We start from the raw sequence: 56,749 nt of genomic DNA, 5'->3' as shown, positions 1-56,749 counted from the left end.
TCCACTGAAACTTCTTCAGAAACGCCACAACCTGCGGCGCCTTCTTCTCCAGTTCCGGATTGATCACGTTGTCCACGTGCTCGGATTCACCGAACACCTTCTTCGGATCTTCCAGGAATTTCAGCTTGTACTTCGCGAACATCCAGTGCGGCTTCCAGCCCGTCACGATGATCGGCTTCTTAGCCGCTTCCGAGCGCGCCAGTTCCGCCGTCATCGCGCTACCCGAGCTCGGCAGCAGCTTGTAGTCGAGGTTGTAGGCCTTGATCGCCTCGCTGGTCTTCTGCATCACACCCGCGCCAGCATCGATCCCGACGATGCGCGAATCGAATTCCGCCTTCTTCGCTTCGAGATCCGAAAGACTATTGACGTCGACATTCTCAGGCACGATCAAACCGATCTTCGCATCCTGAAAGTTCGGACCGAGATTCACGACCTTCGCCTTGAAGTTGTTCCAGTACGCGCCATGCGTCACCGGCAGCCACGCGGACAAGGTCGCATCCAGATCGCCGCGCGCAACGCCCTGCCACATCACGCCCGCCGCAACCGGCACGAGCTGCACCGGATACCCCAGCTTCTTCTCGATGATGCGCGCAGCCACGTTCGACGTCGCGACGCTATCGTCCCAGCCCTCGACATAACCGATTTTGATGGTCGGCTTGTCTGCGGCGTTCGCCCCAAAACTCGCAGCCAGCGCGGCGGTCATCGCCCCGAGCACGAGCATTCTTCTCATCGGTTTCATTTGGTTTCCCCTTAGCGGCCCACGCCGTGTAGCGAACAGAATCACTAGCCAGAATTGGCCCGTAACGCACTTTTCCGACACTCAGTTGTCAAGAAACGACGCACCCCGATCAGGGTCGCCCGGGCACCTCACTTGTCGACGACGAGATCCGTCAACGGCTTGCTGCAGCACAACAGCACCATGCCCTGATCGATCTCGCGCTGACGAATTCCCCCCGCATGTTTCATGCTCACTTCGCCGGACACGAGCTTCACCTTGCAGGTGCCGCACATACCTTGCGTGCACGATGAAGGCAAACGCACGCCCGCTTTCTTCGCGGCATCGAGCACGTGTTCGTGGCCGCCGCATTCGATATCGCGCCGGCTCTTCGCAAAGTTGACCTTGAACTTCGTTTCGATCAAGGGCTCCACGACCGGCTCGATGACCGGCTCTGCGGGAGCAGGCTCGAAGCCAACCGCTTCCTCACGCGCTTCGACGAAATCCGTCTGCGCCGCGAGCGCATCGCCGACGTGCGCGGTCGTCAACACCGCCGCGACCTCTTCGACGACGCCGAACGAAAAGCTCTCCTCGTGATAATGCTTGCGATCGAAACCCCCTTCGTCGAGCAGATCGCGCACCGCCTTCATGTACGGCGCGGGACCGCACGTGAAGATCTCGCGTTCGAGAAAGTCCGGCGCGATCAGCTTCAGCAACGGCAGGCTCAGAAAGCCCGTCACGCCCGGCCAATTCGTGCGCGCGCCCACGCGTTCGCAGACGAATGCAGTGCGGAAGTTCTTCTGGTTCGACGCGATCAGATCGAGTTCGCGCGCGAAGATGATGTCGTCCGGCGTGCGCGCGCTATGCACGAACATGATGTCCGCATCGTCGACAAGCTCGTGATGCGCGCGGCTCATCGACATGAGCGGCGTGATGCCCGAGCCCGCCGATAGAAACAGGAACTTGCGCGCCGGATGACGCGCGCACGTGAATTCGCCCGACGGCCCGAGCACGCGCACGGTCGTTCCCGCCACGACGTTGTCGTGCAGCCAGTTCGACACCTTGCCGCCCGGCACGCGCTTCACCGTGATGGAGATCGTGTGCGGCCGCGTCGGCGCGGACGAGATCGTGTAGCAACGATTGATCTGCTCGCCGTCGATATCGAGTTCGAGCGTGATGAACTGCCCCGGCTCGAAGACAAACGTGCGTTCGCCGGGCGCCTTGAAGAAAAAGCTTTTGACGTCATGCGTTTCCTGCCGGACGTGACAGCAGACGAGCGTCTCGTCCGTATCGCAATCCCAGCGCACGGGCAGCGTCCCCCAGAATTTCGGCTGGGTGACACGGCTTTGGGTCGGCTCGAACGTAGCCTGATCGCGCATCATGTTCTGCTCCTGCTCGCTGCTGTTCGAACGCGCTTTAGCGCATGAAGGAAACGACTTTCTCGCCGTGCGATGCATCCACGCCGTGCTCGGGCGCGTTCGCATGATCGGCAAGACGCCCGATGTACCACTCGCAGAACTTCTCGACGAGCCCTTCCGTGAACGGCGAATACGGGCCCGGCTCGTACGCGTTGCTCGCGACGCCGAGCTGCGAATACTCGACGAGCGTGCGGTCCTGATCGTTCGTCGCGCGCCACACGGCGGTGAGGTTGTCGACGTCATAATCGATACCCTCGCGCGCATCCTTGTGCACCAGCCATTTCGTTCGCACGAGCGTTTCGCCCGACGCAAGCGGAATCACGCAGAACGTCACGATGTGGTCGCTCATGAAGTGATGCCACGAATTCGGCTGCGTCCAGAACGAGAGGCCGCCCAGGTCCGCGCGCTCGAAGCCGCCGAGCAGCTTCTTCGATGCGACCCTGGCGTCGAGTGTCTGCGATTCGCCGTCGCGGTCGAGCGGCAGGCGCTGCGTGCGAAAACCCGTGACGAGATCGGACAGACGTTCGATTTCGGCGGACGGCAGGGACATCGCTTCCCATTGCTTCGTGCGCTCGGCGACGGTCTGCTCGAACGCGGCCATGCCTTCCTCGTTGGCAGGCGAACGCTGATAGCCGAAGCCGTATTCATAGAGCGAAATGGTCAGCTCGGGATGGTTCGCGACGCAGTGATAGCACTCGCGATTGTTCTCCATCGTGAGCTTCCAGTTGCCCTTCTCGACGATGTCGATGCTCGCCGCGATCTTGCAGTCCTTGAGGCCATGCGGCGCGAGATACGGCTCCATCGCTTCGCGCATCACGGCAAAGTCGGCGGGTGGTTCATCGGCGAGGCAGATGAAAATCAGGCCCGCGAGATTCTGCACGTGCACCTTCTTCAGGCTGTGCTTGCAGCGGTCGAACTGGTCGCCCATGTGCTCGGCGAACATCAGGTCGCCGGAGAGGTTGTACGTCCAGCTGTGATACGGGCACACGATATTGCCGAGCGAGCCCTTCTCCTGATTGCACAGGCGCGCGCCGCGATGGCGGCACACGTTGTAGAAGGCGCGGATTTCCATGTCGTCGTCGCGCACGATCAGGATCGAATCGTTGCCGATCTCGACCGTCGTGTAATCGCCCGGTTCGGGAATGTCCGGTTCGATGGCGACCTGAATCCAGGTCTTGCGGAAGATGGCATCGAGGTCGAGCGCGTGGATCTCCGGGCTCGTATAGAACGGCGCCTCGAGCGTATGGCCCTTTTTGCGGCGTTCGATCATTGCGCGAACGTCTGCCGAAACTTTCATCGTGTGCTCCGTTTTGCGTCACGTCTGGTGCCCCGCCAAACACCTTTGAACGCGGGCTGCTGCTTTCGTATGTGGGACCGGGCTTGCGTCGAAACCTAGTAATCGACGAGTTGATGCTCGCGCAAATACGCCAGAATCACTTGTGCTTTTTCGACGGAACTCCCTTCAATTACGACGCTGCCGCCGCGGCTTTCGGTCGTCGTCGCGCCGAGCATGCGCGCGTGGCCCGAGCGCTTCTCGGGCGCGGCCAGTTTCTTCGGCTTGGCCGTGACCGGGCCGATGCTCCAGGCGGTGTTTTCCTTCTCGACAGGCGCGCTCGCCGCAACCGGCGTGACGTGGCCTTCACGCATGCGCGCATATGCGTAGCGCGGCGCGGCGTTGGCGAGCGGATGCACGGCGACGAGCGCGGGCAGCGGCGCGCGCACGCGGCGGCGCAAGCCTTTCGGCATGAACTGACGCACTTCCACGCCGTCCTTCGTCACGCTGACGTCGACAGCCGCGCCGACGAGCGGCACGTTCAGCGCATCGGCGAGCTTGTAGGGCAGCGTGCCGCTGTCGAACGCGCCTTCGGCGCGCGTGCCGGTGAACACGAGGTCGTAACCCGCGAGCCTCGCGCCAAGCGCCGCGCACGCATCGCCTTGCGTGTTCAGCACTTCGACTTTCGGCGCGCCGAGCGCGAGATATTCCGCGAGTGCGGGATTTCCCGGATCGCCCGCGTGCAACACGTCGAGTTGCGCGTGGTGCGTCCTGGCGATGCCGATTGCGATCGTCAAGGCGGCCGCATCGTTGCGGCTGTAACGCGCCGCGCCGCTGACGGGATGGCGGCCGGTGGAAACCAGAACGGCGATCTTCATGCTGCGACTCCCTCGGCAACGTGCGCGGTCTGCACGATCGAAGCACCGCTGGCCCGCACGGCGCGCGCGGCGGCGGCGGCATCGGCCAGCGCCTTGATGGTTTCCTGCGTGTCCGCGACGATCGTGAGATTCGCGCGTTTGGCAATCGGCGCGCTGGCGTCGAGATTCACGGCGATCACGTGACGGCAATCCTTGATGCCCTGCAAGTGCTGCACGGCGCCCGAAATGCCGAACGCGATATACACGCTCGCCTCGACCGTCTTGCCGGTCGCGCCGATCTGCTTGTCGCGCGTGAACTTGCCATCGTCGACAGCGACGCGGCTCGCGCCGATCGCCGCGCCCAGCGTGCCCGCCAGCGCCTCGAACGCGGCGACATCGGACACGCCGTTGCCCGCCGACACGATGAAATCCGCCTCTTCCAGCGCGACCTGCGCGGCGTCCATTTCCTCGATGCCGAGATCGACGTAAGCGCTCACTTTCGATGCCGGCACGATGCCGTCCGGATTCACCGCCTCGCCCGCGCCGACGAACGGCAGCTTCGCATCGACCGCGTTGGCGGCGAGCAGAATCACATCGGGCAAGGCGCGCGACGCGAGCGCGCGGCCCGCCTGCGCATACGATGCGACGTGCGCGGCGTCGAGCTCGACGACCTGCGTCGCAATCGATGCGTCCGCGCGCGCGGCGTAGCGGCGGCCGAGATCGCCATCGCCCGTTGCGTTGTCGGGCATGAAGACGTGCGAGGGCGTGAATGCCGCGACGCATGCCGTCAGCGCGCGCACTTCTTCGTCGGGCGCGTAATTGCGCCGGTCGAACGCGGGCAGTTCGATATAACGATCCACGCCCAGCGCCGCGGCATCGTCCTTGAACTCGCCGAACGCGATCAGCACGACTTCGGTGGCGTCATCCGCGAGCAGCGCGGCGGCGGCGAGCGCCTGGCGCGCGTGATCGTCGAGCGCGCCGCGATCCGTATGCGCCGCGACGAGCAGCACGCGCGTGGCGGGCTTCATCGTGCGGCGCGGCTTCACCGCTTCCCTGTGACCGCCATGCGCGAAGTCCAGCACGACGCCATTGCCGACTTCACCGAGCGTGATGCGCTTGAGCCCCGCCGCCGTGACGATGAAAGGCCGGCGCGGATCGATTCGTTTGATGTCGTTCATTGCCTTTACTCCAGCGCTGCGGCGACGAGTTCCGCCACGTCGAGCACTTCGGGACGCGAGCCGACCACGCCTTCCAGCATCGCGGTGCATTGCGGGCAACCGACCGCGACCACGTCCGCGCCGACCGACTTCGCATCGGCGATGCGGATATCGGGAATGCGCTGCTTGCCGGGGATATCGGTCAGCGGCGCGCCGCCGCCGCCGCCGCAGCAGCGTGCGCGCATGCCATGACGTTCCATCTCGACGACCTTGATGCCGATGGTCTTCAGCAGCTTGCGCGGCGCTTCCGTCTCGCCGTTGTAGCGGCCGAGATAGCACGGATCGTGATACGTGATCTTCTTGTCGGCGAGCACGGCGGCGGCCTTCGGCGTCAGCTTGCCGTTCGCGACGAGCTCGGCCATGAACGCGGTGTGATGCTGCACTTCGTAATAGCCGCCGAGCGCGCGATATTCATTGCGCAGGCTGTGCAGCACATGCGGATCGGCCGTGACGATGCGGCGGAACTGATACTGCGACAGCGTGTTCATCAGCTTCGACGCGCATTGCTGGAACGTGGCTTCGTCGCCGAGACGCCGGGCTGTGTCGCCGGTATCGGTTTCGACGCCGCCGAGCACCGCGTAATCGACGCCCGCCTTGTTCAGCACCTTCGCCAAGGCGCGCAGCGTGCGCTGATAGCGCATGTCGAACGCGCCTTCGCCGGCGATCAGCAGCACATCCACGGGACGTCCAGGCTGCGCGACCTGCACCTGCAGATCCACCGACCAGTCATAGCGCGCGCCGATGTCGTAGCCGTTCTGGCTGCCCGTCTCGCGCAGATTCGCGAGCGTGATCGGACCTTTGCCCGGCACGTCTCCTTCGACCAACGTCTGATTGCGGCGCATGTCGACGATCGCATCGACGTGCTCGATCAGCATCGGGCACTCCTGCACGCACGCGCGGCAGGTGGTGCATGACCAGATCGTGTCGGCTTCGATCATCTGTGAGATGAGCGGCTTCGCCGGACCGCCCGAATGCTTGCCGACCGGAATGCCTGGTGTCGGGCTGCCCGCGTATTGCGAGTCGGAACCGCCGACCATGCCGACGACCAGATCCTGAATCAGCTTCTTCGGATTGAGCGGCTGACCCGATGCGAACGCGGGGCACGCGGCCTCGCACTTGCCGCATTGCACGCAGGCATCGAAGCTCAGCAACTGGTTCCAGCGAAACTCCACCGGCTTGCCGACGCCGTATTCCTTCGCATCGAGCACGGGCTTTTTCAGCGCGGTCGGCGGCACCACTTCGTGCTCGGTCTTCGCCCTGAAACGCTCCTGGCGCGGATGGAACGCGAGATGCAGGAGACCCGCCATCGCGTGCTTCATCGGGCCGCCTTGCGCCGCGCCGAAGGTCATGGTGTAGGCGCCCGCCGCGATCAGCAACGCGACGATGATCGCGAGCGATCCCGACATCCACGAAGCGGGCAACAGCATGAACAGCGCGAGACCGACGGCGAACGATCCGAGCAACAGCGGCAGGCTGTCCCACGGTCCGCGCGACAGACGCGCGGGCACATCTTTCGGACGGCGACGCCGGTACACGAACACCGCGCCGACCAGCATGATGATGGCCGCGAGGAAGATCGCGCGGTCGAGCCAGACCGAGTAGATCGCGAGACCGTAGTTGATGAAGACGAGCGCCATCGCGAGGATCGCGCCGCCGGCGGTCGCGACGTGCGTCTTCGCGATATACGGATCGCGCGCCACGACATGATGCAGATCGACGAAATAGCGCTTGGGGATGGTCAGCAGATTCGCCCATCCGTACGCGCCGGCCGTCGTCGCGCGGCCTTCGCGCCAGTAAGCCGCGCGCTTGAGCAAGGCGAACGCGAGGCCCGCCATCGAAAGCCACAGCAAAGCGGTGATGACAAACACGGGGTTCATCGTCCAATACCCTCGTCAGAAGTCTTTGCAGAGGCGCAGCGAATCGTAGATCGCGCTGTGGATGTTGTGCATCGAGATACAGTCGCCGACGCGGAACAGCAGGAAGCGTCCGTTGCCGAGCTCTTCACTAAGCGACGGCTGCGGTTGCGACGCGAAGAGGGTGTGCACGTCGATCTGCCCGCGATTGAGCGACTCGGGCTTGAGCTTCCAGTAGAGCGCGTCATTCGGCGTGATGCCGTTCTCGATGATGACCTGATCCACCGCGCGCTCTTCCTGCTCTTCCGTGTATTCGTTGCGGATCACGGCGATCTTCTTGCCGTCTTCCTCGTACACCTTGTCGAGCCAGTAGTTCGGCGTGTGGATCACGCCTTGCGCATAGAGCCGGCGATAGAAAATCGGGAACGTGGTGCCGCCGGTGTCGTCGGCGACCTTCACATCCGGCGTGACGATCTCGACATTGCTGCCGCGCGACGCGATGAAGTCCGCGACGCCCGCGCCCGCATGAGTGCTCACACCGTCATACACGAGCACGTTCTTGCCCGGCTCGACCTTGCCCGAGAGAATGTCCCATGAACTCACTGCGAGTCCCTGCTCGACGCCCCATGCAGGCACCTGATTCGTGAACGACGAGCCGCCCGTCGCGAGCACGACGATGTCCGGCTTCTCCGCCATGATCATCTTGTCGTCGGCCGCGACACCGAGACGGCGATCGACGCCCAGGCGCTTCGTTTCCATGTCGAACCAGCGCACGATGCCGGCCATCTGTTCGCGCTGCGGCGCTTTCGCGGCGAGCATGATCTGACCGCCGACATACTCGTTCTTCTCGAACAGCACGACGTCATGGCCACGCGAACGCGCGACGCGCGCCGCTTCCAGACCCGCAGGCCCCGCGCCGACCACCACGACCTTGCGCTTCGGCCCGCGCGTCTTTTCGATGACATGCGGCATCGTCTCTTCACGCGAGGTCGCTGCGTTCTGCACGCACAGCACATCGAGGCCGTTGTACTGACGGTCGATGCAATAGTTCGCGCCGACGCACTGCTTGATTTCATCCTCGCGGCCATCGCGGATCTTGATGACCATGTGCGGATCGGCGATCTGCGCGCGCGTCATGCCGACGAGATCGACCATGCCGTTGGCGAGCAGACGTTCGGCCTGGCCTGCGTCGCGAATGCTCTGCGCATGCATGATCGGCAGCTTCACGACCGACTTGATGCCCGCCGCGAGATGCACGAACGGCTCGGGCGGCAGCGCCATCGGCGGCATGCAGTTGGCGAGCGTGTTGTGTGTATCCGCGCCCGAACCGATCACGCCGACGTAATCGATGAGGCCGCTTTCGGACATCGCCTGCGCGATCTCCTTCAGGTTCTCGTGAGAGAGGCCGTCTTCATGGAACTCATCGCCGCACATGCGCAGGCCGACGCAGAAATCCGCGCCCACGGCTTCGCGCACGGCCTTCAGCACTTCCGTACCGAAGCGCAGACGGTTCTCGAGCGAGCCGCCCCATTCGTCCGTGCGGAAGTTGGTGCGCGGGCTCCAGAACTGATCGATCAGATGTTGATGCGCGGCGGAAATCTCGATGCCGTCCATGCCCGCATCCTTCACGCGCTTCGCGGCTGCGGCGAAGTCCTGGATGATGCGCTTGATCTCTTCCACTTCGATGATCTTCGCGTTGCCACGATGCACCGGTTCGCGCACGCCCGAAGGCGACATCAGATGCGGCCAGTGCTCGCCGTGCCATGCGGAACGGCGGCCCATGTGCGTCGCCTGAATCATGATGAACGCGCCATGACGATGCATTGCTTCGGCGAGACGCGAAAGCGGATCGATGACCTTGTCGGTCGCGAGATTCACCGACTTCCACCAGCCTTGCGGGCTGTCGATCGAAACGGGACTCGAACCGCCGCACACGGCGAGGCCGACGCCGCCCTTCGCCTTCTCCTCGTAGTAACGGATATAGCGGTCGCCGGGCAGGCCGCCCGGTTCGGCATAGACCTCCGCGTGCGCGGTGCTGACGATGCGGTTGCGCAACGTGAGCTTGTTCAGCTGGAGAGGCTTGAAAAGGTTCGGGTAACGCATTGCGATCGACCTCGGGATGGTTTTATCTGCGACTACTTTGCTGCTGCGCTGTCTCCGGCGCTCTCTCAGGCAAGCGGCGACACTTCGAACACGCAGTGATCGTGTCCTTCGGCGGCGCACTGCGTCTCGATCGACTTCGAGCGCGGGCCTTTCTTTGCGCTGTCGGACGCGGTGTCGTTGACCCAGTCCATCGCGCCTGCGAACCAGCCCGCGAACATGTAGCAGAGCTTGCCCTGCTTGCCCGGCTGCTGAAGCACGAACGACGAGTGACGCAGATGAATGCGCGCATGCGAAGTCGAAGGATCGGCCTCGACGATGTCGAACAGGCCCCAGCCGCGTTGCGACAGACGCTTCAGGTAATGCTCGAACACGGCCATGCCGGCGATGCCGTGCTTCTCGGCTTCCTTGTCGCACCAGTGATACGCGGACTTGTAGCCGGCCTTGTAGAGAATCTCGGCATACGTGTCGCGCCCGAGCGCTTCCTCGACGGCGACGTGATTGTTCGTGAAGAAGTGGCGCGGCACGTAGAGCATCGGCAGCGCGTCGGTGGTCCAGACGCCGGTTTGCGGATCGACATCGATAGGCAGTTGCGGTTGCATCGCAGGGTTCCTGTGTATTTGTCGTTGATCGTCAGACGTTCCAGACTTCGCCGAAGTAGCGCATCCAGTTATCGCCCATCACTTTCTTGATGCGCGATTCGCTCCAGCCCGCCTTTTCCATGGCGGCGGTGAGGTTCGGAAACTCGCCGATCGTGCGGATGCCTTCGGGATTCACGACCTTGCCGAAGTTCGTCAGGCGGCGATAGCGGCCCTTGTCGTGCGTGATCCAGTCGAAGAATTCGGTGCTGTAGCCTTGCGTGAAGTCGGTGCCGATACCGACCTTGTCTTCGCCGATGACATCGATCACGTATTCGATCGCTTCGAGATAGTCGTCGACGGTCGCGTCCGGACCTTTCTTAAGGAACGGCGAGAACATCGTCACGCCGACGAAGCCGTTCGCATCGGCGATTTCGCGAAGTTGCTCGTCCGTCTTGTTGCGCGGATGATCCTTGAGCCCCGACGGGCAGCAGTGCGAGTACGTGACGGGCTTCTTCGAGCAGGCGATCGCATCGGAAGAAGTCTTCGCGCCGACGTGCGACAGATCGACCACGATGCCCACGCGATTCATTTCATGAATCACTTCCTTGCCGTAACCCGACAGGCCGCCGTCCGGCTCATAGCAACCGGTGCCGACGAGGTTCTGCGTGTTGTAGCAGAGCTGCACCACGTTCACGCCGAGTTCCTTGAACACTTCGATATAGCCGAGGTTGTCCTCGAACGCATACGAGTTCTGGAAGCCGAAGATGATGCCGGTCTTGTTCTCCTTCTTCGCGCGCAGGATGTCGTCGGTCGTGCGCACGAGCGTGAGGATTTCGCTGTACTCGCGGATCTGCTGCTTCATTTCCGCGATGTTGTCGATGGTCTTCTGAAAGTCCTCCCAGACCGAGACGGTGCAGTTCACGGCGGTGACATTGCCCTTTCGCATGTCTTCGAACACGGAGCGCTCGAACTTGGAAATATTCAGTCCGTCGATGATGATGCTGTCGTTGTGGAGGGTGCTCATCTGGGTGTGCTCCGCGTGCCGGGAAGTGGGGGAAAGACAAAGGTCTGACGGGCTTTGCAGCGCCTGATCGATACCTTTGCCGTTGCGTCTATTCTTGTCTGTCGCCCTGCCGGTCAATTTATGAATTTAGACGTGTTCTTTGCCTTTTCCGACATGCGCGTCTGTTTTCGACAAGTGGCGAATTACGATTCGGTGTAGCGCGTTTTTTTGTGTGTCCTGCTGCACTGCATCGGAACGATCGTGCGCTATGGCAGTGCGCGGCTTATGGCGTATGGCCCGGCCCGGTGCGCGCGCGCAGCGAAGCATGCACGGTGCCTCGCATTGCTCAGGGTTTAGCCTGATGGCATGGTAGTTGCACTCGAAACCAAAATTGCGAAAGTGGCAAAGCGCCGCAAATGACGGCGCCAATCAATAGATTCCAAGGAATCAGTCCTCACATGTCCTCCGATCGCACGGCGTCGCTGTCCCACTTCGCGTTCATGCCGCTTCCCAACTTCACGATGATCGCGTTCACGAATGCGATCGAAGTCCTGCGCATGGCGAACTATCTGACGGGGCAGCCGCTTTATCGATGGTCGATCGTGAGTCCGGAGGGCGGACCGGTGACGGCGAGCAACGGCCTTTCCGTCGATACGGGTCCGGTGGATTGCGTGGGGCAGCCCGACATCGTGTTCGTGGTCGGCGGCATCGACGTGCAGCGTTCGACCACGCCGGAGCATCTTTCCGCGTTGCGCCGTTTTGCGCGCACGGGCAGCGTGCTTGGCTCGCTTTGCACCGGCACCTATGCGTTGGCGCGTGCGGGTCTGCTGGCCGGTTATGCGTGCGCGATCCACTGGGAGAACATGTCGGCGCTCAAGGAGGAGTTTCCCGACACGCGGTTTCTCAAGGAGCTGTTCGTTATAGATCGCGATCGCGTGACGTGCACGGGGGGCGTCGCGCCGCTCGACATGATGCTCAATCTGATTGCGGCGCGCGTCGGCACGGCGCGGGTTACGCAGATCGCGGAGCAGTTCATCGTCGAACATGTGCGCGATGTGAATGCGCAGCAGCGCATGCCGCTGGTCGCGCGGCTGGGGTCGGCGAACAAATCGCTCTTCGAGGTCATCTCGTTGATGGAGAACAATATCGAGGAGCCTTTGTCGCGGGAGGAGCTCGCGCGGCTCGCGGGGATGTCGCAGAGGCAGTTGCAGCGGTTATTTCGCGAGCATCTCGGGATGACGCCGACGCATTACTACCTGACGTTGCGCTTGCGGCGCGCGCGGGAGTTGTTGCTGCAGACGGATATGTCGATCATGCATATCACGATGGCTTGCGGGTTTCAGTCGGCTTGTCACTTTTCGAAGAGCTATCGCGATGCGTTTGGGACCGCGCCGACGCGGGAGAGACGGAAGCAGGCTCCTTCTTTGGCTGCTGTTTCTTCGGTTTTGGTGGCTTGAGGGGTTTGTTGGGTCTGGTTCCGCCGGATCCCGTTAGCGTGTCGGTCTGTTGGCGTTGCCCCTGTGCGGGGCGGCAGTCACTTTCTTTGCTGCTGCAAAGAAAGTAACCAAAGAAACAGCTTTCCCCATCCAAAGTACTTCATGCCGGCCCCGGCACAGGCGATCGGTCTTGGCACAGCAGTAGCGAGTGCCCTCGTAGGCCAGACCGGGCTTGGACCGCACACGGTCTGACACATCGCACCACAAAGCAAACTGGTTCAGCACGAAATGGCTCCGGCCCGCTTCGCGGCCGCTGGGTCAATCGGGTCTGCGTGTGCTTCTGCGCTTCTCTTTTCTCGTCGGGTTTCCCTTGCATACCCGACGGCAGCGCGTAGCGCTGTGCCGAAGCTATTTCGTGCTGAACCAGCGCGCTCAAACGACTAGCTTGTCAGACCGTGCGCGGTCCAAGCCCGGTTAGGCCTACGAGGGCACTCGCTACAGAGGCCACGAGCGAGGAGAAGAATACCCAAATTGCGTGTGACCGCGGGCGTCTCGAGCTGCTTTCTTTGGTTACTTTCTTTGCAGCAGCAAAGAAAGTGACTGCCGCCCCGCACAGGGGCAACGCTAATAAACCAACACCCTCACGGGATCCGGCGAAAGCGCAAAGAAAGCGCAAAGAAAGCGCCCCCAGCGAACCAACCTCGCCAGGGGCAACAACAAAAAACCGTCAAGCAGCCTTCAACAACCCATGCGGATCGATGACAAACTTCCTCGGCGCTCCGCCATCAAACTGCCGATATCCTTCCGGCGCTTCCTCAAGCGACACCACCGACACATTGACGATATCGGCAATCGGCAACCGATCCCACAAAATCGCCTGCATCAGATTGCGGTTGTACTTCATGACCGGCGTCTGCCCGGTATGGAACGAATGCGACTTCGCCCAGCCAAGACCGAAGCGAATGCTGAGACTGCCCTTCCTGGCAGCAGCATCGACAGCACCCGGATCGTCGGTCACGTAAAGCCCCGGAATACCGATCGCGCCCGCCGCCTTGGTAATCTCCATCAGCGAATTGAGCACCGTCGCCGGCGCTTCGTGACCGCTGTCACTCCCGTGCCCATGCGCCTCGAAACCCACGCAATCAACGGCGCAATCCACTTCCGGCCTGCCCAGAATCTGCTCGATCTGCTCGCCGAGCGTCGCATCCTTCGACAGGTTGATCGTCTCGAAGCCCATCGCGCGCGCATGCGCCAGACGCTCCTCGTTCATGTCGCCGACGATCGTGCACGCCGCGCCCAGCAAGCGCGCCGACGCCGCCGCCGCCATCCCGACCGGCCCCGCTCCCGCGATATACACCGTCGAACCCGGCCCCACGCCCGCCATCACGGCGCCGTGATAACCCGTCGGAAGAATGTCGGAGAGGCACGTGAGGTCGCGAATCTTCGACATGGCCTGCGCCTTGTCGGGAAACTTCAGCAGATTGAAGTCCGCGTACGGCACCATCACGTATTCCGCCTGGCCGCCGATCCAGCCGCCCATGTCGACATAACCATACGCGCCGCCCGCGCGCGACGGATTCACGTTCAGGCATACGCCCGTGTTCTGCGACTTGCAGGTCGGACAGCGTCCGCACGCGACGTTGAACGGCACCGAAACGAGATCGCCGATCGCAAGCGTCTCGACATCACGCCCCACTTCGATGACCTCGCCCGTGATCTCATGCCCGAGCACGAGGCCGACCTGCGCAGTCGTGCGGCCGCGCACCATGTGCTGGTCCGAACCGCAGATATTGGTGCTGACTACTCTCAGAATGACGCCGTGGCCGATGTCGCGGCCGCGTGGATCGACCATTTTCGGATAGTCGATGGATTGCACTTCGACCTTGCCCTGCCCCAGATAAACGACGCCGCGATTGCTGCTCATTGATCGTCTCCTTGTTTCGTGGACGGCACGCGCGGTACACCCGAGGGATGACCGCGCCCGTGCAACGAGGGTAGCGCCGCTGCGAAGCCGCGACTGTCACTCAATGCGACGCGCGTTTGACTGAATCCGACATCGCGCCCCGAAACCCTTTCGACCCGGTTTTTATTGATTGACCGTTCAAAATAAAAAAACTAGTATCGGCGCACAGTTTTCAGATCGACGCCACCATGCCCAAGCTCGGAATGCGCGAGATCCGCCGCGCGCAACTCATCGACGCCACGCTGCATACCATCGACCAGTCGGGACTCGCGGGCGCGACGCTCGCATCCGTCGCGCAGCGGGCGAGCACGTCGACGGGAATCGTCAGTCATTACTTCGGCGACAAGGACGGCCTGCTCGAAGCCACCATGCGTCACGTGCTGCGCTCGCTGTGGCAAGGCACGTCACGCCGTCGCAAGGCCGCGAAGCCCGATCCGCGCTCGAAGCTGCGCGCGGTCGTCGCGGCTAATTTCGATGTCGAACAGGTGAACGGGCCGGTCATGAAAACGTGGCTCGCGTTCTGGTCCGAGAGCATGCACAAGCCGGAATTGCGCAGGCTGCAGCGCGTGAACACGCGGCGTCTGCATTCGAATCTGTGCGCGGATTTCGCCCGCTCATTGACGAAGCCCGCCGCGCGGCGCGCCGCGAGCGGTCTCGCCGCGCTCATCGACGGCTTGTGGCTGCGCGGCGCGCTCGCCGGCGAGCCGTTCGATACCAAAGGCGCGCTGCGCCTCGCCTACGACTACATCGACCTCGTGCTGGACGCGCGCGGTTGAACCCACATCTTTTGAAGGAGCGCGACATGTCGGCATTCGGAGAGCAACGGCTTTTTATCGGCGGCGAATACGTCGATGCGACGAGCGGCGAAACCTTCGACACGCTCGATCCCGCCACCGGTGAAACGCTCGCGCGCGTGCAACAGGCGTCGCAGGCGGATATCGATCGCGCGGTGCGTTCCGCGCGCGAAGGCCAACGCGAATGGGCCGCGATGACCGCGATGCAGCGCTCGCGCATCCTGCGCCGCGCGGTCGATCTGCTTCGCGCGCGCAACGACGAACTCGCCGCCATCGAGACGCGCGATACGGGCAAGCCGATCGCGGAAACGCGCGCCGTCGACATTGTCACGGGCGCGGATGTCATCGAGTACTACGCGGGGCTCGCGACCGCCATCGAAGGCGAACAGATTCCGCTGCGCGAATCGTCGTTCGTGTACACGCGGCGCGAACCGCTCGGCGTGTGCGCGGGCATCGGCGCATGGAACTATCCGATCCAGATTGCGTGCTGGAAGTCCGCGCCCGCGCTCGCCGCAGGCAACGCGATGATCTTCAAGCCGAGCGAAGTCACGCCGTTGACCGCGTCGAAGCTCGCGGAGATCTATATCGAAGCCGGTGTGCCCGCGGGCGTGTTCAACGTCGTGCAAGGCGATGGCCGCGTCGGCGCGATGCTCGCGGAACACGGCGGCATCGAAAAGATATCGTTCACGGGCGGCGTCGAGACGGGCAAGAAAGTGATGGCGCGCGCGGGCGGATCGACGCTCAAGGAAGTCACGATGGAACTCGGCGGCAAGTCGCCGCTCGTCGTATTCGACGATGCCAACCTCGAACGCGCCGCCGATATCGCGATGAGCGCGAACTTCTTCAGCTCCGGACAGGTGTGCACGAACGGCACGCGCGTGTTCGTGAAGCGCGGTGTCATCGACAAATTCGAAGCGTTGATTCTGGAGCGTGTGAAGCGCATACGCGTCGGCGCGCCCGATGATCCCAGCACCAACTTCGGGCCGCTCGCGAGCGCGGCGCAACTGGAGAAAGTGCTCGGCTTCATCGAGAGCGGCAAGCGCGAGGGCGCGCGGCTCGTCGCGGGCGGCGCGCGCATGACCGATGGCGCATTCGCGCGCGGCCAGTATGTCGAGCCGACCGTGTTCGCCGATTGCCGCGACGACATGCGCATCGTGCGCGAGGAAATCTTCGGGCCGGTGATGAGCATTCTCGCGTTCGATGACGAAGACGAAGTCATCGCGCGCGCCAACGATACGGACTACGGTCTTGCGGCGGGCGTCGTGACGGAGAATCTGTCGCGCGCGCATCGCGTGATTCATCGGCTCGAAGCGGGTATCTGCTGGATCAACACGTGGGGCGAATCGCCTGCGGAGATGCCGGTGGGCGGCTACAAGCAATCGGGCATCGGGCGCGAGAACGGCATCGCCACGTTGAATGCCTATACGCGCGTCAAGTCCGTGCAGGTCGAGCTCGGTCCCTATCAGCCCGTGTTTTAAGGAGCATTTGCGATGAGCGTGAACGAATACGACTACATCATCGTCGGCGCGGGATCGGCGGGCAACGTGCTCGCGTCGCGTCTCACCGAAGACGAGGACGTGACCGTGCTGCTGCTCGAAGCGGGCGGGCCGGACTATCGCTTCGACTTTCGCACGCAGATGCCTGCGGCGCTGGCTTATCCGCTGCAAGGGCGTCGCTATAACTGGGCGTATGAAACCGAGCCCGAGCCGCATATGAACAACCGCCGCATGGAATGCGGGCGCGGCAAGGGGCTGGGCGGATCGTCGCTCATCAACGGCATGTGCTATATCCGCGGCAATGCGCTCGACTACGATAACTGGGCCGCGCAGCCGGGTCTCGATGACTGGAGCTATCTCGACTGTCTGCCGTATTTCCGGAAGGCGGAGACGCGCGATATCGGGCCGAATGCGTATCACGGCGGCGATGGTCCCGTACATGTGACGACGAGCAAGCCCGGCAACAATCCGCTCTTTGCGGCGATGGTCGAGGCCGGCGTGCAGGCCGGTTATCCGCGCACCGAAGACTTGAACGGCTACCAGCAGGAAGGTTTCGGTCCGATGGATCGCACCGTGACCGCGAACGGACGTCGTGCGAGCACGGCGCGCGGGTATCTGGATCGCGCGAAGCATCGCGGCAATCTCACGATAGTGACGCACGCAACGACCGACCGCGTGCTGTTCTCGGGCAAGCGGGCGATCGGTGTCGCGTATCTGCATGGGGGGCAGCGTGTCACGGCCCATGTGCGGCGCGAGGTGCTGGTGTGCAGCGGGGCGATTGCTTCGCCGCAGTTGCTGCAGCGCTCGGGCGTGGGGCGGGCGGACTGGCTGAAGGCGTTGGAGATTCCCGTGGTGCACGATCTGCCGGGTGTCGGTGAGAACTTGCAGGATCACCTCGAGATGTACATGCAGTACGAATGCAAGGAGCCTGTGTCCCTGTATCCGGCGTTGCAGTGGTGGAATCAGCCGGCGATCGGGGCCGAATGGCTGTTGAACGGGACGGGTGTCGGCGCGAGCAATCAGTTCGAAGCGGGCGGGTTCATCCGCACGCGCGATGACGATCCTTGGCCTAACATTCAGTACCACTTTCTGCCGGTGGCGATCAACTACAACGGATCGAACCCGATCAGGATGCATGGGTTCCAGGCGCATGTTGGATCGATGCGCTCACCGAGCCGCGGGCGCGTGAAGCTCAAGTCGCGCGATCCGCATGTGCATCCGGGCATTCTGTTCAATTACATGGCCGATCCGCTCGACTGGCGCGAGTTCCGCGATGCGATTCGCATCACGCGCGAGATCATGCGGCAGCCTGCGCTTGCGCGGTATCGCGGGCGCGAGTTGCATCCTTCCGATGACCTGAAAAGCGACGCGGAGCTCGATGCCTTCGTGAGAGCGAAGGCGGAGACGGCTTATCACCCTTCGTGCTCCTGCAAGATGGGGTACGACGATATGGCTGTCGTGGATGGAGAAGGACGCGTGCACGGGATGGAAGGACTGCGCGTCGTCGATGCTTCGATCATGCCGCAGATCACCACGGGCAATCTCAATGCGCCGACGATCATGCTGGCGGAGAAGATCGTGGATCGGATTCGGGGAAGGGAGGCGTTGGGGCGCGTTGCTACGCCGTATTTCGTGGCGGAGGGGAAAAGGGCGCGAAGTCGTCAAACTTCATTTGCGTCCCAGATTGCTGCGCCGTCTCTAGCGCGCGATTAATGTCCGACTGCGAAAAAAAAAAGGCCGCGCTAGCGCGGCCTTCAAATCGCCCTACCTCATACCACCTGCACAATCACTCCCTGGCCGAAACCAGCACGCCACTTCCTTCCTGCTCTTCTGCCTCTGAGACCAGCGTCTCCAGTGCAAGCCCTTTCGTCTCGATCCCGAGCACCCAGACCGCCAGCGCCGCGATCACGAAACACAGCGCCCCGAGCGAAAACACGCCGCCTTGTCCGAACGCAGGCAACACCACACCCACGACATAAGGCCCGATCAACGACCCCACTCGCCCGATCGCCGATGCGAACCCCGACCCCGTCGCGCGTGCTCCAGTGCCGTACAACTCCGGCGTATACGTGTAAAGCACGGCCCACATCGCGAAGAGAAAGAACTGCATCGCGAGGCCGGCACAGATGAGCAGCGTCGGCGTCTCCGCATGCAACGCGGTCTGCCCATACACATAAGCCATGACGCCGCTGCCGATGAGCGATGCGATGCAAGTCGGCTTGCGTCCCCATCGCTCGACGAGCCACGCCGCGCACAAGAACCCCGGCACGCCGCCGAGCGAGATCAGCACCGTGTACAGCACCGACTTCGTCACGGCGAAGCCAGCCTGCTGCATCAGCGCGCCCAGCCATGACGTCAGTCCGTAGAACCCGAGCAGCGCGAAGAACCACAGCATCCACACCATCACCGTCCGCCGCCGATAAGCCGCGCTCCAGATCTCGCGAAACGCGCCACCGCCCTTTTTTGCAGGCGGTTCGGCGAGGATCGAAGGCGCCGGCAAGCGACTCAGACCCTTCGCCTTCATCACCTTCAATTCGACGTCGGCGAGCACGCGCTCGGCTTCGGCAAATCGGCCGCGATGTTCGAGCCAGCGCGGCGACTCCGGCACCACGCGACGCACGATCAGCACGAACACCGCTGGAATCGCGAGCAACGCGAACTCGGTGCGCCAGCCGAACTTCGGCAGCACGAAATACGACACCACGCCCGATGCGATGAAGCCGAGCGGCCAGAAGCCGTCCATCAGCGCGATCAGTCTGCCGCGCGAAGCCGCTGGCACGAATTCGGAAAGCAAGGTCTGCGCGATGGGAAATTCCATGCCCATGCCGATACCCAGCAGCACGCGATAGAAGATCAGCGCATCGACGGATTGCGCGGTCGAGCACAGGTACGACGCCAGTCCCCACAGCACCATGCTCCACTGGAACACGGGCCGCCGTCCGAACCGGTCCGCGAGCAGGCCCGCGAAAGCCGCGCCCAGCACCATGCCGAAGAAGCTCGCGCTCGCCACCAGCCCCGCCATCGCGGTCGAGAGGCCGAACTCGGTCTTGATCGAGCCGAGCACGAAGGTCATCGTGCCGAGATCGACGGAATCGAAGAAGAACGCAATCGCGATGATGATGAAGATCGTGCGGTGATACCCGGAAAACGGCAGGCGTTCGAGCCTTGCCGCAGCGCTCGCGCGTGGATGCGTGGCGGTAGACATGTCATCCCTCTCGATGCGGCATGCGCCGCGTGGACGTGGCGATCAAAACACTCTGAACAAAGCGTTTTCAGTAGACGCCGACATAAATCCGCGACATAGAAGATTTACGTCATCGGGATGGAACACACACGTCATGCGCCAAACCGCACCCGCGCCGCCGCCGCAATCCGCATCACCGCCTCCACGCTCAACCGCGCCGCCACCGTCTTCACATACTCATGATGCCGCGCCTCCAACGGCGCATCCAGATACTGCGCGTGCAGATATCGAATCAACGCAATACGCCGATGCTTCAACGCGATGCTCCGATCGAGCAACGCGAGCGCCGCGCCCGCGTCGTGCTTCTTGCAGGCACGCTCGGAAAGCTGCGCGGTTGCATCGCGCGACGCATTCATCGCACGGACGCATGTTGCGCGGCGGCGTTCAATCGCCACGCGTCGTAATCCGCGCGCCGCCAGTCGAGTTCGAGCCCAAGCCGCTTCGTCCCTTCACGAATCTTCGGCTTGTGCAGCACGAGCGTAAGCGCATCGAGCGCAGGCCACTCATCGAACGACAGCGCGGCGACCTCGACCGCAAGCGTCTCGAGCAAACGCGTATGCCCCTTCGTCTCGAGAAACGCGCTCACCCGATTGCACCACGCTTCGTAATCGATCAAGCCCTCGCCCGATTCATGCGGCATGCCGCGATACCGTAGACTCGCATCGATGCACACCGGTTGCGGCCCTTCATGCTCATGCTCGTACAGACCGACGCGCGTCTTCACGATCAACTCGTCGACGATCACGCGCCAGCCCTGCCCACCTGCTTCGAGCGGTTCGAAAGGCTTCATGAGATGAGCGGCTCGGCGGCGTCGAGCATGATCTTCACGAAGTAATCGGCGAAGCTGCGGCGCACGATGATCTCGAAGCGATCGCCGCCGAGCGGCACCAGCGTGATCGACGCCTTGAAAAAGTGGCTCTGCGCGCACTGCCCTTCACCAAACAGCTTGGGATGCAGATCGAGCGGACAGCCGCGCGAGAGCACTTCGCGCGTCTTCGGGCCATCGATTTCGAGCACCGTATAACCGCTGCCGATATCCACCGCCGCAGAGAACTGCCCGACGAACGCATCGCGCAACTTCGCTTCGAGCGGCGCGGGACGCGAGGCGTCGTGCGCCGTATCGGAATGCACGAGCCATTCATCGGGACCGAGCCACAGCATCGTGTAACCGTTGCCGCGCGCGATCGTGTTCGGCTTCTCGGGCGGCGTACAGCCGATCACGCTCTGCACCGACTTCACGAAAGCCGCATCGCGCGTATCGCCGCGCACGTTCACGAGCGCGAGAAACGGCCGCTCCGTCAGACGAAATGCCTTCGGCGAGCCGCTCTGATGCGCTTTCATCAATGCATCGGCGCCGACGAGCGGAGACTCCTGCCACACACCCTGTCCGCTGATTGCGCGATCGACGACCGTCGAGGAACTCTTGATTTCATTCAACATGCTGACGTGCTCCTTCGCTGTCGTAGAACACCGAACTGGTGATTTTTGCGTTGACTCGCTTGCCGTTCGCGAGCGGAATCATGACCGATTCGCCGATCTTCTCGAGACCGCCCTTCACGACGGCCAGCGCGATCGAGCGCTTCAGAATAGGGCTGTAGTAGCTCGACGTGACATGGCCGAGCATCGGCGCGGTGTCGCCCTGGAACGGACCCGCGACGATCTGCGCGCCTTCCGGAAGCACGTACGAAGGATCATCGGTGAGCAGGCCGACGAACTGCTTGCGCCCCTGCTTCGCCGTATCCGAACGCGTCAGCGAACGCTTGCCGAGGAAGTCCTTCGACTTCGCGACGAGACCGCCCATGCCGAGGTCGTACGGCGTCATCGAACCATCCGTATCCTGGCCGACGATGATGTAGCCCTTCTCCGCACGCAACACGTGCATCGTTTCCGTGCCGTACGGCGTGATGTCGAATTCCGCGCCCGCGACCATGAGCGCTTCCCACACCGCGCGTCCGACGTTGGCCGGCACGTTCACTTCATATGCGAGCTCGCCCGAGAAACTGATACGCATCACACGCGCCGATGCGCCCGCCACCGTGCCATCGCGATAGCTCATGAACGGGAACGCCGCGTTCGCGAAGTCGATGTCCTGACACACCTTCTGCAGCACCTTGCGGCTGTTCGGGCCGACGACCGCGAACGTCGCCCAATGGTCCGTCACGGATGCGAGACGCACGCGCATGTCGGGCCATTCGGTCTGCAGCCAGCGTTCGAGCCACGTCAGCACGCGCGCCGCGCCGCCGGTGGTCGTCGTCATCATGTAGTGCTGTTCGCCGAGACGCACGGTGACGCCGTCATCGAAGATCATGCCGTTTTCGTCGAGCATCAGACCGTAGCGGCACTTGCCCACTTCGAGCTTGCTCCACGGATTCGTGTACATCCAGTTCAGGAGCTTCGCCGAATCCGGACCCTGAATGTCGATCTTGCCGAGCGTCGATGCATCGAGAATGCCCACGCTCTGACGCACCGCCAGCGATTCGCGCGCGACCGCCGCGTGCATGTCCTCACCCGCCTTCGGGTAGTACCACGGACGCTTCCAGTTGCCGACGTCCTCGAACATCGCGCCGTTCTCGACGTGCCATTCGTGGATCGCGGTCTTGCGCACCGGATCGAGGAACTCGCCCAGCTCGCGGCCCGCGAAGGTGCCGAAGGTGACAGGCGTGTAATTCGGGCGGAACGTCGTCGTGCCGGTCTCGGGAATCGTCTTGCCGAGCGCCTGCGCGAGAATCGCCATGCCGTTGATGTTGCCGAGCTTGCCCTGATCGGTGCCGAAGCCCATCGCCGTATAACGCTTCACGTGCTCGACGGATTCGAAGCCTTCACGCGCGGCGAGATAGATGTCCGCCGCGGACACGTCGTTCTGGAAATCGACGAACTGCTTCGGGCCGCGCGTCGACAGGTCCTTGTTGCCGACGATCCACAGCGGCAGCATCGGCGCCTCGACGATTTCAGCGACCTGCACGGAATTCGGCTTCGCGACGATATGACCCGCCGCGCGCGCCGCTTCCGCGCCCGCATCGACGCCGTGACGAATGCCGCGCGCCAGCGAGAACTCGCCTGCACATGCGCCGACGCTGCTCTCCGGCTGCATCGCCTTGCCGGGAACGAAACAGGCTTTCTCGTCGTGCCAGTGCGCCTTGCCGCCCGATTGCGCGAACAGGTGAAGCACCGGGCTCCAGCCGCCCGACATCGCGATCAGATCGCATTGCAGTTCCGTCTGCTTCTGCCCGACCTGGCCCTTCGCGTACGAAGCCACTTCCACCGACGCGACGCGCAGCTTGCCGCGCGCCACCGTGATCACCGTGTTGTTCATCACGCGCACGCCGTAGCGGCGCGCGGCCGCGGGTAACGCACCCTTCGATTCGGACGGACGCGGATCGACGACGGTCACGTCGGCGCCTGCCGTCTTCAGATCGAGCGCGCATTGATAGGCGTCGTCGTTGTTCGTGAATACGACCGCGCTGCGGCCCGGCAGCACCGCATAGCGATGCAGATACGTCGACACAGCCGACGCCAGCATGATGCCCGGCAGATCGTTATTGCCGAACACGATCGGACGCTCGTGCGCGCCGGTCGCGAGCACCACGCGTTTGGCGCGCACCTTCCACATCAGTTCACGCGTGCCCTCGCGCCTCGACACGGGCAGATGCTCCGTCAAACGCTGCGTGATCGTGACGAGGTTGTGATCCTGATAACCGAACGCCGTGCTGCGCGAAAGAATCTTCACGTCGGGCATCTTGCGCAGTTCGGCTTCGATCTTCTGCACCCATTGCAGCGCGGGCTTGCCATCGATTTCCGCGCGGCACGACAAGAGCGAACCGCCGAGTTCGCGCTGATCGTCGACGAGAATCACACGCGCACCCGACAGGCCGGCCGCATGCGCCGCCGCGAGACCCGAAGGACCGCCGCCGACCACGAGCACGTCGCAATGGGCGAAACACTTGTCGTAGCGATCGGCATCGAGATGCTTGGGCGCTTCGCCGAGACCGGCCGCATCGCGAATGACTTCTTCGTACTTCGGCCAGAACTTGCGCGGCCACATGAAGGTCTTGTAGTAGAAGCCCGCGGGAATGAAGCGCGCGATCTTCTGATTGACCGCCATGCGATCGTTCTCGATGTTCGGCTTCGCGTTCACGCTCTGCGCGACGAGGCCCTGATACAGCTCCACTTCGGTCGCGCGCGCGTTCGGCACGGTATAGGCGCCGGTTTCGAGCTGCACGACTGCATTCGGTTCTTCGACACCCGCGGTGATGATGCCGCGCGGCCGGTGATACTTCCAGCTACGCGCGACGAAGTGCTCGCCGTTCGCGAGCAGCGCGGAGGCGAGCGTGTCGCCTTCGTAGCCCTGATAGGTCTTGCCGTTGAACGTGAAGGTGACGGGAATCGCGCGATTGATGCGCCCGCCCATGCCGAGTCGGTCTTTCTGGCTCATTTCGACGTGCCTCCGTTGTCGGACATGACAGCCAACGGACGGTCGAACGTCTCGTAGCCCTGGATTTCATAACTGACGGTATCGCGCTGCACCTTGAACCAGCGGCGGCAGCCTTGCGCATGGTTCCATTGCTCGCGATGCACGCCGCGCGGATTCTTGCGCATGAAGAGGTAGTCGCCCCATTCGCGGTCAGTGAGTTTTTCGGTGTCGAGCGGGCGCGCGATATCCGCTTCGCCGCCGCAGGAGAATTCGGTTTCGGCGCGCGGCCCGCACCAGGGGCATTCGATCAGCAACATGTTTCTTTTCCTCGATGCGGTTAGTGAGCCACGGCAGCCGCGCCGTGTTCGTCGATCAGATGACCGGTATAGAAGCGATCCAGCGAGAACGGCGCGTTCAGTGCATGCGGCTCGTCCTTCGCGATCGTGTGCGCGTACGCCCAGCCCGAGCCCGGCGTCGCCTTGAAGCCGCCCGTGCCCCAGCCGCAGTTGAAGTAGAGGCCCTTCACGTCGGTCTTGGAGATGATCGGGCACGCATCCGGCGACACATCGACGATGCCGCCCCACTGGCGATTCATGCGCACGCGCGAGAACACGGGGAACATTTCGACGATCGCTTCCAGCGTGCCTTCGATGATGTGAAAGCTGCCGCGCTGACCGAAGCCCGCGTACTGATCGACGCCCGCGCCGATCACGAGATCGCCCTTGTCGGACTGGCTGATGTACGCGTGCACCGCGTTCGACATCACGACCGTGTTCACCACCGGCTTGATCGGCTCGGACACGAGCGCCTGCAGCGGATGGCTTTCGAGCGGCAGGCGCACGCCGGCCATGTCGGCGAGCGTCGTCGTGTTGCCTGCGGCGACGACTGCGACCTTTTTCGCCTTGATGAAGCCCTTGGTCGTATCGACGCCCGTCACCTGATTGCCGTCGCGGCGAATGCCCACCACCTGGCAGTTCTGGATGATGTCGACGCCCGCGCGATCCGCGCCGCGCGCAAAGCCCCACGCCACCGCATCGTGACGCGCCACGCCGCCGCGACGCTGAATCGACGCGCCCAGCACCGGATAGCGGCTGTTCAGATTGATGGTCGGCTCGATTTCCTTGATCTGCTGCGGCGTGAGGAACTCGGCATCGACGCCGTTCAGGCGGTTCGCGTTCACGCGGCGTTCCGTGTCGCGCACATCCTGCAGCGTGTGCGCGAGATTCATCACGCCGCGCTGGCTGAACATCACGTTGTAGTTGAGGTCCTGCGAGAGACCTTCCCACAGCTTCATCGCCTTCTCGTACAGCGCGGCCGATTCGTCCCACAGATAGTTCGAGCGCACGATGGTCGTGTTGCGCGCGGTGTTGCCGCCGCCGATCCATCCTTTCTCGAGAATCGCGACGTTCGTGATGCCGTGCTCCTTCGCGAGGTAATACGCGGTCGCGAGACCATGACCGCCGCCGCCGACGATCACCACGTCGTATTCGCGCTTCGGCTCGGGGCTGCGCCATTGGCGCTCCCAGTTCTCGTGATACGACATGCCGTTGCGCAGCAGGCTGAATATCGAGTAGCGGCTCATGGGTGTTTCCTATGGTGCGGGGTTTATGCGTTTGGGCAGTTCAGCATTCGATGACGTTGACGGCGAGACCACCGCGCGACGTCTCCTTGTATTTCGTCTTCATATCGGCGCCGGTTTCGCGCATGGTCTTGATGACCGAATCGAGCGACACGTAGTGCTTGCCGTCGCCCTTCATCGCCATGCGCGCGGCGTTGAGCGCCTTGATCGCGCCCATCGCGTTGCGCTCGATGCACGGAATCTGCACCAGCCCGCCGACGGGGTCGCACGTCATGCCGAGGTTGTGCTCCATGCCGATCTCGGCGGCATTTTCCACTTGCGCGGGCGTGCCGCCCATCACGGCGGCGAGCGCGGCGGCGGCCATCGAGCACGCGACGCCCACTTCGCCCTGGCAGCCCACTTCCGCGCCGGAGATCGAAGCCGTTTCCTTGTAGATGATGCCGATGGCCGCAGCCGTCAGCAGGAAGCGCACGATGCCTTCGTCGTTCGAGCCATGCATGAACTTCACGTAGTAGTGCAGCACGGCGGGAATCACGCCGGCGGCACCGTTGGTCGGCGCGGTGACGACGCGGCCGCCCGAGGCGTTTTCTTCGTTGACGGCCATCGCGTAGAGATTGACCCAGTCGAGCATCGACAAGGGATCGCGCAGCGACTCTTCGGAGCGCGAGCGCAACGAAGCATTCAGATCGGCGGCGCGGCGCTTCACGTGCATCGGGCCGGGCAATTCGCCGCGTTCCTTGCAGCCGCGCTCGACGCACGCGGCCATTACGCGCCACACCGCGAGCAGGCCTTCGCGCACCTCGGCTTCGGTGCGATTCGCGCATTCGTTCTGCATGGTGACGTCGGCGATAGACAGCCCTGTCTCCTGGCAGACGCGCATCAGATCGTCGCCGGTGCGAAACGGATGCGGCACCGGGTTGCTCGCCCGCAAGCCGTTCACGCGATCGCCCTCGCGATTCACGACGAAGCCGCCGCCGACCGAGTAATACTCTTTCTCGACGAGCAACTGGCCGTTCTCGTCGAATGCCTGAAAGCGCATGCCGTTCGGATGCACGATGCTCGATCCCGGCGCGCCCGGCATCAGCTTGCGATAGAAGCCGATGTGCTCGCGCTCCTCGAACACGACATCGTGTTTGCCGAGCAGCTTGAGGCGCTTCGTCGCGCGGATTTCGGCGAGGCGCGGCGCGATCATGTCGGGATCGATGAGATCGGGCAGATTGCCTTCGAGGCCGAGCAGCACGGCCTTGTCGGTGCCGTGGCCCTTGCCGGTCGCGCCGAGCGAGCCGAACAGTTCGGCGCGCACGCGCGTGACGAAGGCGAGCAGATTGGCGTCCTCGACATGCGACGCGAAACGGCACGCCGCGATCATCGGCCCGACGGTATGCGAGCTGGAGGGTCCGATGCCGATCTTGAACAGATCGAAGACGCTGACATTCATGGGCGAGTCCCTGGTTTTGGCGCGGTTTCGGTATGGCTCTCATTGCACCAAACCCTGCAAGGACTCGATAGAACAAAACCGCCATCGAAATGGGATCGCGACGTCAGGGTCCCGTTCGCGTCGCGCAGGGCGAGGTTTTTTCGCGGGAATACCCGCGCGCCCACGCAAATCGAGGCCTAACAGAGCGTTTCGCGCGCGGCGCGTTTTTGCGCATCTTCGTTGCACTTTCCCTGTTTTTGAGACTGGTCCGAGGTGCTGGAAGAACGTGCCTCGGTATATTCCCTAGGTTCTCCGTTGCGCCGTGCCAGCAGGTTCCGGTGCGCTTTCCACCCTGTCCCGTTTCTCCAGCTTGCATCGATGGAAACTCACGCCTTACCCGACCAGTTCTTCAAATCCTGGGTCCTCGCTTTTCTCGTCGGCGCGGCTGTCGTCGGTACGCTCCAGGTTATCGATCTCCTCGCCGTCGATCGCGTGCTCACGCGTCAGGCGCCCGTCTGGGCGGCGCTGGCGCTGCTCTGCTCGATCGATCCGGTGCTGCGCTACTTCGGCGTGTTGAAGGCCGAAGTCGAGCAGCGCTGGGGCGATTACACCATCGCGAGCGTACTCGGCCGCGCGACCGGCGCGCTGATCGGCGGCGTCTTCGCATGGGCGTTCGCCGTGCTCGGCGGCTGAAGCACGCCTTTCCCCTTTCCCGCTTTTCTCGTTCATGCGGCCGGCGTCACGCGACGCTGGCCGCGTTCTTTCTGACGCGCGCCCGAGGCTTGCAGCCGGGTGTTATGCTCGACGGATAACATCCAGCCGCATGTCGCCCGCATGAACGCCGCCGAGTCCCTTCCGCCGTCTTCCATCGACGGTCAATCGAAATCACGTATCCGCTTCGGCATCATTCTGTTGCCGAACTTCACGCTGACTGCGTTCGCCGGTTTCGTCGACCTTTTGCGCCTGTCCGCCGACGAAGGCGATTTCAGCCGCCCGGTGCGTTGCTCGTGGAGCGTGATCGGCGAGACGCTCGCGCCGGTGCGCGCGAGTTGCGGCATCCAGATCACACCGTGGGAAACCTACGATCAGGCCGAGCCGTTCGACTACGTCGTGGTAGTCGGCGGCCTGCTGCATTCCGGTCCCGCCACGAGCGAGGCGACGCTGCAGTTCATCCGCCGCGCTGCCGCATCGAATGCGACGCTCGTCGGCATGTGCACGGGCGTGTTTTCGCTGATGCGCGCGGGCGTGCTCGAAGGACATCGCATCTGCGTGAGCTGGTTTCATTACTGGGATTTCGTCGAGCGTTTTCCGCATGCCGATGAACGTGCGCTGGTCGCGGACCGGCTCTTCGTCATCGACAGAAGGCGGATCACGTGTTCGGGCGGGCGCGCGTCGATCGATGTCGCCGCCGCGATTCTTCTGCGTCACTTCGAGACGGCGACGGTGCAAAAGGCGCTGCGCATCCTGCTCGTCGACGACATGCAGAAAGGCAACGCGCCGCAGCCGCATCCGCCGGGCCTCGCGCCCGCGACGCATCCGAAAGTGAAACGTGCGATCCTGCTGATGGAGCAGCACGTCGGGCGTTCGCTTACGCTCGATGAACTCGCGCACAAGCTCGATTTGTCGACACGGCAACTGGAGCGCCTCTTCAAGGCCGAGACCGGCAAGGCGCCGCAGGCTTACGCGAAGCAGGTGCGGCTGCGCACGGCCGCATGGCTGCTGACGAGTTCGGACAAGACCGTCGCCGATATCGCGTCGAGTTGCGGTTTCTCCGATGCCTCGCATCTCGGCCGCGAGTTCCGCAAGCAGTTCGGTGTGCCGCCGATGATGTATCGCGAGCAGGGCGGCGCACAGGATGCGCAGGAAGCGAATCAGGCAATGGATTACGACGAAGTTTTTCCGGGCCGCGCGCAGGCAATCTAGACGGCTTCCTTTCCGTCAAGCGTTGCGCGGCTCGTCAAACCCAGGAGGAACGGCATGCAGACTCACGGATATTCGCAGGAAGAATGGACGATGCGTTGCGATCTCGCGGCGCTTTATCGCGTGATCGGATACTTTCGCTGGACCGACATGATCTTCACGCATATCAGCGCGCGCGTGCCGGGCTCCGACCATCACTTTCTGATCAACAGGTATGGCGTGCTGTTCGACGAGATGCGGGCGTCGGATCTGGTGCGTATCGACAGCGAAGGCAGGCCGGTCGAAGCGCGTGCGGGCGACGATCCGGAGCGGTATCGCGTGAATCCGGCGGGCTTCACGATTCATTCGGCCGTTCACATGGCGCGCCCCGATGTGGTGTGCGTCGCGCATACGCACACGGCGGCGGGCGCGGCGGTGTCGGCGCAGAAGCAGGGGCTTTTGCCGATCAGCCAGCATGCGCTGAAGTATTACGGGCATCTCGCGTATCACGATTACGAGGGGATCGCACTGGATCTCGCGGAGCGGGATCGGCTCGTGAATGATCTCGGCGCGCATAACGCGATGATTTTGAAAAATCATGGATTGCTGACTTGCGGAAAGTCGATTCCCGAGGCGTTTCAGGAAATGTATTTTCTTGAGCGAGCCTGTGAGATTCAGATTCGGGCGTTGGCGGGGAATGCGGAACTGAATTTGCCGTCGCAGAAGGTTTGTGAGTTGACGGCGGAGCAATATCGACGGGATGAGGCGGATGGGATTATGGCGCTGCAGTGGGAGGCGGCGTTGAGGATGATTGAAGGAGGTGGGAGGACGGATTATAGGAGTTGATGATACGCGTGCGCCCGGGTCGCGCCGCCTGACTCCAAGCGCGGCTTTGGCAATCCGATTAGATAGCCAAAGCCGCACCCGTCGATCAGTTCCCCCCCGCCACATACGCCTTCACCGCCGGCAACCCTTCCTTCCCATCAATCGTCTTCACCCCCGCGAGCCACTTGTCGAGCACGCCCGGATTCGCTTTCAGCCATTCACGCGCCGCCTTGTTCGCATCCGTCTTGTTCATGATCGGCAGCATCACGTGGTTCTCAATATCCGTCGTGAACTGCAAATTCGACACGAGCCTCGCCACATTCGGGCAGCGCGTGTCGTAGTCGGTCGGCGTGACCGTCAGAACCTTCGCTTCGCCGTAGTTCGGCCCGAACACGTCATCGCCGCCCGCCAGATAGTCGATCTTCATCTGCACGTTCATCGGATGCGGTTCCCAGCCGAGGAACACGATCGGCTTCTTCTCGCGAAAGGCGCGATTCACCTCGACGAGCATGCCCGCCTCGCTCGACTCCACGAGCTTGAACTTGCCGAGCCCGTACATGTTGCTGTCGATCATCTTCTTGATGAGCGCGTTGCCGTCGTTGCCCGGCTCGATGCCGTAGATCTTGCCGTCGAGCTTGTCGTAGTTCTTCGCGATGTCACTGAAGTTCTTGATGCCCGCCTGATACGCATAGTCGGGCACCGCAAGCGTGTACTTCGCGCCCGTGAGGTTCGGCGTCGGCAGGATCTTCACTTGATTCGCTTTCCTGAACGAATCGATCATCGGGTCCATCGTCGGCGACCAGTAGCCGAGGAACACGTCGATCTGCTTGCTCTTCACGCCCGCGAACGTGATCGGCACCGAGGCGATCGTCTTCGTCGGGTTGTAGCCGAGGCCCTGCAGAATGGTCGATGCAAGTCCGGTGGTCGCGGCGATATCCGTCCAGCCGACATCCGCGAAACGCACGTTCTTGCACGCGGCAGGCTCGGCCGCATTCGCGGCATACGCACCCGACAGCATCGCCGTGGCCAGCGACGCGATCCACAAGCATTTCATGTATCTCTCTCCCAGTTTTTTAAGGCACGAAGGCACGAACAGACCCGCGCGCGCGACTCGGCCGAGTCCGCACGGAGCGAGGAAAGCAGACCAGCAGGACGTCAGGCCGATAAACGGCGCTCCACGCTCGGCGCATGACCGAACTGCGCGCGATACGCCTTGCTGAAGTGACAAGGGGAATGGAAGCCGCAGATGCTCGTCACGCGCGCAATGGATGCATCCGTGTTGCGCAACAGCTCGCGCGCGCGGCGCAGGCGCAGCGTCAGGTAGTAATGCGTCGGCGAGACATTGAGGAACATCTTGAACATGCGCTGCAAATGCCGCTGCGACAGATGCACGAGACGCGCGAGTTCTTCGAGCGACAGCGGCTCTTCGATGTTCGCCTCCATCAGCCGCACGACTTCGACCAGCTCGGCGCGCGAAAAGCCGACGCGCGCATCCACGGGAATGTGCTGGTAATCCGTCGAGCCGCGAATCCGCTCGACGATGAATTGCTCCGACACCTGCGCCGCATGCGCCTGTCCGAGCCGCATGCCGACGAGATTGAGCATCAGGTCGAGCGGCGCGGTGCCGCCCGTACACGTCATGCGGTCGCGATCGATCACGAACAGCTCGTCCGCAAAACGCACGTGCGGAAAGCGCTTGTTGACCGGCGACATGTCTTCCCAATGCAGCGTGCAGCGATAGCCATCGAGCAGTTTCGCCGCGAGCAGCGCATACGGTCCGGTGCAGATGCCGCCGAGCGGAATGCCCGCCTCATGCGCGCGCTGCAAGAGCGCGATCACCTTGTCGTCGACATGATCGGCGACGTGCCAGCCCGCGCACACGATCAGCACGTCCGGCATGCCGGCCTCGTCGAGCGTGACGGTCGGCTTCACGGTGATGCCGTTGCTCGCACGCGCCGGTTCGCCGTCCGGCGTGATGATCGACCATCGATAATGCTGCGCGCGGCCGACGTAATTGGCCATGCGCAGCACCTCGACCGCGCTCGTGAACGCGATCATCGAGAAGTTCGGCAGCGTGAGAAAGCCGAAGTGCGCGAGATTGGACAACGGTGAATCCGTAACCGCTGGGACGATCGCGTCGCGCTTCATGTTTCAAGCCTCTCAGCCTTGTTGCGTCGCAGGCGTGCGGCGCACTTTCATTACGCTCCTGAGACCTGCGAACAGCGGGGCGCGCGCCATGCCGGGCATCCGTCCGAAGCTCTCGGTGATGCGGTCGAGAATGATCGCCAGCAACACCACCGACAAGCCGCTCTCGAAGCCGAGGCCGATATCCAGACGCTGGATCGATGCGAGCACGTCGTTACCGAGACCGCCCGCGCCGACCATCGACGCGATGATCACCATCGACAGCGCCATCATGATCGTCTGGTTCACGCCGGTCATGATCGACGGCAGCGCGTTCGGAATCTGCACCTTGTAGAGCAGCTGGAACGACGTGCAACCGAAGGCCTGCCCCGCTTCCACGATCTCGCGATTCACCTGCTTGATGCCGAGCGCCGTGAGTCGGACGGCCGGCGGCATCGCGAAGATGACGGTCGCCAGAATCCCCGGCACGCGGCCCAGGCCGAACAGCATCGCGGCCGGAATCAGGTAGACGAAGGCGGGCATCGTCTGCATCAGATCGAGCACCGGGCGCACCCCCATCTCGACGTAGCGGCTCTTCGAGGTCCAGATGCCGAGCGGTATGCCGAGCATCAGGCTGATGATCGTCGACGAGAGCGTGAGGCCCAGCGTGATGACCATCTGATCCCAGAAGTTGGTCGCGTAGATCAGCAGTAGCGAAGCGAGCACGAACGCCGCGAATCGCCAGCCGACGCGCCACAAGCCGATGCCGACGAAGATCGCCATCAGGAGCCACATCGGAATGGCCTGCAGGCCGTGTTCGACCGCCGCGGCGAATGTTTCGATGACCTTGCCGATCGAGTCGAAGGTTTTCGCGTCGTGATCGAGGAGATAGTGGACGCCGTGGTCCACCCAACTGCCAAGCGGAATGATTTCAGACATGGGAACCTCGATGGTGCGTAAGGACCTTCAGGACATTGCTCTTGTTGATCGAACCGCAATACGAGCCGTCCGCCTCGACGACGGGCAGCGGCGCCGGACTCGCGACCACCCGGTTCACGACTTCATCGAGCGCCATGCTGCGCGCGATGCATTCGATGGGCCTGATCTGCGGCGCGGCATTGCCGTTGGCGTCGCGCCCGACGAAGCCGCGGATGCGGCGCTCGCCGTCGAGAACGAAGGCGTAGTCGGCGCTGCCGTTGAGCGTCGCCGCGACGCTCGATGCGTCGATCTGCGGCGAGTGTTTCATGAGCGGCACTTCGTCGGTCTGCATCAGATCGCCGGCGGTCAGATAGCGGCTCGTGTCGATACCTTCGAAGAACGCTTCCACGTAGTCGTCGGCGGGATTGGTGATGATTTCCTGCGGCGTGCCGATCTGCACGACGCGGCCGCCTTCCATGATCGCGATGCGCGTGCCGATCCGCATCGCTTCTTCCAGATCGTGCGACACGAAGAGAATCGTGCGGCGCTGCTCGCGTTGCAGATCGAGCAGCACGTTCTGCATTTCCTTGCGCTTGAGCGGGTCGAGTGCGGAGAACGCCTCGTCCATGATCATCAGCGAAGGGTTCACCGCGAGTGCGCGCGCGAGGCCCACACGCTGCTGCATGCCGCCCGATAGCTGCGCGGGCAGCTTCTGCGCGAAGGGCGCGAGGCCGACCTGTTCCAGCACGCTCATCGCACGCTTTTCGCGCTCCTTCTTGCCGACGCCCGCGACCTCGAGGCCGAATGCGGCGTTGGAAAGAACGGTGCGCTGCGGCATGAGCGCGAAGGACTGAAACACCATGCTCATGTCCTTGCGGCGCAGGGACGTGAGCTCCGAGCGCGGCACGGCGGCCACGTCGCGGCCGTCGATCAGCACCTTGCCGGCGGTCGGTTCGACGAGCCGGTTGATGAGCCGGATCAGCGTGGATTTGCCCGAGCCGGACAGGCCCATGAGCACGAAAATCTCGCCTTCCTTTACGTCGAAGGAGACGTTATGGACGCCGACGATCTGTCCGGTGCGCTTGAAGACTTCTTCCTTCGTCGCGCCGCCGGCCAGCATGTCGAGCGCCTGCTTGGGACTGTTGCCGAACACCTTGCACAGTCCCTCGACTACTACCTTGGGGGAATTCATCGAATATCTCCTGGCGTGCGCGGACGCGCGTCCACGCTCTGCATACATAGTTGCCAGAAAAAAGTCGCATCAGCCGACTATTTGCGACAACCACATGTGGAAATACGACACTGGAATAAGGAGCGCGTTCTTTGGAACGAGGCGGAGCCTTGCTGGACAAGGGTTTGCGGGCAGCGAAGAGAACGATCTTGCGATTTTCGGCGTGTCGCGCCAGAACAAGTCGGAAGGCTTTTTTTCGATGCAGGCGGCGCGAGAAGCAGCGCGTCAGCAGAACGAAAGGGAGCAAACTGCGTCGCGCGCGTGGAGCGCGGAAGGTAGATACGTCCGAAGTGACGCTGGGAACGGCAGAAAAATGCTAGAAAAACTACAAGAACAAGAAAAATGAGCGGGCGGGTCGTGCGGCATGTGCCGTCGCGTATTGCTGGTGTTGTGTTTCCCGCGCCGCCATCAGACGCGCATTACAGGCGGATGCCGAAAGCCGTGCCGCGTGCCTTGCGCTTGCGCTCCGATTCACGGAAACGCGCTTGATACGAGTAGTCTTTGTCCATCGGCAGATGCGGCGATTCGAACAGCGAAGCAAATTTTTGCAGCAGGGCGAAGAGGTAGCTCATGTCTGACTCCGGTTAGCGATAGAGGGTTTTCCCTTAGAACGGATTATAGGGTTTGCCCTGATCGATTTCTAGTGCAACGCAACATTTTTCGGATAAGAAGTCAGTAGTTTTTCTACATAATTACCGGCCCGGCGATCTCAAAAAAGAGGGCCGGGTGGGAAACGCCCGTGCGACGGCCTCGTGCTATCAAGACGCGCGAAAGCGCGACACGCCGCCGCAGGGCGGGGTGTCGCAGGAATGTGACAACGAGGGTCAGTGCGCCGATGAAGGGGCGCGATGGTGCGCGTGCTGGTTCGGCGCGGAAACGCGCTTGCTGGCGTTGATGGGCTGAACGGGCGCGGTGCCGTCAGAGCCGCGCGGCACATCGGACATGCCGGGCGTGCGGCGCAAGCTGACGGTCGAGGAATCGGTATCGAAGAGCGAGGCGAGCGTCGCCTGCTGATTGAGCATCAGTTGCTCCATGCGATCCTGCTGGACCTTGCCGTCGCGGCTCATGTGCAGCAGCACGGCCGTCTGCGCGATGCCGGTCGCCACCGTGACGAGCATCACGCAGACGATGATCGTCAGCATCGTCTTCATGCGACGCGCGTGGGCCGCCGTGGAGGTGCGCTGTTCCGCGACCACGGCGTACAGCGCGTCGATGGTGTCGGCGAATGCGGTGGCGCGGGCGCGGTCGAGTTCGGGTGCGTGCGGCTTCGCAAGCGGCGCGCTGTCGATTAGCTCGCCGCGATCGCTCGCGATCAGCGCTGAGGCGATATCGGCGACCGAATGCGGCGCGCTATCCGGCGCGACGGACGTGCTGATGCTCGCGGATCGCGTCGCGACAGCGGCAAGTGCGCCCGTTTTGACTGGCGGCGTCGGTTCTTCCGGAAACAGCCCTTGCACGGGCGCCGTTGACGCCACGTTTTCGCGCACCGCGCGTTTGGCCTCGCCGCTTGCGCCCGGCGACGCTGTCCCGCAGTTCGATTGCACGACCGCGAGAAACACCTCCGGCAATTCGAAGCCTTCGAACGTACCCTGACGGATATCGGTGTTGAGCGCCTGCAAATGTGCGCGTTCGGCGTCGTCGGCAAACAGGTCGAGCGTTTCGCCGCCGCGCGCGCCGTCGCTCAGTTGAGCGAGACGCTGCGCCGAGCGTGCGGCGCGGGCGAGCTTCTTTTCGGTATCGGCGCTGGATGACGTGGCCTGCGCTGCGCGTCGACGGCGCAAGGGTACGGCGGAATCAGGATCTCTCTTTACTGCGGAATCTGGCATAGGTTCGAAAGACGGCGGCCTCTATGGCCCGGCATGCAAGGCACACCGGCGCGTCGGCGATTATTTTCGAGAGGCCGCATTGTCGCATGGCCGCGTGCGCAAACCAGCATCATGACGATGAATTCAGGTCGCATCGTCCTCGCGAAACTCGCGCACGACGTCGAGTTGTCGCAAACGCTCGCAGATCGCCTGATATTCCAGCGCCGATGCGCGCGACAGTTCCACCCGCACCTCGTCCAGATCGGGCGAATCGTCGCTTTGCTGCACGACGAACTGCTTCACGCGCACGCTGCCGGGCCCGAGCGCCTCGTGCAGCGCATGAAAGCTGAGCGAGCCGCGCTCGACGAGCATCGTCAGCTGGCGGCGCTGCTTCACGCTGATGAAGCGGCGTTCGAGCGGCTTGATCCCGGCCAGGATGATGAGGATGATCGCCGTGGCCGCAATCGACGCCGTGTACAGCCCGCCGCCGACCGCAAGCCCAATGGCCGCGACCGACCAGAGGCTCGCGGCCGTGGTCAGCCCGCGGACGATTTCGCCACGCAGCAGAATCGAGCCCGCGCCGAGAAAGCCGATGCCCGACACGACCTGCGCCGCGACCCGCGACGGATCGAGCACGACATGTTCGTTCTTCAGCGCATCCGCGAAGCCGTACGCGGACACGATCATGATGAGCGCCGAGCCGACGCACACGAGCATGTGCGTGCGCAGTCCCGCCGCCCACGAAAGCCGCTCGCGCTCGAAGCCGATCACGCTGCCGAGCGCGGCGGCCATCACGAGCCGCGACACGATTTCGATATTTCCCAACATGTTTTAGCCTCCTCTCGGTAAGAAGCACGACGCGCCTTCCGAAGACGCGGCGCGCGCCGGGCCGGTTTTGCTATCCTTTCCTGTTGCGTGTGCCTCGCAAGGCCGCGCGCCCCTCGGACCCATAAGAGTCTCCGTATGCAGGATCAGCAATCAAACGCTTCGCAGCCGATGCAATCGGCGAGCCCGGATTCCGCCGCGCAGTTGCGCGCGCATTTCTCGAACATCGTGCTGCCCATCTGGCGCGGGCCGGGCTTCAATGCGGCGCTCGGGCTGGCCTATGAAGCCGTCGCGCCGGACGATCATGCGCCGCTGCCGCCGAAGCGCTATCGCGCGATGGCCTGCGCGCGCCAGCTCTTCGTATTCTCTGAAGCCGGGGATCTCGCGCACGCCGCGACACTCTTCGAATCGCTACGGCACTATTTTCAGGACAGACGAAACGGCGGATGGTTCTACAGCGTGGGTGCAAGCGGCGCGCCGCTGGAGCGCCAGAAGGATCTGTACACGCATGCGTTCGTCGTATTCGCGTGCGCGCATTACGCGAAAAAGAGCGGCTCGGCGGACGCCTTCGCGCTGCTCGATGAAACCTCGCGGCTCATCGAAGCGCGTTTTTCGAGCAATGGCGATCTGCTGAACGCGGCGCTCTCCGAGGACTTCGGCGCGACGCTCGAAACGCCCTTGCAGAATCCGCTGATGCATCTCGCCGAAGCGTGGCTCGCCGCGCGCGAGGCAACCGGCGACGCCGCCTACGACAAGCGCCTCGCGCTGCTGGCGCAGTCCGTCGCGGATGCGTTCGTGCACGAGCGGAGCGGCGCGATCGCCGAATTGCCGATGGGCACGCCAGGCAACCGGCTGGAGCCCGGCCATCAGTTCGAATGGTATTTTCTGGCGCTGGGGAGCAAGCACGCCGCGTTCGAAGCGGCGGGGCTCAATGAAGGACTCGCGCGCGCGTTCGACTTCGCGCAGCAACACGGCGTCGACCGGGAAACGGGCGCCGTGTGCGCCGCGCTCGACGAAACGGGCCGCGTGATCGACGGCACGCAGCGCATCTGGGCGCAGACCGAATATCTGCGCGCGCTGGCCACGCGCGGCGACGACGCCGGCCAGCAGATCGCGCGTTTTGGCGCGCGTTTCCTGCATGAGACGGGTTGGGTCGAATGCCGCTCGGACAAGGGCGACATCACCCGCGCCGACATGCCGTCGACGACGCCGTACCACCTCGCGACGTCATACGCGGCGCTGCCGGACTGAGCGGAATCAGGCGAGCTGGAATACCGAAACCGCCGCCTTCAGTTGCCGCGTCTGCTCATGCAGCGACGACGCGGCCGCCGCGGCCTGCTCGACGAGCGCCGCGTTCTGCTGCGTCATCTCGTCCATTTGCGTGACGGCCTGATTGACCTGCTCGATGCCCACGCTCTGCTCCAGCGACGACGCGCTGATTTCCGCCATCATCTGCGTGACGCGTGAAATCGACGCCGACACTTCGCGCATCGCCGCGCCCGCGCGTTCGACCAGCACGGAGCCGTCGCTCACCTGCGCCACCGATTCGCCGATCAGCTCCTTGATTTCCTTCGCCGACTGCGCGGAACGCTGCGCGAGGCCGCGCACTTCGCCCGCCACGACCGCAAAGCCGCGCCCCTGCTCGCCCGCGCGCGCCGCCTCGACGGCCGCATTCAACGCGAGGATATTGGTCTGGAACGCGATGCCGTCGATGACCGAAATGATCTCCGCGATCTTGTCCGAGCTCGACGCGATGCCGCGCATCTTCTCGACGACATCGTCGACCACGCTGGAGCCGCGCGAGGTCGCGCTGAGCGCGTCGCCGGCGAGCGTGTTCGCCTCGCGCGCGTGCTCGGCGTTCTGGCGCACGGTCGCGGTCAGCTCTTCCATGCTCGATGCGGTTTCTTCGAGCGAAGCCGCCTGATTCTCCGTGCGTGCGGAGAGATCGGCGTTGCCGCTCGCGATTTCGTCGGCGCCGAAGTTGATCGAATCGGATGTCTCGCGCACGGTCTTCACGGTGCTCGCGACGCTCGCCTGCATCGTTGCGAGGCCCGCGAACAGGCGGCCGATTTCGTTGCTGCCGCGATCCTCGATGCGCTCATCGAGACGCCCCTTCGCGATGCGCTCGAAATGCCGGCCCGCTTCTTCCAGCGGCTCGATCACGCCACGGCGCAGCGCGACGTGCACCAGCGCGATGCCCGCGATCAGCGCGACGAGAATCACGATGCCCACCGCGCGGAACCACGCGTAACGCGTGTCGATCGACGAAAGATAAGCGCGGCCTGCTTCATCGCCGAAATTGACGAAGTTCTGCTGCTCCGCGAGATAGCGATCCTGGAAGCCCTGCGTCGGCTGGTCGAGAAACGCCTGGATATTGCCCGCGTCGAGATACTGCACGAGTTCGCTCAACGCCTTCGAATAGTCGGCGTACTTCGCCTGCAGCGCGGCCGTGCGCGCCGCGTTTTCCTCGCCGGTCTTCGGCGCGTTCAGGAACGCTGTGAACGACTTGTCCGCCGAAGCGATCTGCTCGCGCGCGTGCTGGACGATCTCCGTCGGCTCGGAGCCGCCGCGCACCATGCGCGTGCCGGCGCGCGAAAGGTTGATGCGCGCATCCATCAGATGCTGCGTGGTCTTGTTGACCGCGTTGACCTGCTTCAAGGCGATGTCGGACAGGCTGCCGACATCGTCATGCGTGCGCGAGAGCGACCAGAAACCGAGTCCTTCCGTGACCAGCTGAAAGAGACAGAACACCACCAGAACCGCGAGCAAACCCGATGAAACCTTGATCTTTCCGAACATCTCTTGCACCCACACTTTCCGAAATAGGCCCGCCCATCGCGGGGATAGTGCGGGTTTACGGCAACCAGGCCGGAAAGCTTGAATCGTTTGCCGCGCGGCGTGTCTACGCGAATGCGGGACGCCGCCGGAAACGTTCCATTGCACAATATTTGCGTCACTTCCTTGCAGTGGGCGCGAACGGTATCTATTGTCTTTGCAGGACGGCACCGAACCCACCCAAGGAGTGTCCGAATGGCCGAAATCGTCGATATCGCGCGCGGTGCGCTGAATGCGCAACCGTTCAGCGCCTTGCTCGGAACCAAGCTGATGCAGGTCGATTCAGCGAGTCTCACGCTGTGTCTGACGATCAGGGACGAGCTGAGGCAACAACACGGTTTCGTGCACGGCGGGGTGGTCAGTTATCTCGTGGACAACGCGCTGACCTTCGCGGGCGCGCTGCGGCTCGGGCCGAAGGTCGTCACCGGGGAGTACAAGATCAACTATCTGCGCCCGGCCGTCTCCGGCACGCTAATGGCCCGCGCGCGCGTGGTGCATGCGGGCATGACGCAGGCGACCTGCCAGTGCGACGTGTTCGTCACTGACGGCGGCGCCGAGCGGCTCGTCGCGGTCGCGCAGGGCACGATCACGCGCATCGGCGAGGGCGTCGCCACCGAGCCGGTCTTTCACGCCTGACTCTTCAATCTCCGTCCTATGAAGCAAAAAACCTCGCCGCGGCGAGGTTTTTTGTCGGCTAGCACGTGCGCGTTACTGCGCCGCGACGGTCTTCTGCGTCTGCTCGCCGAGACCCTGAATGCCGAGGCGGATCGTTTGCCCGGCCTTCAGATACACCGCGTTCGGCTTCACGCCCATGCCGACGCCCGGCGGCGTGCCCGTCGAAATGACATCGCCCGGCTGCAGGCTCATCACCTTCGACAGATACGAGACCAGTTGTGCGACCGTGAAGACCATCGTCTTCGTGTTGCCGTTCTGATAGCGCTTGCCGTCGACTTCGAGCCACAGATCGAGCTTCTGCGGATCGGCGACTTCGTCCTTCGTGACGAGCCACGGACCGATCGGGCCGAACGTGTCGAAGCCCTTGCCCTTGTCCCATTGCGTGCCGTGCTCGAGCTGCCACTCGCGCTCGGAGACGTCGTTGATCACGCAGTAGCCCGCGACGTAATCGAGCGCGTTCGCTTCGTCGACGTACTTGGCTTCCTTGCCGATCACCACGCCGAGTTCGACTTCCCAGTCGGTCTTGACCGAGTTGCGCGGGATTTCCACGTCGTCGTCCGGGCCGTTGATCGCGCTCGTCCACTTGTTGAAGATGACCGGCTCGGTCGGCACCGGCAGATTCGACTCTGCGGCGTGATCCGCGTAGTTCAGCCCGATGCACACGAACTTGCCGACACGCCCGACACACGGCCCGATGCGCGGCTTGCCATCGACCACGGGCAGCGACGCGATGTCGGTTGCGCGCAGTTTCGCCAGGCCCGCATCGGTCAGCGTCGCGCCGGCGATGTCATCGACGACCTTCGACAGATCGCGAATCTGGCCCTCGGCATCCAGCAGACCCGGTTTTTCCTGACCCTTGGGGCCGTAACGAAGCAGCTTCATCTGGTTTGATCCTCCTGGTTCCGAAAAAGAATGAGGGCGTGGTCAGTTCGACCAGCCGCCATCGATGATGTGAATCTGGCCCGTCGTAAACGACGATTCGTCCGAGCCGAGATAGAGCGCGAGCGCCGCGATCTCTTCGGCGCGGCCGACGCGTCCCATCGGCTGGCGCGCGACGAACGCCGCCTGCACCTGATCGACGCTCGCGCCCTGCGCCTGCGCCTGCTCCGCGATGCGGTCCTTCAGCGACGGCGACTCCACGGTGCCGGGGCAGATCGCATTGCAGCGGACGCCGCGCGTGACGAAATCGGCGGCGACAGCCTTCGTGAGACCGATCACGGCCGCCTTCGACGCACCATACACGAAGCGGTTCGGCACGCCCTTCACGCTCGACGCCGCCGACGACATGTTGATGATCGAACCGCCGCCTTTTTCCAGCATCTTCGGCAGGAAAGCGCGAATCGTACGATACATCGCCTTGGCGTTCAGGTCGAAGGCGAAATCCCAGTCCTCTTCGCTCGCTTCCAGAATCGAGCCGGCGTGCACAAAGCCCGCGCAGTTGAACAGCACGTCGATCGCGCCGATCTTGTCGGCCAGCGCGTTGATCGCCTGCGTGTCGCGCACATCGAGCTTGCGCACTTCGAAGGGCTTGCCGTCGAGCGATTCGGTGCGGATGTCCGTCGCGATCACGCGTGCGCCCTGCGCCGCGAAAAGCTCGGCCGTCGCGAGCCCGATGCCCTGTCCCGCCGCCGTGATCAGCGCCGTCTTGCCTGCCAGTCTTTGTACCATCTACTGCTCCAGTCGAAGTGTTTTTTGAGACATGCCGGGTATATCAGCCGTTTCAGAGACGATAGAACGCGCGGGCGTTGGCGCCGAAAATCGCGTCCTGTTCGGCTTTTTCGAGATGAGACGTGAGGTTCTTGGCCGTGCTGTGCCAGCCAGTGTAACTGCCGTTCAGGTCGAGCACGGGCCAGTCGCTGCCCCACATCAGACGCGCCGCGCCGAAATGTTCGATGAGATGCGCGACGTAGGGTTTCATGGTTTCGTCGGTCCAGCTTTCTTTTGCTTCGGTCGCGAGGCCAGAAAGTTTGCAGAGCAGTCGCTGCGGTAACGCCGCGAGTTGCGCGATGCCATCGGCCCAGGGTTGCCAGCCATCGACGCCATCGCGAATCGGCGGCTTCGCGCCATGATCGACCACCACGCGCAACGCCGGATAACGCTCGACGAACCGGATCAGCGAAGGCACGTGCCGCGCGAAGATCAGCGCATCGAAGGCGAGATCGTGTTCGATCAGGCGCTCGATCGCGTCCTTGCGCGGCGCGTGTTCGATCCAGGTATCGTCGGGCAAGTCTTGCAGCATCGGGCGAACGGCCTTGAACTTCGGTTCGCGCGCGAGTTCGTCGATGATCTTCGCTGCATCGGGCGAATCGAGCGGCACCCAGCCGACGACGCCCGCGATCGAATCGTCGCGGCGCGCGAGATCGAGCAGATAGCGCGTTTCGTCGACTGTCGGCGCGGCCTGAACGACGACCGTTTTCTGAACGCCGACTGCGTCGCGCAGCGGTGCGAGATCGTCGGGACCGAATACGCGATACAGCGGCTTCATGTCCGGCGTGAGCCAGCCATAATCGCCGCGCGCGGGGTTCCAATAATGCTGGTGGGAATCGATATTCATCGCGGCACCGGCGCACTCGCGTGCAGCAGACCTTCGGCGCGCAACGCGTCCCACAGCGCGAGCGGAACCGGCGTTGCGAACGATGCCGCGTTCGCGCGCACTTCGTCCGGCGTGCGCGCGCCCATCAGCACCGTGGCCACGACTTCATGCGCATAAGGAAACTGGATGGCCGCCGTCGAGAGCGCGACGCCATGTTCGCGGCACACGCGCTCCAGCTTGCCGACGCGCTCGACGATGTCCTTCGGCGCATCGCCGTAATTGAACTTGAGATCGCCGTGCGCGCTCGCATCGAGACCGCGCGCGAGAATGCCCGAGTTGAACGCGCCGCCGAGCAGGATGCTCACGCCGCGCTTCTCGCATTCGGGCAATAGATCGTCGAGCGTGTTTTGTTCGAGCAGCGTGTAGCGGCCCGCGAGCAACGCGCAGTCGATATCGAATTCGGCCATCGCTTCCATGACGGCCGCGCCTTCGTTCACGCCCAGCCCGACCGCTTTCACGCCGCGCGATTGCTTCAGTTCGTCGAGCGCGCGGAAACCGCCTTCGTCGGTCAGTTGCTTCCAGTAATGCGCGTTGCGCTCGCCGTGCGTGACCCGGCCGATGTCGTGAATCAGCACGATGTCGATATCGATCATGCCGAGCCGCATCTGGCTGTCCTCGAACGAGCGCAGGATGCCGTCGTAGGTGTAGTCGTAGATCGCCTGGAACGGCAGCGGCGCGGCCCAGCCCTCGCTGCCGTCGTCGGGCGTCGTGCGCGGGACGAAGCGGCGGCCGACTTTGGTCGATAACGCGTACTCGCCGCGCGGATAACGCCGCAGCGCATCGCCGAGACGATGCTCCGCCTTCGTGTGGCCGTAGTGCGGCGCGGTATCGAAGAAGCGGAGGCCGGCCTGCCATGCGGCATCGACGGTCGCGCGCGCCTCCTCTTCCGTGAGCTCGTGATACAGCCCGCCGAGCGGCGCGGTGCCGAGCGACAGCGCGGTCACGTCCAGGTCGGTACGGCCAATTTTGCGTCGACGTGAAACTGCTGCTTGCGCTTCTGCGGTCATCTGCAAACTCCGAATGATTTGAGATGGCGAAACTCAAGCCGCCACAGTAACGCGTCCCACGCTCGCGGGCAAACACGCGGGGCCGACCGGTTCGAAGGCTTTGTAAGTCAGAATGAATTCCTGATGCCCGAGCGCTTCCGACTTCGACGCCGCGCCCGCCGCCACCGCGACGGTGACATCGACGATTTCACGGCCCACTTCGTCGAGCGTCGCGCGGCCTTCGAGGATGCGGCCCGCGTCGACGTCCATGTCGCCGGACAGATTGCGATACGTCGACGGATTTGCGCAGACCTTGATGACCGGCGAGATCGCCGAGCCGACCACCGAGCCGCGTCCGGTCGTGAAGAGAATCACGTGACAACCGCACGCGATCAGCTCGCCGATCTCCGCGTTGTCGCTGATGTTGGGAAAGCCGAAGCGCGGCTCGCCGTCCGGCACGACATCGAGCAGATACAGTCCGCCGGTCGGCGGCACATCGCCCGGCTTGATGATGCCGACGATCGGCGACGCGCCGCTTTTCGAATACGCGCCGAGCGATTTCTCTTCCTGCGTCGTCAGCCCGCCGTCCGCGTTGCCGACGGAAAACGAGCCGTGGCCCATCGTCGTGTAATAGCGCGCGGCCTTTTGCACGCAATCGACGATCGCGTCGCCGAGTTCGGGCCGCGCCGCGCGCCGCTTCATATGGAATTCGCAGCCGACGAGCTCGCCTGTTTCCTCGAAGATGCACGACGCGCCCGCGTCGATGAACGCATCGAACGCGCGGCCCACAGCCGGATTCGCCGTGATGCCGCTCGTGCCGTCCGAGCCGCCGCAGATCGTGCCGACGATCAGTTCGTCGAGCGCCATCGGCACTTTCGGTTGCGAGGCGAGCGTCGCGCGCGCCTCGCGCACCCAGTCGAGACCGTTCTGGATCGTGCTGCGGGTGCCGCCTTTTTCCTGAATCGTCAGCACGGCGGCGGGACGGCCGCTCGCGCGCACGACATCGGCGAGATAGTGCTTGTTCATGCTCTCGCAGCCGAGCGAGACGAACAGCACCGCGCCGACGTTCGGATGCGTGCAGAGGCGCTCCAGCATCTTTTCGGCGTAGCTGTTCGGATAGCAGCCGGGAAAGCCGATCAGATGCACGGGCGCTTCGGCTTGCGGATCGAAGGCATCGAACGCGTCGAACGACGGACGGAAGTGCGTGACGATCTCGCGCGCGACGTGATGCGCGCATTCGACGAGATACGCCACCGCGACGACATTGCGGATGCCCTTCTTGCCATCGGCGCGGAGAAAGCCTTGCAGTGCGGGAGTGTTCATGACTGTTCTTCAGTGCTGTACGTACGCGTGCCCGGCATCGTGCGTGTACGTCGGGATGTAGTCGCTTTCGAGATTGTGCGTATGCAGATGCGCGCCGCGCGCGACATCGGCGCTGACGTGGCCGATGATCGCGCCGTAGCGCAGCACCTTGTCGTCCTTCGACAGCGCGCGCCGCGCCACTTTGTGCGCAAGCTCGATGGTCGTCGCGAGCATGACGGCCTCGCCTTCGATCAGCAGCGTTTCGCCTTGCGGCAGGCGCGCGGCAGCGATCAGGCAGTTGTCTTCCGGGCTCAGCAGAATGAGGCGCGGGTCGGTGTTGGTTTGCATCGTTCGATATCTCAAGTTTGCGCTTCGCCACCCGCGAGCCGCGCCACCATCAGCGAGCCGAGGATGATCGCGCCGTAGATCGCCTGAATCCAGAACGACGGAACTTGCGCAAGCGTCAGGAGGTTTTGCACGACGCCCAGCAGCAAAACGCCTGACAGCGCGCCGAGCATCGTGCCCTTGCCGCCGTCGAGCGAGATCCCGCCGATCACCGCCGCGGCGAACACCGTGAAGATCATGCCGTTGCCCTGATTCGCGTTGATCGCGCCGACATAGCCCGTCACGATCAGCCCGCCGATGGACGCGAGCACGCTGCCCAGCACGAACACGCCCCACGTCACGCGCTCGACGCGAATGCCCGCCGCGCGCGCCGCTTCCGGATTGCCGCCGATCGCGTAGAGCGCGCGGCCGAGCCGGTGGTAACGCAGCATGAACGCCGCGACCGCGAAGGCCGCCGCCGCGAGCCAGACGGAGAGCGGCAGGCCGAGCACGAGCGTGGTCGCGAGCGTGAAGAACGACGGCGGCATGTCGAACAGCGTGCCGCCCTTGGTCGCGCCGACGAGCATGCCGCGCAGCACGATCAGCATCGCCAGCGTGACGATGAACGCGTTCAGGCGCAGCCGCACGACCAGAAAGCCGTTGATGAAACCGACCGCCGCGCCCACGACGACGATCGCCGCGAGACCCGCCGCCGCCGGCCATTCGAGGCCGAAGCCCGCCGACGCCGCGGGCATCACGAGCATCGCGCCGACGGCGGGCGCGATGCCGACCGTCGATTCGAGCGACAGATCGAACTTGCCCGTCAGCACGATCAGCGATTCGGCGAGCACGACGAGCGCAAGCGCCGCCGACGCGCCGAGAATGCTGATCAGATTCGCCTGCGTCAGAAAGCTCGGGCTGACGAACGCGCCGATCGCGAGCAGCAACGCGAGCGCGGGCACGAGTGCGAGATCGCGAAAGCGCGCGAGTTCGATGCGCGGGCGCGGCCGCTGCATCGGCACGCCGGCCATCGCGGGACTGGAAACATCATGCTTCATGGAGACTCACTCCTTCGACGGATGCGATCAGTTCATGGTCCTGCCAACCGGCAGGGAATTCGGCGGCGATGGCGCCCCGGAACATCACGAGCACGCGATCGCAGGTGCGCAGGTCGTCGAGTTCGCCGGAGACGACGAGCACCGCCTTGCCTTCCTCGCGCACACGCTCGACGACGCCGAGCAGCGCTTCCTTCGACTTCACGTCGACGCCGGCGGTCGGATCGATGAGCACGAGCACGTTCGGATCGGTGGCGAGCGCGCGCGCCATCACCACTTTTTGCTGATTGCCGCCCGACAGGCCCGACACGATGTGCTCCGGCCCCTGCGTCTTGATGCCGAGCGCCGCGATCATGCGGCGTCCGAACGCGTTCTTCTGCGCCGGCGACGCGATGCCGAAGCGCCCGAGCGTGCGCGCGATCGTCATCGACGCGTTCTCCGCGACGGATTGCGACAGCACCAGTCCTTCGCGATGCCGGTCCTTCGGCACGCAGCCGACGCCACGCGCGAGCGCGGCAGGCACGTCGCCGGGAGGAAGCGCGCGGCCATCGACCTCGATCGCGCCGCTGCGCTGCGCCTTCAAACCGGCGATGGCTTCCGCGACACTCGTGCGGCCGCTCGTCGTCGCGCCCGTCAGGCCGATGACTTCGCCGCGTCGCACGGCGAAGCTCACGTCGGCGTAGTCGTCGCCGCAGAGACTGGACACGGACAGCGCGATCGATGCATCGGCGGGCAGAGGCGCACGCGCGGCCGCATCCGCGACGGCGAGACCGCCCTGTTCGCCCGTCATCGCTTCGATCAGCTTGTCGCGCGGCAACGCAGAAACCGGCGCGCTGACGATATGCCTGGCATCGCGCAGAACGGTCACTGCCTGACAGATTTCGTACACTTCCTGCAAGTGATGGGAAATGAACAGGAAAGTGACACCTTCGCGCTGCAACTCTTCGATACGCCTGAAGAGACGCTTGATCTCCTCGCCGTCCAACTGTGCAGTCGGCTCGTCGAGAATGATGAAGCGCGCACCGTACGACAGCGCCCGCGCGATTTCCACGAGCTGCCGCGCCTCGACCGTCAGATCGCCCGCGCGCGCATCCTCGCGCACGTCGATCTTCCAGTGATCGAGCAAGGCGCGGGCGTCGCGGCGCATCGCGCGCCAGTCGATCACGCCGCCGCGCCGATGCTGCCGGTTGATGAACAGGTTCTCGGCCACCGACAGCTCGCGGATGATCGTCGAATGCTGATAGACGCACGCGACGCGCTCGCGCCAGGCATCGCGATCGACGAGCGGCGGCGCGCTCTCGCCGCCGAAGCGGATCTCGCCGGCGTCGGGACGGCGCAGGCCGGTGATCATCGACACGAGAGTCGATTTGCCCGCGCCGTTGCGCCCGACGAGCGCATGCGACTCGCCGGGCAGCACGCGCATCGTGACGTCGGCGAGTGCGGCGGTCGAGCCGTAGCGCTTGGTCAGCCCGATCGCTTCAACGACGGGCGCGCTCATTTGATGTTGTTGCCCCAGAGGGACTTGTCGTCGACGTTGGTCTTCGTCACGAGCGGCGCGGGCAACTGATCCTCCAGAATGCCGGGCGCGCGCTGCACGATCGTGCTGCCGTGATCGGTCGGACCGGGCTTGAAGCTCTGTCCGGCGAGCGCGGCCTTGATATAGAAGAGACCGTATTTCGCGTACAGATCGGCGGGCTGCGAGATAGTCGCGTCGATCTCGCCGCGCCGGATCGCATCGTATTCCTGCGGGATGCCGTCATTGCTCACGATCACGATGTGCTTCGGATCGCCCGCCTTCACCAGCAGTTGCTTGCGGCGCAGCGTCTGCAGCGTCGGCGACAGATACACGCCGCCCGCCTGCATGTAGATCGCCTTCACGTCGGGATTCGCGGTCAGGAGGCTGTCGAGCGCGGTCGCGGCGGCGTCGCCTTTCCAGGCGGCCGGAATCTCCAGCAGGCTCAGCGACGGATATTTCTTTAGGCACGCGCGAAATGCCTCGGACCGGTCGCGGCCGTTCACCGACGCCAGATCGCCCATGATCTGCACGACCTTGCCCGACTTCACGTGCTCGCCGATGTACTCGCACGACTTGGTGCCATACGCGCGATTGTCGGCGCGCACGACCATCGCGACCTTGCCCTGCGTCGGCGCGACATCCACCGCGACGACCGGAACGCTCTTGGCCGACGACGCGTCGAGCGCCCGGCTGATCGCCGCCGAATCGAGTGGCCCGACGACAATGCCGCGCGCGCCCAGATTCAGCAGGTTGTTCATGTCGGTGATCTGTTGCGCAGGATCGCCGTTCGAATTGACGGGCGCGAGGATGTCGAGGCCCATCTCCTTCGCGTATTTCGGCAGGTAGTTGTTGTACGACTGCCAGAACGGCGAGGTCAAGAGCGGCAGGCCGAGGCCGACTTTGCCGCTTTCGGCCGCATGGGCCATGCCGATGGTGCCAGCCGCCGCGAGCGCGGCGACGACGGCGAGTTTCCGGGTGAACTTCATCTGCTTGTCTCCTGATGTGTGCTGTTCTTGGTGACTGCAACGTGGGGCTGCGGAAAACGACCGGTGCATTGATTCATCAGTGAACGTATTATTCATATACGCACAATTCGAAGTCAAGGACGAAGCATGGCGAAACCGGTACGTAGTTTCCCTAGCCGGATTTTTCGTTCGATGACAAAAGGCTTAAACTCGCGCGATTCATGAACCGACCCAGACTGCACATGGACGTTGAAGACAACGACGCCGACCGCTATCGCGCGCCCGCGCTCGACAAGGGCCTCGATATCCTCGAATTGCTGTCGGAGCAGAAATCGGGGCTCACGCGTGCCGAGATCACGAAGCTGCTCGGACGCAACGCGAGCGAGATGTATCGGATGCTGGAGCGGCTGGTCGCGCGGCAGTACGTCGTGCGCTCGCCCGAAGGCGATCGCTATTCGCTGAGCCTGAAGCTCTACGCGCTCGCGCATCGTCATCCGCCGATGAACCGGCTCATCGCCGAAGCGCTGCCGGTGATGCAGCGTTTCGCGGACGCGGCCGAGCAATCGGTGCATCTCGCGGTCTACGATCGCGGCAATCTGCTCGTCATCGCGCAAGTGGACGGCCCCGGCACGTGGGGCATTTCGGTGCGGCTCGGCTCGCGCGTCGGCCTGATCGATACCGGCTCGGGCCGCGTGATGCTCGCGTTCCAGACCGACGAGCAACGCGAGCACATGCTCGCCGAGCATACGAAGGTCAAAGGCGAACTCGAACTCGATCGCGCGGTGCTCGACGCCGACTATCAGCAGGTTCGCGCGGTCGGTTATTCGAAGAAGGACAGCCAGCAGACCTTCGGCGTGACGGACGTGACGTTTCCGTTGCTCGGGCCGTCCGGCCAGGCGATCGCCGCCCTCACCTGCCCGTATATGCGGCGGATCGACGAGTACGTGGCGCCGTCGATCGACGACGTGACCGCGCTTCTGCGGGACGCGGCGGATTCGCTTTCGATGGTGCACGACTGAACGGCGCACGCTCCGCGCGTTAGAATGGCGGCCCTCTCAAAATGACGGCGCGCCGCAATGACGTGCCGTCGTGTTCAACCCGACGCATTCCCGATGGCGAAACTCCTTTCCGATTCCGAATTCCTCCGCTTCACCGAACTCCAGCAAAAGCAGGCCAATTTCACGATCACGTCCGACGAAGCCGACGAGCTGCGCGAGATCGTCGCGCGCGCGCAGAAGAAGCGCGACGATCGCGCAGCCGCGATGCAGACGATCGAAACGTATATCGCGCAATTCGACATCACGCCCGATGAGCTTTTTTCGGCCGAGCAGATCGGCGATGCGGCGCGCACCTTCGGCCTGATTCCCGCCGCGAAGAAAGAGCGCACGCTGCCGCCGCAACTGACGCATAACGGCAAGCCGTATCAGTGGACGTCGCGCGCGTTGCCCGAGGAAATTCGCGTGCCGCTGTTCGAGGCGTTCACGTCGGGGCAATCGGTGAAGGGATTCATCGCGACCTTGAAGGACACGTCGCGTTGCGCGTTGACGATCGCGCGGCTCGAAAAGGAAACGGGAAATACGTACGCCGAAGCATTGCTCGACGAGCTTTCGCTATCGCGCGTTCAGGTCGACGAAGCGCTCGAGAAACTCGCGGCCTAAGCCTGATCGGCGCGCGGCTGTGACGGCGTATCGCACAGCCGCATTCTGAAGCCGACGACGCCCGGGTCTTCGGTCTTCGTCAACTCGAAGCCGCTGTTGCGCGCGAGCGCGATCATGCCGGCGTTCTCGCGCAACGCTTCGCCGATCATCCAGCGCGTGCCGCGATTTTTCGCGTAGTCGATGATGCGCGACAGCAGCAGCGACCCCAACCCTCTCCCCTTCATATCCGAGCGCGCGGCCACGGCGAATTCGGCGGTCTCGTTGTCGGGATCGGCGATCGCGCGCGCCACGCCGAGCGTCTCGCCCACCCCATCGCCATTGGCCCGCGTCACGATCAGCGCCATTTCGCGGTCGTAATCGATCTGCGTCATGCGCGCGAGCTGCGAATGATCGAAGCTGCGCACCGCACCGAAAAAACGCAGGCGCAAATCTTCGGCGGTATTCGCGGCGACGAACGCGGCGTGCGCGTCTTCATCCTCGGGACGAATCGGCCGCACAGTGACGCGCATGCCACGCCAGTCGAGCGTCTCTTCGAGGCAGCGCGGATACGGGACGATCGCAAGCGGCTTGCGATGCGCGCCCAGCGTGAGTTGCGGCTCGTGAACGGCAACCGAATCGCGCGTCACGCGCAGCGTGAGTTTCAGCGCGACGATTTCTTCGATATAGCAAACGAGCTGCGACAGCGATGTCAGCGCGTTGAGGAGCGCCTCGGCGGGCAATTCGCGCGAGCGCGGCGAGCGCATGACGAGATCGCGCGCCAGAATCGGATTGAGCGGCGGCAACGCGAACTCGTGAAGCGCGTCCGCGAGGCCGAGCGCGCCTTCGGCCCTGAACTCGAAGACCGGGCCAAAGACGCGATGGTTGAGCAGGCGCGCCTGAATCTCGACGGCGTCGCTCGTCAGTGAATCGGGCGGTCCTGGTTTCACCGTGATGCCGAAGCGGGCGAGCACGCGCGCCGCACGTTCGCCGTTCAGTTCGGCGATGCCGTTTGCGAGTGCGCCGCGGATCTCGGACTGCGCGGCATCGATGTCTTCCGGGATATCGACGGGCAGGCCATCGGGCGTTTGCATCAACAATTCGCGGCCTTGCCGAAAGTCGACGAGACGCGCGAAGCCGCGCGCGAGCCGATGGGGCGTCGTATGCACGGGTATGCCGTTCGCGTGCAGTTCGTCGCGCGTGGCCGCATCGGCGCAGCCGAAAAAGCACGCCAGCAATCCACGATACGCGTGACGACGCTCGGCAATCAGCATCTCCGCGACTTTTGCGACGGGCGCGCTGTGAGTCGGCGCATGCACGACGAATACCGTGCCGGTCTCGCGATGCGCCGCGAGCGCTTCGAGCGCGGCGCCGAAATCGGCTGGCGTGGCGTCGTCGCCGAGCAGCAGCGGATTGCCCGCGTGAGCGCGCGGCAGCGCTGCCGCGATGGCATCGCGTGCGGCCGCAGGCCATTGCGCGAGGTCATCGCCGGCGGCGCTGAACGCGTCCCGGGCGAGCGCCGCAACGCCGCGATCGCTCGTGATGACGGTCGCCACGTCGCTTGCCGCGACGCGGCCGATACCGAGGGTTTCGATTTCGTCGAGCAGATCGTCGAGCGAATCGACGCGAACCAGGCCGGCGCGACGGAAGGCGGCGCCATAGAGACGGTCGAACGGATCATCGCGACCGGTACGAAGCACGAGCACCGGCTTGTTCCGTGCGGCGGCGCGCGCCGCGGACATGAACTTGCGCGCCGATTTGAGGTTTTCGATGGCAAGCAGGATCGCGCGCGTGGATGCATCGCTGGCAAGGAAATCGAGGATGTCGCCGGAATCGACATCGGCTTCATCGCCGAGCGCGACGATGCGCGAAAAGCCGAGCCCGCGTGCACGCGCCCAGCCCAGCACGCCGTTCGTCAACGCATTCGAGCCGGAGACCCACGCGACGCCACCGGACTTCACGCTGCACGCGGGCGCGCCGAGACACGCGCCGATGGCGGGCGTCACCACGCCCAGACTCGCGGGTCCGACGACGCGCACGAGAAAAGGGCGGGCCGCCGCAAGCGCGCGAGCGGTCCATTGATCCGTGTCAGTGCCCGCCGATGACTCGCCGCGTTGCTTCGCTTCGCCGACGATCACCACCGCTTTCGTCCCGCGCCGGCCCAGACGCTCGACGAGGTCCGGCCATGTGCGCGGTTTTGTGCAGAGCACGGCGACATTCGGCGCATCGGGCAGCGCATCGATGTCGCGAAAGACCGTTTCGCCGCCCAGCGAATCGTACTTTGGGTTGACCGGCCAAAGCGGGCCTTTGAATCCTGCGCACGATGCATGCGCCCAGACCATCTCGCCGATGCTGCCCGCGCGCGACGAGGCACCCACGATTGCGATCGACTTCGGCGCGAACAGGATATCCAGATTGCGAACGGTCATGAAGTCTCCGGCACGGGCGGCGGTTGGGACAGCGCCTAGGATAGGCGATTTTGTTCCAGCGGTGATGACGGACGACGTTTCGCATCGGGTGGGGCGCGGGGACTTTATGCGCATAAAGTTCGCCTCGCACTGTCGTCCCCCAAGGTCTCCTGAATGCTCTCGACTTTATGCGCATAAACCTCGGCCGAATGGCCAACGATTGTCATTTGTTGATGATTAACACTGGAAAAATGATTACGCCAATGTAGAATTCAACGGACTTCAAAAATCGGAGCAGAACGTGGCGGCGGAAATCATAGCGATCACGCAGCAGAAGGGCGGCGTCGGCAAAAGCACGATTGCGATGCATCTCGGTGCGGCCTTTCACGAGAAGAAAAAGCGTGTGCTGGTCGTCGACGCAGATGGTCAGAACACACTCATTCACTGGTCGAGCGCCGGATCGGATGGCGAGAGCGGGATTCCATTTCCCGTCGTGAACCTCTCTGAAGCGGGAGGGCAGATCCATCGAGAGATCAAGAAGTTTGTCAACGACTACGACATCATCGTGGTCGATTGCCCGCCGTCGATCACGGAGAAGGTTTCCGGCGTCGTCCTGCTCGCGGCAAGCGTGGCCGTGATTCCGACGTCGTCGTCGCCGGCGGATTATTGGTCGAGCGTCGGTCTCGTCAAGCTCGTACAGCAAGCGCAGGTAATGAACGAAGATCTGCGCGCCGTTTTTCTCCTCAACAAGACCGAAGAGAAGCGCATGCTCACGCGCGAGCTCAAGGTCGCGCTCGAGGAACTCGGCTTTCCTCTGCTCAAGACCCAGATCCCCACGCGCGAGTGCTACAAGCAGGCGATGGCGCTCGGACAGACCGTACTTCAAATGAGCGATCGGGGATCGCGCCTCGCTGCCACGGAGATCCGCGCCGTGGCCGACGAGATCCTCGGCATGCTCCCCTGACTTTATGCGCATAAAGGACCCTGAATGAAACCGTCCCAGTTTGCAAAGGGCTTCAAGGCCCGCCCCGACTCGACGAGCAGCGAGAAGCGCACGGCACTCGACCGGCTCAATGCGATCGACGGCATCGTCGATATCCAGCACGTGGGACAAGCCGCGGCGAACGGCCGGTCCAGCGCGTTCGTCGCCGACGAACCCAGCGATGTCGCCACCGGGCCGGAGTCCGATGAATACCTGGCGTGGCGACGCGCGAATCGCTATACGGCGGGACAAGTGATCGAACTGTCATTGAAGTCGATCAAGCCGAGCCCGTTCAATCCACGCCATTTCTATCTCAAGACATCGATCGCGGAATTGGCCGTCAATCTCGCGAAGCAGGGACAGCAGCAGGCCATCCACGTCATCCCCGACTACGAGAATCCGGGGACGTTTTTTGTCAGCGATGGCGGTCGCCGCGTGCGGGCGCTGAAAGAGGCGAACAAGGAAACGGTGAAGGCGGTGGTAGTCGATTTGCCGATCGGCATTCAGAGCTACAAGCTGGGCTATGACCTGAACGTTCAGCGCGACTCACAGACCGTATTCGACAATGCAGTGGTCTGGCGGCGCTTCCTCGACGAGCAGCACTTTCAGAGCCAGCGCGAACTCGCGGATCATCTGGGCCTCGACGAATCGACGATCGCTGTGGCGCTGTCGATCGCAAAGCTGCCAGAGAACGTCATGCACGAGATGGTTGCGCGCCCGGACCGGTTCGGCTCGAACATGGCCTATCAGATAACCCGTTATCACACCGCGCGCGGCAGCGATGCCACACTGCGGCTCATCAACAAGATCGCGTCCGACGATCTGAGCACGCGCCAGGTCGCCGATATCGTCAAGGGGCGCGCAAGCGCGCAGGAAGCGCCGAAGACACCCAGCCGCCAGCGCTATGCGCAGCGTCTCGAGATCAAACTCGATGGCATAGCGGTTGGCGATCTGAAGTCTTACGGAGAGGATCGTCTCGAGTTGCGTCTGCGCGGCTTGTCCCGCGAAAAGCGCGATGAACTGCTGCATCAGATCGAACTGATGCTTAAGCCTGACGAGACCAAAAAGTAATGCGATGTGTGGCCGCCGAAGTCGTCCTTCGGTGGCCCTTCCAGGCGTGCGGCATCAACCGACGCGCGACTGATTCAACGTAAATGCCAGCAAGTCGCCGTCCGTGGGCTCGCCCCAGGTCTTGCGAGCAAGCCAGTCGAAAAAAGATGTCTCGGCGAGCTTCGAACCCAATCCGCGCTTGCGCCAGTCATCGCGCATGTGCGTTCCCAGTCCCGGCAACACATCTTCCTCGAACGACTGACGCGCGAGTTCCCGTTCTTCCTCACCTTGCTCGTCGTACAGCACGCGCGCTTCCTTGCGACGGTAAGCTGAAAATTCGCTGAGCAAACGGGCTTTGAGATCGTCGGCGGCGGCCGAGACGGTCGCCGGCGTACGGACGGCCGTGCCGCTCGCGGCCGGGGGCAACGCCTCGACCGGCGGCGCATAGCCTTTCTTGAGCGCATCCTTGAACAGCGCCGCTGCGCTGCGAACCGGCGGCAACGATGTGCTGCGCATACGCTGCTCCGTCATCTGCAAAGCGGCGCGAATACGATTTTCTTCGCTATCTGCGTACAGGGTCTGTGCGTCCTTGAGCGGAATGCCGATCTTCACCATCCGGTCGACGAGCGTGCTGTCGAACACATTCGGATGTTCATCGAGCGCGAGCATCGGCTGCTTGCGTTCGGTCACGCGAAACTGGATTTCCGCGACGCGCCGCCCCTCTCGATGCTCCACCAGTTCGACGAAAATGTTCGTCACCGCGTTCACCTCGGCGATAGCCGGACGCAGATAGTCGCGCTTGAAGTACTTGTACTCGCGCTTGGCCTCGTCGCCGGCTTCCGTGTCGGGTGTGCCGGACAAGATCGGACGCCACCATTCCCACGTCTCGCGCATCGTCAGATGGCTCGGGTTGGTCAGATAGCGGACGCAGATTTCGTAGAGCGCGAGGCCAGCGCTGCTGCGCAATTGACTTTGAAACTGCAGGCTCAGGCGCGCATACTGCACGGGATCCAGCAGCTTCTTCTTGATTTTGGGCGCAAAAGAAAATTCGACCCATACGCGGCGTGTCGTCGGGTCTTCGAGAATTTCGGCGTCGGCGATCAGGGTCGAAATGCCCCATTTGCGGCCGGGCTTCTGACTCGACGTGCCAGTGCTCCACTCGACCTGCACCGACACCATCCGACGCAAGTGCTCTTTAACCAGCGCGGTATCGTTCGAATCGAACGCGGAGTTCGCAACGATATCCGATAGCAGTGCGCGGTACGTGTCGCCGGAATCGTCAGCCTGCTGGGCAACCGCGAGCAGCACGTTGAACAGTTTTCTCGTGAGCAGCGTGATCTTGCCGCTCTTCGGCTGAATCGCAATGGCCTCGACCGCCTTGCGCAACTCCGCCGAACTCGGGCTGACTACGTCGGTTTTCTTTGCGCGCTTGGTGGCCAT

General features: G+C 63.5%; 51 protein-coding genes (1 of these 51 cut by a window edge). 14 read left to right on the top strand and 37 right to left on the bottom strand.

What is annotated here, in order from left to right; all coding sequences use genetic code 11:
- The 9 genes from BTHE68_RS13790 to BTHE68_RS13750 all read right to left on the bottom strand — a co-directional run.
- Positions 1–739, bottom strand: partial view of a glycine betaine ABC transporter substrate-binding protein gene (locus BTHE68_RS13790; RefSeq protein WP_162066933.1) — the 5' portion only. The gene continues 116 nt to the left of window position 1, outside the view; the window shows 739 of its 855 coding nt (coding positions 1–739); the start codon lies at positions 737–739; its stop codon lies off the left edge, out of view.
- A 128-nt stretch (positions 740–867) separates the two neighbouring features.
- On the bottom strand, positions 868–2,097 hold the full coding sequence (locus tag BTHE68_RS13785; protein ID WP_174258039.1) for an FAD-binding oxidoreductase: 1,230 nt from the start codon (positions 2,095–2,097) through the stop codon (positions 868–870).
- 34 nt (positions 2,098–2,131) lie between these two features.
- Positions 2,132–3,430: an aromatic ring-hydroxylating oxygenase subunit alpha gene (locus BTHE68_RS13780; protein WP_162066932.1), complete on the bottom strand. Its 1,299-nt coding sequence runs from the start codon at positions 3,428–3,430 to the stop codon at positions 2,132–2,134.
- A 95-nt stretch (positions 3,431–3,525) separates the two neighbouring features.
- Positions 3,526–4,284 (bottom strand): electron transfer flavoprotein subunit beta/FixA family protein, encoded by a 759-nt coding sequence (locus BTHE68_RS13775; protein WP_162066931.1) that lies wholly within the window; start codon positions 4,282–4,284, stop codon positions 3,526–3,528.
- Complete coding sequence (locus BTHE68_RS13770) at positions 4,281–5,441, bottom strand: electron transfer flavoprotein subunit alpha/FixB family protein (RefSeq protein ID WP_162066930.1); 1,161 nt, start codon at positions 5,439–5,441, stop codon at positions 4,281–4,283. The genes BTHE68_RS13775 and BTHE68_RS13770 overlap by 4 nt, the downstream gene beginning before the upstream one ends.
- 5 nt (positions 5,442–5,446) lie before the next feature.
- Positions 5,447–7,357, bottom strand: a complete 1,911-nt coding sequence (locus tag BTHE68_RS13765) for a (Fe-S)-binding protein (protein ID WP_162066929.1) — start codon at positions 7,355–7,357, stop codon at positions 5,447–5,449.
- 15 nt (positions 7,358–7,372) lie between these two features.
- On the bottom strand, positions 7,373–9,436 hold the full coding sequence (locus BTHE68_RS13760; protein ID WP_061175152.1) for an NADH:flavin oxidoreductase: 2,064 nt from the start codon (positions 9,434–9,436) through the stop codon (positions 7,373–7,375).
- A gap of 65 nt (positions 9,437–9,501) precedes the next feature.
- A complete protein-coding gene (locus BTHE68_RS13755; RefSeq protein ID WP_162066928.1) occupies positions 9,502–10,035 on the bottom strand; it encodes a DUF5943 domain-containing protein in 534 nt (177 codons plus the stop codon).
- 31 nt (positions 10,036–10,066) lie between these two features.
- Positions 10,067–11,038, bottom strand: coding sequence for a dipeptidase (locus tag BTHE68_RS13750; protein ID WP_061175150.1), 972 nt, complete (start codon positions 11,036–11,038; stop codon positions 10,067–10,069).
- A gap of 437 nt (positions 11,039–11,475) precedes the next feature.
- On the opposite strand from BTHE68_RS13750, the gene BTHE68_RS13745 reads away from it, so the two are divergent.
- Complete coding sequence (locus BTHE68_RS13745; RefSeq protein WP_061175149.1) at positions 11,476–12,474, top strand: GlxA family transcriptional regulator; 999 nt, start codon at positions 11,476–11,478, stop codon at positions 12,472–12,474.
- 706 nt (positions 12,475–13,180) lie between these two features.
- Here BTHE68_RS13745 and fdhA read toward each other — a convergent pair.
- Positions 13,181–14,377 (bottom strand): formaldehyde dehydrogenase, glutathione-independent, encoded by a 1,197-nt coding sequence (gene fdhA / locus BTHE68_RS13740; RefSeq protein ID WP_162066927.1) that lies wholly within the window; start codon positions 14,375–14,377, stop codon positions 13,181–13,183.
- Between the two features lie 227 nt (positions 14,378–14,604).
- On the opposite strand from fdhA, the gene betI reads away from it, so the two are divergent.
- From betI to betA, 3 genes are read left to right on the top strand one after another with little or no spacing between them, the layout of a single operon-like run.
- Positions 14,605–15,192 (top strand): transcriptional regulator BetI, encoded by a 588-nt coding sequence (gene betI, locus BTHE68_RS13735; protein ID WP_162066926.1) that lies wholly within the window; start codon positions 14,605–14,607, stop codon positions 15,190–15,192.
- A 26-nt stretch (positions 15,193–15,218) separates the two neighbouring features.
- Positions 15,219–16,688, top strand: a complete 1,470-nt coding sequence (gene betB / locus BTHE68_RS13730; protein ID WP_162066925.1) for a betaine-aldehyde dehydrogenase — start codon at positions 15,219–15,221, stop codon at positions 16,686–16,688.
- Between the two features lie 12 nt (positions 16,689–16,700).
- A complete protein-coding gene (betA, locus tag BTHE68_RS13725; protein ID WP_162066924.1) occupies positions 16,701–18,419 on the top strand; it encodes a choline dehydrogenase in 1,719 nt (572 codons plus the stop codon).
- Positions 18,420–18,492: 73 nt separating this feature from the next.
- Here betA and BTHE68_RS13720 read toward each other — a convergent pair whose 3' ends face one another.
- The 8 genes from BTHE68_RS13720 to BTHE68_RS13685 all read right to left on the bottom strand — a co-directional run bounded on the left by BTHE68_RS13720 (position 18,493) and on the right by BTHE68_RS13685 (position 27,378).
- On the bottom strand, positions 18,493–19,911 hold the full coding sequence (locus tag BTHE68_RS13720; protein ID WP_162066923.1) for an MFS transporter: 1,419 nt from the start codon (positions 19,909–19,911) through the stop codon (positions 18,493–18,495).
- A 131-nt stretch (positions 19,912–20,042) separates the two neighbouring features.
- On the bottom strand, positions 20,043–20,306 hold the full coding sequence (locus BTHE68_RS13715) for a hypothetical protein (RefSeq protein ID WP_162066922.1): 264 nt from the start codon (positions 20,304–20,306) through the stop codon (positions 20,043–20,045).
- Entirely contained in the window at positions 20,303–20,740 is a 438-nt protein-coding gene (locus BTHE68_RS13710; protein WP_162066921.1) for a dihydroneopterin aldolase, read from the bottom strand. The genes BTHE68_RS13715 and BTHE68_RS13710 overlap by 4 nt, the downstream gene beginning before the upstream one ends.
- Positions 20,737–21,390, bottom strand: coding sequence for a sarcosine oxidase subunit gamma (locus BTHE68_RS13705; RefSeq protein WP_162066920.1), 654 nt, complete (start codon positions 21,388–21,390; stop codon positions 20,737–20,739). Before BTHE68_RS13705 ends, BTHE68_RS13710 begins: the two co-directional genes overlap by 4 nt.
- Complete coding sequence (locus BTHE68_RS13700) at positions 21,380–24,382, bottom strand: sarcosine oxidase subunit alpha family protein (RefSeq protein ID WP_162066919.1); 3,003 nt, start codon at positions 24,380–24,382, stop codon at positions 21,380–21,382. The genes BTHE68_RS13705 and BTHE68_RS13700 overlap by 11 nt, the downstream gene beginning before the upstream one ends.
- Positions 24,379–24,678 (bottom strand): sarcosine oxidase subunit delta, encoded by a 300-nt coding sequence (locus BTHE68_RS13695; protein ID WP_061175133.1) that lies wholly within the window; start codon positions 24,676–24,678, stop codon positions 24,379–24,381. The genes BTHE68_RS13700 and BTHE68_RS13695 overlap by 4 nt, the downstream gene beginning before the upstream one ends.
- A gap of 20 nt (positions 24,679–24,698) precedes the next feature.
- Positions 24,699–25,943, bottom strand: a complete 1,245-nt coding sequence (locus BTHE68_RS13690; protein WP_061175132.1) for a sarcosine oxidase subunit beta family protein — start codon at positions 25,941–25,943, stop codon at positions 24,699–24,701.
- Positions 25,944–25,983: 40 nt separating this feature from the next.
- On the bottom strand, positions 25,984–27,378 hold the full coding sequence (locus BTHE68_RS13685; RefSeq protein ID WP_162066918.1) for an L-serine ammonia-lyase: 1,395 nt from the start codon (positions 27,376–27,378) through the stop codon (positions 25,984–25,986).
- A 357-nt stretch (positions 27,379–27,735) separates the two neighbouring features.
- Here BTHE68_RS13685 and BTHE68_RS13680 point away from each other — a divergent pair, with 357 nt between their 5' ends.
- From BTHE68_RS13680 to BTHE68_RS13670, 3 genes are all read left to right on the top strand, one after another.
- The gene (locus BTHE68_RS13680) at positions 27,736–28,050 is read left to right on the top strand and encodes a hypothetical protein (protein WP_162066917.1); all 315 of its coding nucleotides are present in this window, start codon (positions 27,736–27,738) and stop codon (positions 28,048–28,050) included.
- Positions 28,051–28,191: 141 nt separating this feature from the next.
- Positions 28,192–29,280 (top strand): GlxA family transcriptional regulator, encoded by a 1,089-nt coding sequence (locus BTHE68_RS13675; protein WP_162066916.1) that lies wholly within the window; start codon positions 28,192–28,194, stop codon positions 29,278–29,280.
- Positions 29,281–29,334: 54 nt separating this feature from the next.
- Complete coding sequence (locus BTHE68_RS13670; protein ID WP_162066915.1) at positions 29,335–30,102, top strand: class II aldolase/adducin family protein; 768 nt, start codon at positions 29,335–29,337, stop codon at positions 30,100–30,102.
- Positions 30,103–30,187: 85 nt separating this feature from the next.
- Here the strand turns inward: BTHE68_RS13670 and BTHE68_RS13665 are convergent, their stop codons facing one another.
- The 4 genes from BTHE68_RS13665 to BTHE68_RS13650 all read right to left on the bottom strand — a co-directional run bounded on the left by BTHE68_RS13665 (position 30,188) and on the right by BTHE68_RS13650 (position 34,315).
- A complete protein-coding gene (locus BTHE68_RS13665; protein WP_162066914.1) occupies positions 30,188–31,135 on the bottom strand; it encodes a choline ABC transporter substrate-binding protein in 948 nt (315 codons plus the stop codon).
- 101 nt (positions 31,136–31,236) lie between these two features.
- Positions 31,237–32,229, bottom strand: a complete 993-nt coding sequence (locus BTHE68_RS13660) for a GlxA family transcriptional regulator (RefSeq protein WP_162066913.1) — start codon at positions 32,227–32,229, stop codon at positions 31,237–31,239.
- Between the two features lie 12 nt (positions 32,230–32,241).
- Positions 32,242–33,144, bottom strand: coding sequence for a choline ABC transporter permease subunit (gene choW / locus BTHE68_RS13655; RefSeq protein WP_162066912.1), 903 nt, complete (start codon positions 33,142–33,144; stop codon positions 32,242–32,244).
- Positions 33,137–34,315 (bottom strand): quaternary amine ABC transporter ATP-binding protein, encoded by a 1,179-nt coding sequence (locus BTHE68_RS13650; protein WP_162066911.1) that lies wholly within the window; start codon positions 34,313–34,315, stop codon positions 33,137–33,139. Before BTHE68_RS13650 ends, choW begins: the two co-directional genes overlap by 8 nt.
- A gap of 94 nt (positions 34,316–34,409) precedes the next feature.
- Here BTHE68_RS13650 and BTHE68_RS13645 point away from each other — a divergent pair, with 94 nt between their 5' ends.
- Positions 34,410–34,700, top strand: a complete 291-nt coding sequence (locus BTHE68_RS13645; RefSeq protein ID WP_162066910.1) for a hypothetical protein — start codon at positions 34,410–34,412, stop codon at positions 34,698–34,700.
- A 73-nt stretch (positions 34,701–34,773) separates the two neighbouring features.
- Here the strand turns inward: BTHE68_RS13645 and BTHE68_RS36605 are convergent, their stop codons facing one another.
- The 3 genes from BTHE68_RS36605 to BTHE68_RS13635 all read right to left on the bottom strand — a co-directional run bounded on the left by BTHE68_RS36605 (position 34,774) and on the right by BTHE68_RS13635 (position 36,987).
- On the bottom strand, positions 34,774–34,926 hold the full coding sequence (locus BTHE68_RS36605; protein WP_174258038.1) for a hypothetical protein: 153 nt from the start codon (positions 34,924–34,926) through the stop codon (positions 34,774–34,776).
- Between the two features lie 252 nt (positions 34,927–35,178).
- Positions 35,179–36,135: a hypothetical protein gene (locus BTHE68_RS13640; protein WP_162066909.1), complete on the bottom strand. Its 957-nt coding sequence runs from the start codon at positions 36,133–36,135 to the stop codon at positions 35,179–35,181.
- A gap of 168 nt (positions 36,136–36,303) precedes the next feature.
- Positions 36,304–36,987 (bottom strand): MgtC/SapB family protein, encoded by a 684-nt coding sequence (locus BTHE68_RS13635; protein ID WP_162066908.1) that lies wholly within the window; start codon positions 36,985–36,987, stop codon positions 36,304–36,306.
- A gap of 135 nt (positions 36,988–37,122) precedes the next feature.
- Between BTHE68_RS13635 and BTHE68_RS13630 the strand changes: the two genes are divergently transcribed.
- Positions 37,123–38,235: an AGE family epimerase/isomerase gene (locus tag BTHE68_RS13630; RefSeq protein WP_162066907.1), complete on the top strand. Its 1,113-nt coding sequence runs from the start codon at positions 37,123–37,125 to the stop codon at positions 38,233–38,235.
- A gap of 6 nt (positions 38,236–38,241) precedes the next feature.
- Here the strand turns inward: BTHE68_RS13630 and BTHE68_RS13625 are convergent, their stop codons facing one another.
- Entirely contained in the window at positions 38,242–39,783 is a 1,542-nt protein-coding gene (locus BTHE68_RS13625) for a methyl-accepting chemotaxis protein (RefSeq protein ID WP_162068185.1), read from the bottom strand.
- 231 nt (positions 39,784–40,014) lie between these two features.
- Here BTHE68_RS13625 and BTHE68_RS13620 point away from each other — a divergent pair, with 231 nt between their 5' ends.
- Positions 40,015–40,455, top strand: a complete 441-nt coding sequence (locus BTHE68_RS13620) for a PaaI family thioesterase (RefSeq protein ID WP_061163114.1) — start codon at positions 40,015–40,017, stop codon at positions 40,453–40,455.
- A 72-nt stretch (positions 40,456–40,527) separates the two neighbouring features.
- On the opposite strand, the gene BTHE68_RS13615 is transcribed toward BTHE68_RS13620, so the two are convergent.
- The 9 genes from BTHE68_RS13615 to BTHE68_RS13575 are packed head-to-tail and all read right to left on the bottom strand — an operon-like array spanning position 40,528 to position 49,196.
- A complete protein-coding gene (locus BTHE68_RS13615; protein ID WP_162066906.1) occupies positions 40,528–41,376 on the bottom strand; it encodes an ureidoglycolate lyase in 849 nt (282 codons plus the stop codon).
- 42 nt (positions 41,377–41,418) lie between these two features.
- Complete coding sequence (locus tag BTHE68_RS13610) at positions 41,419–42,162, bottom strand: SDR family oxidoreductase (protein WP_162066905.1); 744 nt, start codon at positions 42,160–42,162, stop codon at positions 41,419–41,421.
- Positions 42,163–42,214: 52 nt separating this feature from the next.
- On the bottom strand, positions 42,215–43,048 hold the full coding sequence (locus BTHE68_RS13605; protein WP_162066904.1) for an amidohydrolase family protein: 834 nt from the start codon (positions 43,046–43,048) through the stop codon (positions 42,215–42,217).
- Positions 43,045–44,094, bottom strand: a complete 1,050-nt coding sequence (locus BTHE68_RS13600) for an aldo/keto reductase (RefSeq protein WP_162066903.1) — start codon at positions 44,092–44,094, stop codon at positions 43,045–43,047. The genes BTHE68_RS13605 and BTHE68_RS13600 overlap by 4 nt, the downstream gene beginning before the upstream one ends.
- 33 nt (positions 44,095–44,127) lie before the next feature.
- The gene (locus BTHE68_RS13595; protein ID WP_162066902.1) at positions 44,128–45,396 is read right to left on the bottom strand and encodes a UxaA family hydrolase; all 1,269 of its coding nucleotides are present in this window, start codon (positions 45,394–45,396) and stop codon (positions 44,128–44,130) included.
- Positions 45,397–45,405: 9 nt separating this feature from the next.
- Positions 45,406–45,723: a UxaA family hydrolase gene (locus BTHE68_RS13590; RefSeq protein WP_162066901.1), complete on the bottom strand. Its 318-nt coding sequence runs from the start codon at positions 45,721–45,723 to the stop codon at positions 45,406–45,408.
- 11 nt (positions 45,724–45,734) lie between these two features.
- Positions 45,735–46,757: an ABC transporter permease gene (locus BTHE68_RS13585; RefSeq protein ID WP_061175111.1), complete on the bottom strand. Its 1,023-nt coding sequence runs from the start codon at positions 46,755–46,757 to the stop codon at positions 45,735–45,737.
- On the bottom strand, positions 46,747–48,252 hold the full coding sequence (locus BTHE68_RS13580; protein WP_162066900.1) for a sugar ABC transporter ATP-binding protein: 1,506 nt from the start codon (positions 48,250–48,252) through the stop codon (positions 46,747–46,749). Before BTHE68_RS13580 ends, BTHE68_RS13585 begins: the two co-directional genes overlap by 11 nt.
- Positions 48,249–49,196 carry a sugar ABC transporter substrate-binding protein gene (locus tag BTHE68_RS13575; protein WP_502710596.1) on the bottom strand — a complete coding sequence of 316 codons (948 nt, stop codon included), beginning with the start codon at positions 49,194–49,196 and terminating at the stop codon, positions 48,249–48,251. Before BTHE68_RS13575 ends, BTHE68_RS13580 begins: the two co-directional genes overlap by 4 nt.
- Before the next feature lie 281 nt (positions 49,197–49,477).
- On the opposite strand from BTHE68_RS13575, the gene BTHE68_RS13570 reads away from it, so the two are divergent.
- Both BTHE68_RS13570 and BTHE68_RS13565 read left to right on the top strand, forming a co-directional pair.
- Positions 49,478–50,254 (top strand): IclR family transcriptional regulator, encoded by a 777-nt coding sequence (locus tag BTHE68_RS13570; protein ID WP_162068184.1) that lies wholly within the window; start codon positions 49,478–49,480, stop codon positions 50,252–50,254.
- 93 nt (positions 50,255–50,347) lie between these two features.
- A complete protein-coding gene (locus tag BTHE68_RS13565; protein ID WP_162066898.1) occupies positions 50,348–50,893 on the top strand; it encodes a hypothetical protein in 546 nt (181 codons plus the stop codon).
- Here BTHE68_RS13565 and BTHE68_RS13560 read toward each other — a convergent pair.
- On the bottom strand, positions 50,890–53,298 hold the full coding sequence (locus BTHE68_RS13560; protein ID WP_162066897.1) for a bifunctional acetate--CoA ligase family protein/GNAT family N-acetyltransferase: 2,409 nt from the start codon (positions 53,296–53,298) through the stop codon (positions 50,890–50,892). The genes BTHE68_RS13565 and BTHE68_RS13560 overlap by 4 nt on opposite strands.
- Before the next feature lie 280 nt (positions 53,299–53,578).
- Here BTHE68_RS13560 and parA point away from each other — a divergent pair, with 280 nt between their 5' ends.
- Both parA and BTHE68_RS13550 read left to right on the top strand, forming a co-directional pair.
- Positions 53,579–54,241 carry a ParA family partition ATPase gene (parA, locus tag BTHE68_RS13555; RefSeq protein ID WP_162066896.1) on the top strand — a complete coding sequence of 221 codons (663 nt, stop codon included), beginning with the start codon at positions 53,579–53,581 and terminating at the stop codon, positions 54,239–54,241.
- A gap of 24 nt (positions 54,242–54,265) precedes the next feature.
- The gene (locus tag BTHE68_RS13550; protein ID WP_162066895.1) at positions 54,266–55,330 is read left to right on the top strand and encodes a ParB/RepB/Spo0J family partition protein; all 1,065 of its coding nucleotides are present in this window, start codon (positions 54,266–54,268) and stop codon (positions 55,328–55,330) included.
- Positions 55,331–55,384: 54 nt separating this feature from the next.
- Here BTHE68_RS13550 and BTHE68_RS13545 read toward each other — a convergent pair whose 3' ends face one another.
- Positions 55,385–56,749: a replication initiation protein gene (locus BTHE68_RS13545; RefSeq protein WP_162066894.1), complete on the bottom strand. Its 1,365-nt coding sequence runs from the start codon at positions 56,747–56,749 to the stop codon at positions 55,385–55,387.

This window comes from Burkholderia sp. THE68, assembly GCF_009938265.1.
Classification (GTDB): domain Bacteria; phylum Pseudomonadota; class Gammaproteobacteria; order Burkholderiales; family Burkholderiaceae; genus Caballeronia.
Note: the sequence above shows the minus strand (reverse complement) of the source record. Positions and strands in the feature narration are given on the sequence as shown.

Excerpts from the sequence above, each read along its gene's own strand:
- BTHE68_RS13585 (WP_061175111.1), bottom strand. The coding sequence starts at position 46,757 with ATGAAGCATGATGTTTCCAGTCCCGCGATGGCCGGCGTGCCGATGCAG.
- BTHE68_RS13645 (WP_162066910.1), top strand. The coding sequence starts at position 34,410 with ATGTGGAAATACGACACTGGAATAAGGAGCGCGTTCTTTGGAACGAGG.
- BTHE68_RS36605 (WP_174258038.1), bottom strand. The coding sequence starts at position 34,926 with ATGAGCTACCTCTTCGCCCTGCTGCAAAAATTTGCTTCGCTGTTCGAA.
- BTHE68_RS13590 (WP_162066901.1), bottom strand. The coding sequence starts at position 45,723 with ATGCAAACCAACACCGACCCGCGCCTCATTCTGCTGAGCCCGGAAGAC.
- BTHE68_RS13575 (WP_502710596.1), bottom strand. The coding sequence starts at position 49,196 with ATGGCCCATGCGGCCGAAAGCGGCAAAGTCGGCCTCGGCCTGCCGCTC.
- BTHE68_RS13610 (WP_162066905.1), bottom strand. The coding sequence starts at position 42,162 with ATGGTACAAAGACTGGCAGGCAAGACGGCGCTGATCACGGCGGCGGGA.
- choW (WP_162066912.1), bottom strand. The coding sequence starts at position 33,144 with ATGTCTGAAATCATTCCGCTTGGCAGTTGGGTGGACCACGGCGTCCAC.
- BTHE68_RS13785 (WP_174258039.1), bottom strand. The coding sequence starts at position 2,097 with ATGATGCGCGATCAGGCTACGTTCGAGCCGACCCAAAGCCGTGTCACC.
- BTHE68_RS13710 (WP_162066921.1), bottom strand. The coding sequence starts at position 20,740 with ATGAAGCCTTTCGAACCGCTCGAAGCAGGTGGGCAGGGCTGGCGCGTG.
- BTHE68_RS13570 (WP_162068184.1), top strand. The coding sequence starts at position 49,478 with ATGGACGTTGAAGACAACGACGCCGACCGCTATCGCGCGCCCGCGCTC.
- BTHE68_RS13765 (WP_162066929.1), bottom strand. The coding sequence starts at position 7,357 with ATGAACCCCGTGTTTGTCATCACCGCTTTGCTGTGGCTTTCGATGGCG.
- BTHE68_RS13680 (WP_162066917.1), top strand. The coding sequence starts at position 27,736 with ATGGAAACTCACGCCTTACCCGACCAGTTCTTCAAATCCTGGGTCCTC.
- BTHE68_RS13720 (WP_162066923.1), bottom strand. The coding sequence starts at position 19,911 with ATGTCTACCGCCACGCATCCACGCGCGAGCGCTGCGGCAAGGCTCGAA.
- BTHE68_RS13700 (WP_162066919.1), bottom strand. The coding sequence starts at position 24,382 with ATGAGCCAGAAAGACCGACTCGGCATGGGCGGGCGCATCAATCGCGCG.
- BTHE68_RS13695 (WP_061175133.1), bottom strand. The coding sequence starts at position 24,678 with ATGTTGCTGATCGAATGCCCCTGGTGCGGGCCGCGCGCCGAAACCGAA.
- BTHE68_RS13750 (WP_061175150.1), bottom strand. The coding sequence starts at position 11,038 with ATGAGCACCCTCCACAACGACAGCATCATCATCGACGGACTGAATATT.
- BTHE68_RS13580 (WP_162066900.1), bottom strand. The coding sequence starts at position 48,252 with ATGAGCGCGCCCGTCGTTGAAGCGATCGGGCTGACCAAGCGCTACGGC.
- BTHE68_RS13775 (WP_162066931.1), bottom strand. The coding sequence starts at position 4,284 with ATGAAGATCGCCGTTCTGGTTTCCACCGGCCGCCATCCCGTCAGCGGC.
- BTHE68_RS13670 (WP_162066915.1), top strand. The coding sequence starts at position 29,335 with ATGCAGACTCACGGATATTCGCAGGAAGAATGGACGATGCGTTGCGAT.
- BTHE68_RS13615 (WP_162066906.1), bottom strand. The coding sequence starts at position 41,376 with ATGAAGCTGCTTCGTTACGGCCCCAAGGGTCAGGAAAAACCGGGTCTG.
- BTHE68_RS13625 (WP_162068185.1), bottom strand. The coding sequence starts at position 39,783 with ATGTTCGGAAAGATCAAGGTTTCATCGGGTTTGCTCGCGGTTCTGGTG.
- betI (WP_162066926.1), top strand. The coding sequence starts at position 14,605 with ATGCCCAAGCTCGGAATGCGCGAGATCCGCCGCGCGCAACTCATCGAC.
- BTHE68_RS13620 (WP_061163114.1), top strand. The coding sequence starts at position 40,015 with ATGGCCGAAATCGTCGATATCGCGCGCGGTGCGCTGAATGCGCAACCG.
- betA (WP_162066924.1), top strand. The coding sequence starts at position 16,701 with ATGAGCGTGAACGAATACGACTACATCATCGTCGGCGCGGGATCGGCG.
- BTHE68_RS13675 (WP_162066916.1), top strand. The coding sequence starts at position 28,192 with ATGAACGCCGCCGAGTCCCTTCCGCCGTCTTCCATCGACGGTCAATCG.
- BTHE68_RS13705 (WP_162066920.1), bottom strand. The coding sequence starts at position 21,390 with ATGTTGAATGAAATCAAGAGTTCCTCGACGGTCGTCGATCGCGCAATC.
- BTHE68_RS13595 (WP_162066902.1), bottom strand. The coding sequence starts at position 45,396 with ATGAACACTCCCGCACTGCAAGGCTTTCTCCGCGCCGATGGCAAGAAG.
- BTHE68_RS13660 (WP_162066913.1), bottom strand. The coding sequence starts at position 32,229 with ATGAAGCGCGACGCGATCGTCCCAGCGGTTACGGATTCACCGTTGTCC.
- betB (WP_162066925.1), top strand. The coding sequence starts at position 15,219 with ATGTCGGCATTCGGAGAGCAACGGCTTTTTATCGGCGGCGAATACGTC.
- fdhA (WP_162066927.1), bottom strand. The coding sequence starts at position 14,377 with ATGAGCAGCAATCGCGGCGTCGTTTATCTGGGGCAGGGCAAGGTCGAA.
- BTHE68_RS13565 (WP_162066898.1), top strand. The coding sequence starts at position 50,348 with ATGGCGAAACTCCTTTCCGATTCCGAATTCCTCCGCTTCACCGAACTC.
- BTHE68_RS13635 (WP_162066908.1), bottom strand. The coding sequence starts at position 36,987 with ATGTTGGGAAATATCGAAATCGTGTCGCGGCTCGTGATGGCCGCCGCG.
- BTHE68_RS13650 (WP_162066911.1), bottom strand. The coding sequence starts at position 34,315 with ATGAATTCCCCCAAGGTAGTAGTCGAGGGACTGTGCAAGGTGTTCGGC.
- BTHE68_RS13745 (WP_061175149.1), top strand. The coding sequence starts at position 11,476 with ATGTCCTCCGATCGCACGGCGTCGCTGTCCCACTTCGCGTTCATGCCG.
- BTHE68_RS13550 (WP_162066895.1), top strand. The coding sequence starts at position 54,266 with ATGAAACCGTCCCAGTTTGCAAAGGGCTTCAAGGCCCGCCCCGACTCG.
- BTHE68_RS13715 (WP_162066922.1), bottom strand. The coding sequence starts at position 20,306 with ATGAATGCGTCGCGCGATGCAACCGCGCAGCTTTCCGAGCGTGCCTGC.
- BTHE68_RS13755 (WP_162066928.1), bottom strand. The coding sequence starts at position 10,035 with ATGCAACCGCAACTGCCTATCGATGTCGATCCGCAAACCGGCGTCTGG.
- BTHE68_RS13665 (WP_162066914.1), bottom strand. The coding sequence starts at position 31,135 with ATGAAATGCTTGTGGATCGCGTCGCTGGCCACGGCGATGCTGTCGGGT.
- BTHE68_RS13600 (WP_162066903.1), bottom strand. The coding sequence starts at position 44,094 with ATGACCGCAGAAGCGCAAGCAGCAGTTTCACGTCGACGCAAAATTGGC.
- BTHE68_RS13780 (WP_162066932.1), bottom strand. The coding sequence starts at position 3,430 with ATGAAAGTTTCGGCAGACGTTCGCGCAATGATCGAACGCCGCAAAAAG.
- BTHE68_RS13685 (WP_162066918.1), bottom strand. The coding sequence starts at position 27,378 with ATGAATGTCAGCGTCTTCGATCTGTTCAAGATCGGCATCGGACCCTCC.
- BTHE68_RS13760 (WP_061175152.1), bottom strand. The coding sequence starts at position 9,436 with ATGCGTTACCCGAACCTTTTCAAGCCTCTCCAGCTGAACAAGCTCACG.
- BTHE68_RS13630 (WP_162066907.1), top strand. The coding sequence starts at position 37,123 with ATGCAGGATCAGCAATCAAACGCTTCGCAGCCGATGCAATCGGCGAGC.
- BTHE68_RS13605 (WP_162066904.1), bottom strand. The coding sequence starts at position 43,048 with ATGAATATCGATTCCCACCAGCATTATTGGAACCCCGCGCGCGGCGAT.
- BTHE68_RS13690 (WP_061175132.1), bottom strand. The coding sequence starts at position 25,943 with ATGAGCCGCTACTCGATATTCAGCCTGCTGCGCAACGGCATGTCGTAT.
- BTHE68_RS13560 (WP_162066897.1), bottom strand. The coding sequence starts at position 53,298 with ATGACCGTTCGCAATCTGGATATCCTGTTCGCGCCGAAGTCGATCGCA.
- BTHE68_RS13770 (WP_162066930.1), bottom strand. The coding sequence starts at position 5,441 with ATGAACGACATCAAACGAATCGATCCGCGCCGGCCTTTCATCGTCACG.
- BTHE68_RS13545 (WP_162066894.1), bottom strand. The coding sequence starts at position 56,749 with ATGGCCACCAAGCGCGCAAAGAAAACCGACGTAGTCAGCCCGAGTTCG.